The organism is Ureibacillus manganicus DSM 26584 (assembly GCF_000772945.1).
In the GTDB taxonomy this organism is placed as follows: Bacteria; Bacillota; Bacilli; order Bacillales_A; family Planococcaceae; genus Ureibacillus; species Ureibacillus manganicus.
Genome location: NZ_JPVN01000003.1, coordinates 115,343 through 173,013 on the forward strand (window position 1 = coordinate 115,343; position 57,671 = coordinate 173,013).

Sequence of the window (57,671 nt, forward strand, 5' to 3'; positions counted from 1 at the left end):
ATAGAAAGTAACTAGGGGCTTCTATGAGACAAAAGCAGCTGAGAAAGTTGGAGAAATGTCTCGTAGAAGTACTCTACGAGACAAAAGCAGAAGAATCCAAGCCGGAAATGTCTCATAGAAGCGTTCTACGAGACAAAAGCAGCTGAGAAAGTTGGAGAAATGTCTCGTAGAAGTACTCTACGAGACAAATGCAGAAGAATCCAAGCCGGAAATGTCTAATAGAAGCGTCCTACAAGACAAAAGCGGCTGAGAAAGCTGGAGAAATGTCTCATAGAAGTGCTCCACTAGACAAAACTGGGTAAGTGAGAAGGGAAAAGGTAACAGAGAAGCCCCATCAGTGACCGAATGAATGAAGAAACTCATCAAAAGGTAACAGAGAAGCCTCATCAGTGACCAAATGGAGAGAAGATTCTTCTAAAAGGTAACAGAGAAGCCCCATCAGGACGAAATGAAGCGGGGAATTTATTAAAAGGTAACACAGAACCCAAATCAACCAAGAACTTCTCGCAAAATTCATTGACTATCAACCAATAATTAGATAAAATACTTTCATATACTAGTTCTCTAATTCTCTAACAGACTAAAGTGAAATTGACAGGAAGTGTAAAAATGACGACGATTAAAAAGTTTGAAAAGCCAATCGGGATGCGTGATACTTTCCCTGTGACATACGAAAAAAACGAAACATTACGTAACATTGGTAGAAAGTTTCTAAGAGCGCGTGGCTATGAGTTTGTAAATACACCAACATTAGAATATTACGATACAGTAGGTAAAGCATCTGCTATTTACGATGCTTCCCTATTTAAATTAGTAGATAGCCAAGGAAATACACTTGTTTTAAGACCGGATATGACAACACCAATTACACGTGTTGCAACTTCAAAACTTTTAAAGGAAAAGATTCCTTTACGTTTAGCCTACTTTGCAAATGTATTTAGAGCCCAACAATTAGAAGGTGGGCGTCCAGCTGAATTTGACCAAATGGGAATCGAAATTATTGGCGATAAATCCGTATACGCAGATGCGGAAGTCATTATTACAGCAATTCAGCTTGTTCAAAACTATAGTATAGAGTCCTTTAAAGTGACGATTGGTCATGCAGGCATTTTAAATTGCATTTTGAACGACTATACAGAAAATGAGAATCAAGCGAATAAATTAAGATCCCTATTAATTGAACGCAATTACGTTGGGTTTGAAGAAGCAGTTATTTCATTTGATTTACCTAAAACAAAATCAGATGCATTACTTCAATTTATCAATGAAGCAACAAATATTGAAACGATTGAACAAATTGAAAAATACGTTTCCAAAAATGATGCACTTCTTTACATGCGTCAATTAGCGGAAATTATCCAACAAGCAGACCTTACGAAATATGTATCCTTTGATTTTACACTTTCAAGTCATATGAATTACTACACAGGTATGCTGTTCGAACTGTTTGCTGATGGTAGTGGTTTCCCTTTAGGAAATGGTGGGCGTTATGATGGGTTACTTCATCATTTTGGAAGTGATGTTGGAGCAACAGGTTTTGGTATTCGCGTCGATCGATTATTAGAAATCTTACCAACTCAAGAACCCCGAGAAAAAACTGTTGCCTTAATTTTTGAAGATGCATTATTTACTAAAGCGCTTGAACTTGCAAACTCATTAAGAAATGAAGGTAAGCTCGTTACATTACAATCAAAAAATGGTCTCATCAATGAAGAAGCATTTTCTTTAGTTTTTGATGAAGTGCTTTATGTAAGCCAGGAGGATCAACTGCAATGACAGAATTAACAATTGCCATGCCAAAAGGGCGAATTTTTGAAGAAGCTTATCAAATGTTGATTGATGCGGGATTTAACTTACCTGAAGAAGTAGAAATGTCTCGAAAATTAATGATTGAAATACCTGAAGAAAAAATTCGATTTATTTTAGCTAAACCGATGGATGTCCCTGTATATGTAGAACATGGTGTAGTCGATATTGGTATCGCAGGAAAAGACGTACTACTTGAACAAAAAAGACATGTACATGAACTATTAGATTTAAAAATTAGCCAATGCTATATTGCATCTGCCGGCTTACCAAATACAAAGATGAATGAAATTGCACCACGCATTGCAACAAAATATCCAAACGTTGCAATGAATTACTATAAAGAAATTGGCGAACAAGTTGAAATCATTGAACTAAATGGTTCCATTGAACTTGCACCAATGATTGGCCTTGCCGATCGCATTGTTGATATTGTATCAACAGGTAGAACATTAAAAGAGAACGGTCTTGTAGAATATGAACGGATTACAGATGTATCTTCTCGTTTAATCGCGAACCCGGTAAGTTACCGAATGAAAAGTGCTCGCATTCAAGATATCGTGACACGTTTGAAGAAAATTGTTAATTAGGGAGAACGGCTACCATGAAAATCACAAAATTAACTAATTCTATTACACTAAAAAGACAACTAGAAAGCGGCAATGAAGCACAACTTAAAACGGTACGCCAAGTGCTACAAGACGTTCGTGAAAATGGCGATCAGGCCGTACGAAAATACAGTGAAATGTGGGATGGCTTTGTCCTTGAAGATTTCCGTGTTTCCCAATTTGAAATTGAAGAAGCATTGAATAATTTCGATCCCCAATTGAAAAAGGATTTAGAAGAAGCAGCAGAAAATATTCGTTATTATCACAAAGCTCAAAAAAGAGAGGATTACAAATTACCGTTAGCGGATGGCTCTTGGTTAGCGCAACGTATCATTCCTCTTGATGCAGTTGGATTGTATGTACCAGGTGGCTCTGCTGCATATCCTTCTTCTGTCTTAATGAATGTCATTCCAGCACAAGTTGCTGGTGTCCGAAGAATTGTTATAACTTCACCAGCAGGAAAAGACGGGAAATTGCCACCAGCTGTGTTAGTAGCTGCCTCCATTTTAGGCGTAACTGAGATTTACAAAGTGGGGGGTGCTCAAGCAATTGCAGCACTTGCCTATGGAACTGAATCTATCGCACCTGTTGATAAAATTACTGGACCAGGTAATATTTATGTTGCTTTAGCAAAACGAGAAGTGTTCGGCGAAGTTGCAATTGATATGATTGCAGGACCTAGTGAAATCTGTGTTCTTGCTGATGATACAGCTTACGCTGATGAAGTAGCGGCAGATTTATTATCCCAGGCTGAACATGATCCATTAGCATGTTCGGTACTTATTACAACAAGTGAAAGCTTGGCAGAAGAAGTTGCTGAGCAAGTTGAAAATCAATTAAACACATTACCTCGTGAAGCGATTGCTCGTCAGTCCATCGTGAATTTTGGGCAAATATATATTGCTGAAAATATGAAGCAGGCAGTAGAGGCAGTCAATTCACTAGCGCCTGAACATTTAGAAATTATGACTGAAAAAGCACAGGATGTTGCAAATGAAATACGACATGCAGGAGCTATTTTCCTAGGCAGATATAGTTCAGAACCTGTTGGAGATTATTTTGCAGGAACTAATCACGTCTTACCAACAAACAGTACAGCAAAATTTGCTAGTGGGCTTAATGTGGATGATTTTATTAAAAAATCGAGCGTTGTCTATTATAGTGAAAAAACATGGAAAGAAAATGCACCGAAAATAGCGAGACTTGCAAGAATGGAAGGTCTTGAAGGACATGCACGAGCTGTCGAATCTCGTGGATGGGAAAAAGGGGAGTAAACAATGTCTGAAACAAAACGAAGATATGCAAAAATTGATCGAAATACAAATGAAACAAAAATAAGCATAGAATTAGATTTAGATGGTGAAGGAAAAGCGGAAATTAACACAGGAGTCCCTTTTATGGACCATATGCTGGACCTTTTCGTAAAACACGGATTATTTGATGGCAAAATCATTGCAAATGGTGATACTTACATCGACGACCACCATACAACAGAGGACATTGGGATTGTATTAGGGCAAGTGATTCGTGAAGCATTAGGCGATAAAAAAGGAATAAAACGCTACGGAAATGCCTTTGTACCAATGGATGATGCATTGGCTCAAGTTGTTGTTGATTGCTCAAATCGTCCGCATCTTGAATACCGTGTTACACCTGAACTAACTCAAAAAGTTGGGACATTCGATACTGAATTACTTCACGAATTCCTATGGAAATTTGCATTGGAAGCACGCATGAATGTACATGTAATTGTTCCTTATGGTCACAACACACACCATATCATTGAAGCAATTTTCAAGGCGTTAGCACGTGCGATTGACGATGCGGTTCAAATTGACCCACGAGTAAAAGGAGTACCTTCAACGAAAGGATTACTAACATGAAGATAGGCGTAATAGATTATGGGATGGGCAATTTATTTAGCGTGGAACAAGCGCTAAAAAGATTAAATTGTGAACCAGTTGTTTCATCCAACATAGAATTATTAAATGAATGCGATGCTTTAATATTACCTGGTGTTGGTGCATTTCCAGATGCAATGAAACGTTTAGCCCAAACAGGTTTAGATAAATTTATCAAACAACAAACGAAACCTTTAATAGGAATTTGTTTAGGTATGCAATTGTTATTCGAAAAAAGTGATGAAGTGGAACTTACAACAGGCCTTGGAATCTTTAAAGGACATATTAAACGTTTTGAGGGAGTACCAAGAATTCCTCATATGGGGTGGAATGACTTGCAATTCGCCTCTACTCCAGATTGGTTAAACGAAGAAATAATGCCTGAAGATCGCCATGTTTACTTTGTACATTCATATTACGCGACTGAAATTGCTCAAAATGAACTAGTAGCTTTTGCAGATTATGAAGGTGTAAAGGTACCGGGAATCGTGAAATCTAATAATTTCACAGGGATGCAGTTTCACCCTGAAAAATCGGGAGCGTTCGGTATGTATTTACTAGAACAATGGTTAAAAGGATTGGAGGGAACTGCATGTTAACAAAGCGTATTATTCCTTGCTTAGACGTAAAAGAAGGAAGAGTTGTAAAAGGCATTCAATTTGTTGAGCTAAGAGATGCGGGTGATCCAGTTGAACTAGCAAAGTTTTACGATGAACAAGGGGCTGACGAATTAGTATTCTTAGATATTTCTGCATCCCATGAAGGCCGTGAAACAATGATCGACGTTGTTAGGAAAACTGCTGCCACATTAGCCATTCCGTTTACTGTAGGTGGAGGAATTCGTACATTAGACGATATGAAACGAATTTTGCGAGCTGGGGCAGACAAAGTTTCAGTGAATACATCTGCACTAGAACGCCCAGAACTTATTAAAGAAGGTTCTGATTTCTTTGGAGCTCAATGTATCGTAGTTGCAATTGATGCGAAATACAGTGAAGAAGATGGGACTTGGATGGTTTATACGCATGGTGGCCGCAACAAAACAGAGTGGAGCGCGGTTGAGTGGGCAAAAGAAGCTGTACGCTTAGGTGCAGGTGAAATTTTACTTACAAGCATGAACCAAGATGGCGAGAAAAATGGATTTGATTTAGAATTAACAAGAGCTGTTCGAGACGCTGTTACAGTTCCTGTCATTGCAAGTGGTGGTGCAGGGAATGCACAGCATTTCTTAGAGGTATTACAAGATGTTGATGCAGACGCAGCGCTTGCCGCATCTATTTTCCATTACAAAGAAACGAGCGTAGCAGAAGTGAAATCCTACTTACGTGAAAAAGGAGTTCGTGTTAGATAATGATCGCTATAGAGAATATAAAATTCGATGAAAAAGGATTAATACCTGCTGTTGTGCAAGATGCGCAATCGAAAGAAGTATTAACCGTTGCATATATGAATGAAGAATCATTAAAGAAAACAATTGAAACAGGTGAAACTTGGTTTTACTCACGTTCAAGACAAGAGTTATGGCATAAAGGAGAAACGAGTGGGAATACACAAAAAGTTATCTCAATCAAAACTGACTGTGACCAAGATGCTCTTGTAGTAGAAGTTTTACCAACTGGCCCTGCTTGTCATAATGGAACGACTTCATGTTTCACTGAAAAGTTAGTTGAAAATGAACAAGTTGGTACTGTAGGAATCATCCCTTACCTTGCGGAAGTTATTCGCCAGCGTGAAAGTGAAATGCCAGAAGGTGCCTATACTACATACTTATTTACAGAAGGAATCGATAAAATTTGTAAAAAGGTCGGCGAAGAAGCAACAGAAGTGGTCATCGGCGCGAAAAACCGTGATACTAAGGAAGTAACATGGGAAGCAGCAGATTTAATTTACCATTTACTAGTATTATTACAAGAACAAAAAATTAATGTATATGATGTCCTTGAAGTACTAGTTGAACGCCACCAACAAAAAAGAGCAAGTACAAAGCACAAATAAAGATATGAAATAAATGACGTATTTAATAATTGTGTTATAATAGGAAAGTGATTAAAAGGAACGTTTTCGAAACGTTCCTTCTTTCGTGTTCGCGGAATATTAACTTTCGGAGGATTAATTTTGGAAAACCAACGTAGAAAAGAGCAAAAAAATAATATTGTATCCTTTGTTCCGAATGGTGATTATTATTTTAAAAAAGCGTTACGCGCAATCGATCATGACCAAATGGATAAAGCTTATAAATATATGAAACGTGCAGCAGAATTGAGTCCAAATGAGGCACATATACTGATGCAATTTGGCATTATGGAAATGGACGCTGGGAACTTTGATAGTGCTTATGAATGTATCCATACAGCTTATAGTTTAGAACCAAGTGAAGCTGAATATGTATTTTTCTTAAGCGAAGTTTCAGGATGCCTGGGACTTGTCCATGATGCAAAAAAATATGCGGAAATGTATTTAGATATGGATCCTGAAGGCCTTTATTGTTTTGAGGCAAAAGAGATCTTAGATTATATAGAATTTGAAGATGACATCGAACCTTTTGATGAGGAAGATGGCGAAAAAATGGTTGCACAAGAAAAAGCGCGCCGATTTATGGAAAATGGTCGTTTTCCTGATGCGATTGAAGTGCTCGAGGAACTAATTGAAACGTATCCTGACTTGTGGCCAGCGTACAACAATTTAGCTTTAGCTTATTTTTATACAGGAGAAATCGAAGATGCTAAGGCTTTGTTATACCATGTTCTACGCGAAAATCATGGGAATCTCCATGCGATTTGTAACTTAGCTGTCATTGCTTACTATGAAAAGAGCGAAAAAGAATTAGCTGAACTCATTGAAATTTTAAAGAAGGTCAATCCTTTTGACTTTGAAAATCGTTATAAGTTAGGTGCAACTTTGTCTTTAATCGGTGAGCATGAGTTAGCGTTTAAATGGTTACGCAGTATGAGTAAGCGTGGTTACGTTGGTGATAGTGGATTTTACTTTTGGCTAGCCCAATCTGCTTATTTTTGTGGCCATGTTGAGATTGCTGAAAATGCTTGGAAAGCCTTGGTTGAAATGGATCCTTCTAAAAAGGGCTTGGAACCTTGGCAGCATATTAAAGAAGATGTCAATAGTAATGCATTAGAACAAAATAGAGATGTAATTATTGAAAAAATTACGAGTAAATATAGTGCGCACCGTATGTTTGGATTTTTCTTATTAAGTAAATCTGCTTATAAACAAGAAATTGTCGCCCACCCAACATGGGTTGATCTATCAAAATATAATGGACTAGAAAAGCTATCTCTAGCCTACGCCCTAAATCATCAATTCAACAAAAACAATAAGATTGAGAAGCACTTTGAAAGAGCGATGGAAGTAGCAGAAAAGCTATATGAGATAAGCGGTAGTGTAACGGTTGAAGTACAATATCTATTTCAAATGTGGTTTGTTTTATGCGAAAGAGCACTACAAGACTCGTACGAGTTTAAGAATGTAAAAGCTTTAGCGGCAGCTGTGGACTATATGTTTAACTCGACGATTAATAGTAACAGAATAACGAAAAAAGAATATGCAGAGAAATATAGTATTTCAGTCGGAACATTAACAAAATATGTTGAAGACCTCATTAAATATTTGCCATTTGAATCGAAGTAAGCATTTTATTTGAAGAAGATGACGTGATGCACTACGATGAAACTAACGAATCGGTGTTTTTTTTAGGAGGATACAAAAAATGACTGAAGAAAAAATATATGATGTAGTAATTATCGGAGCGGGTCCTGCAGGTATGACAGCAGCTGTTTATGCTTCACGTGCGAATTTAGCGACACTTATGATCGAGCGTGGTATTCCTGGGGGACAAATGGCAAATACAGAGGAAGTTGAAAACTATCCTGGATTTGACCATATTTTAGGGCCTGAACTATCAACGAAAATGTTTGAACATGCCAAAAAATTTGGTGCAGAGTACGTTTATGGTGACGTGAAAGAAGTTATTGATGGTGAAGAATACAAAACCATTAATGCTGGTACGAAACAATATAAAACACGTTCTATTATTATTGCTACTGGTGCCGAATATAAGAAAATGGGCGTACCTGGTGAAAAAGAACTTGGTGGACGCGGTGTAAGTTATTGTGCCGTTTGTGACGGGGCATTCTTTAAACAGAAAAACCTAATCGTAGTCGGTGGTGGGGATTCAGCTGTAGAAGAAGGAGTTTACTTAACTCGTTTTGCGGATAAAGTAACAATCGTTCACAGACGCGATAAACTACGTGCACAAAAAATTCTACAAGATCGTGCTTTTGCTAATGAAAAAGTAGATTTCATTTGGAATCATACAGTTAAAGAGATTAATGAAAGTAACGGTAAAGTTGGTAGCGTGACTTTAGTGAACACTGTTGATGGTTCTGAACAAGAAGTTCAAGCTGATGGTGTTTTCGTTTACATTGGCTTGGTGCCATTAACAGCTCCATTTAAATCTTTAGGAATTTTAAATGAGCATGGGTATGTGCCAACGAACGAAAACATGGAATCATCTGTTAAGGGTATTTTTGCTGCTGGTGATGTTCGCGATAAAACGTTACGCCAAATTGTTACTGCAACAGGTGATGGTAGTATTGCAGCACAATCAGCACAACATTTTGTTGAAGAACTGAAAGAAAAAATCGGTCAAAACTAAATCTTAATAATGTCTTAATTTATATGTAACTTATTTGAAACAAGGAAGGGGTATAATGGATTTATAAACGTTATCCCCCTTTTTGTGTTTTTGGTTGTTTCCATTGTATTTGGAAACAACATTTTTTTTGAGGATTATGAAGTTGTTAATACATACAAAAGTAAAAAGGGCAACTCGACTAAATTTCGGTCGGGTTGTATCTTTTTTTATGTAAATATTGTAAATGAATGTTTTATTTACTTGGACAAACATATTATTTTGTAACCATACGAAATTAACCGTTATAATAGAGATAAGAAGTTGAACAGATTTGAGGTGTTAACATGCAAAGGATTGCAAATTTATTAGCAGTACAAGACGGGAAAGTTTTACTATTACAAAAACCTAGAAGAGGTTGGTATGTGGCTCCTGGTGGAAAAATGGAGAGTGGCGAGTCAATCATTGAAGCTGCTATTCGCGAATTCACGGAAGAAACGGGTGCTACACCAAAAGACGTCCATTTAAAGGGTGTCTTTACAATTATTATTAAAGAAAATGGAACCGTTGTTGACGAGTGGATGTTATTTACATTTGTTGCTAAAGGAATTACTGGTACACCAGTAGAAGAAAATAGAGAAGGTAAGCTTTCTTGGCACCCAATAGAGAGTCTTCACCATTTACCAATGGCTGAAGGTGATCGTCAGTTTCTATTATTTGCATGTACAAATGACGGAGTTCAATATGGAACATTTGAATACACAAAGGATTTTGAATTGTTAAATGCAACTTTACAATCATCGAGGGAACAACAATAAGGGGAGTGTTTTCCATGGGGAATAATAACTTTTTTAGCCATGAGATTGTTATAATTACTGGAATGAGTGGAGCTGGTAAAACAGTAGCTGTTCAAAGTTTTGAGGACTTAGGCTACTATTGTATTGATAATTTACCACCTGCACTACTAACTACGTTTTTAGCATTGATGAAAGAATCTGAAAGAAATATTACTCGTGTTGCAGCAGTAATGGATATGCGTGGTGGAGAGTTTTTTGATACGCTAATTGACGCTCTTGATAAGCTAGAAAAAGTCGAGGATCTTAAAACTCGAGTATTATTTTTAGATGCCGACGATGAGACACTTGTACGCAGATATAAAGAAACGAGAAGATCCCATCCACTAGAGCCTCAAGGTTCACCACTAGAAGGTATTAAAAAAGAAAGAGCACTACTTTCTGAGTTAAAAGGACGAGCTACGAACGTGTTTAATACTTCGTCGATGAAGCCGCGAGAACTACGAGAAAAAATAGCGTTTGAATTTGCTAATGGAAGTAGTCCAACATTTTCAATCAATGTAATGTCTTTTGGTTTTAAAAACGGCATTCCTATTGATGCAGACTTAGTTTTTGATGTCCGTTTTCTAAAAAATCCATATTATGTAGAAGAACTACGTCATAAAACTGGATTACAAGAAGAAGTATCTTCTTATGTTTTGGAAAATGAAGATACACAACAATTAATTACAAAATTAACGGATCTATTTAACTTTATGGTTCCCCAATATAAAAATGAAGGTAAGACACAATTAGTCATTGCAATAGGTTGTACTGGAGGACAGCATCGATCTGTTACCTTAGCTGAATATTATGGCAAATATTTTAGCGAAAGCTATCAAACTGTCGTCACACATCGAGATGTTAATGTGATTCATAGGAAGGATTGAAAGAATGGTTAAAAAGAAAACGAATATCGTAGTCATTGGAGGTGGAACTGGTTTATCCACTTTATTGCGCGGATTAAAAAAGTATCCATTTCAAATAACGGCAATCGTTACAGTTGCTGATGACGGTGGATCATCAGGGCGCTTAAGGGACGACTACGATATTCCGCCACCTGGAGATATTCGAAATGTGATTGCTGCATTATCTGATGCTGAACCATTAGTTGAACAAATGTTTCAATATCGTTTTTCACAATCAGTGGACTTAGGTGGTCATTCACTAGGAAATTTAATGTTAACAGCATTAACAGATATAACGGGTGATTTTAGCCACGCGATTTCTGAAATGAGTAAAGTATTAAAAGTGCATGGTAAAGTGATCCCAGCTGCAAATAAAAAAATTACACTACATGCAGAATTAGTAGATGGGTCTGTTGTAGTCGGTGAATCTAAAATACCTAATGCACATTTGCCAATTAAACGAGTATTTTTAGATCCAAATCATGTGAAACCGCTTCCAGAAGCAGTGCGTGCTATACAATCAGCTGACTTGATTCTTGTAGGCCCTGGAAGTTTATATACAAGCATTATTCCAAATTTGTTAGTAGAAGATATTGGTAAGGCATTAGTTGAGGCAAAAGGGCGTAAAATTTATATATGTAATTTAATGACACAAAAAGGTGAGACGATAAAATATAGCGCTTCCGATCATGTCCGAGCGATTTATGATCATGTAGGTGGGCCTTGCTTAGATTCAATTTTAGTCAATAATTTTGAGCTTCCATTACCTATCAAAGCTAACTATAAGGAAGAAAATGCAGAACCAGTAAAAGTTGATGTTGAGAGTTTGGAGAAACTTGGTTTAGAAGTTATAAAAAAGGATATCGCAACTGTACAATCTGGTGTAGTACGTCATGAATCCACACATATTGCAGAGTGGCTGAAAGAATATGCTCCGAAATTTTTCAGTTAATGTTCCTCATACACTTAAGTATATGGTATGATGTTTCTCATACATAATTTGAAAGGGGGTTGGAAAATATGTCATTTGCTTCAGAAACAAAAAAAGAGCTCACGCAGGTTGAAGCGAATGATAGCTGTTTAAAAGCAGAGATTTCAGCACTCATTCGAATGAATGGAGTTGTATCATTTTCAAACAAGCAACTAAGCTTAGATGTGCAAACTGAAAATGCTGCAATTGCACGAAGAATCTATACGATTATTAAAAAGCTGTATTCGTATAATGTAGAACTACTTGTTCGTAAGAAAATGCGACTTAAAAAGAATAACGTATATATTTGTCGTATAAGAGATGGTGCAAAACATCTACTAACAGACCTCGAGATCATTTCAAATGAATTTGAGTTTAATCATACAATCTCCAATTCTTTTTTAAATAAAACAAATGAACGACGCGCATATTTACGAGGAGCATTTTTAGCAAGCGGCTCTGTGAATAATCCGGAAACTTCTTCATATCATTTAGAAATCTATTCGTTATATAAAGAGCATGGAGAAGCATTAACGGATTTGATGAACAGTTTTCAATTAAATGCTAAAACAATTGAGAGAAAAAAAGGATTTATCACATACTTAAAAGAGGCTGAAAAAATATCTGACTTTTTAGGTTTAGTTGGTGCATTCCAAGCGATGTTAAAATTTGAAGATGTACGGATCGTTCGTGATATGAGAAATAGTGTGAACCGTATCGTCAATTGTGAAACTGCAAATTTAAATAAAACAATCGGTGCAGCCATCCGCCAAGTGGATAACATTAAGTTTATAGAAAATGCGATTGGATTAGATCAGCTACCAGAGAAACTTAGAGAAATAGCAAGGTTACGTGTAGAATACCAAGACGTAACCTTAAAAGAACTTGGTGAAATGGTTTCAACAGGTACTGTGAGTAAATCAGGTGTAAATCATAGATTAAGAAAAATTGATGAAATCGCTGATGCTCTTCGCAGAGGAGAACAATTTTAGGTAATTAGAAATAGGTAAAAACAAATATTGTTCTTTTTTGGTAATTCCGATAAGATAAATATATATTGATGAACGGTTTGAAAGGGAGTATATTAGATGGTTGAAACCAATTTAGAAGTAAAGTTAAAATCGGGTTTACAAGCTAGACAAGCAGCTCTTTTTGTACAAGAAGCCAACCGTTACAAGGCTGAGGTGTATTTACAAAAAGAGCATAAAAAAGTAAATGCAAAATCAATCATGGGAATTATGAGTCTAGCCATCGCAAGAGGTACAACGATTACTTTGATAGCTGATGGCAATGATGAAAACGAGGCACTCGCTGGCCTTTCTAAAATGATTGAAAAAGAAGATTAATTTTTCATTTTGTAAACGCTCGCAAAAAATTCACTGAGGTGGAGGTGCGGGCGTGTTTTTTTGTGGGTGGGGGTTCTGGGGAAAATGTCGTCGATGCTGATTCCCGAAGACAAAAGAAGTGAGTTTATTGGAAAAAAGTCCTCGAGATCGCTTATCGAGGATAAAAAAAGCGTGATTTTGAGAAAAATGTTCACGAGACCGCTTCTCGAGGACAAAAAAAGCGTGATCTTGAGAAAAATGTTCACGAGACCGCTTCTCGAGGACAAAAGAAGCACGATTTTGAGAAAAATGTCCTCGAGACCGCTTCTCGAGGACAAAAGAAGCACGATTTTGAGAAAAATGTCCTCGAGACCGCTTCTCGGGGACAAAAAAGGCTAGATTTTGAAAAAAATGTCCTTGAGACTGCTTCTCGAGGACAAAAGCAGCAGTATTTTGAGAAAAATGTCCTTGAGACTGCTTCTCGAGGACAAAAGCGGCCCGATTTTGAGAAAAATGTTCTCGAGACCACTTCTCGGGGACAAAAGAAGCGTGATATTGAGAAAAATGTCCTCGAGAACACTTCTCGAGGACAAAAGCGGCCCGATCTTGAGAAAAATGTCCTCGAGACCACTTCTCGGGGACAAAAGAAGCGTGAATTTGAGAAAAATGTTCTCGAGAACACTTCTCGAGGACAAAAAAAGCGTGAATTTGAGAAAAATGTTCTCGAGACCACTTCTCGGGGACAAAAGCAGCGTGATCTTGAGAAAAATGTTCTCGAGACCACTTCTCGAGGACAAAAGAAGCACGATTTTGAGAAAAATGTTCACGAGACCGCTTCTCGAGAACAAAAAAGGCGAGATTTTTAAAAAAATGTCCTCGAAATCCCATTACCAGACAAAAAATTCGCAAACATAGGGAAGATGCTTCATACTTTCACTTATCCGATCCCCCGTAACTTAAATTAAAAATTCAATCACTTAAATCTTTACAAACTAACTTAATCACAAATCAAATTACTCGAGGTGCATAGACATGAACACTAATTTTATCTATACAATCAGCAAACCAACCAATCAGAAACGAGATAAGCACCCTGCAATTTTTATAATGCATGGGATGGGAAGTAATGAAAATGATTTGCCAGGGATCGTTCAAGAATTAAAAGATGATTATTTAATATTTAGTTTAAGAGGACCAATATCGCAGCCACCTGGATACGCATTTTTCACAATTGAACGGATTGGTTTACCTCATCAAGAACCTTTTGAACGTGTTTTACAAGAAATTCAAGATTTTATTGAAGAAGCTAAACGCGAATTCGCAATTGATGAAAAGGGAATTTATTTACTAGGATTTAGTCAGGGAGCAATCTTGAGTCAATCACTCGCTAATATTATGGGAAATCGCTTAGCTGGTATTGTAGCGTTAAGTGGTTACCTTCCAGAAATAGTTGAAACCATGAATCATCAACCGATGACTGGGTTACGAGTTTTCATTGCGCACGGAGAACAGGACCATATCATACCTTTTAGTTGGAGTGAGAAAAGTAAACAGCATTTTGAGGGAAAAGGCGCAGAAGTTACGTATCACACGTATACAGGTGGGCACTTCATTACACAAGAAGTTGTAAATCATATTATGAATTATTTTAAATAGGCAGAAAAAAATCTCCCTTTACAAAGAAATGTAAAGGGAGATCGCTGTCTTATTTATTTTTTTGCATCATCGCTATTAGAAATAATGTGGTCGATTAAACCGTATTCTTTTGCTTGTTCAGCAGTCATAAAGTTATCACGGTCTGTATCTTGAGCGATTCTTTCGATTGGTTGACCAGAACGGTCTGATAAGATTTTGTTTAACTTATCACGTAAGAATAAAATACGTTTTGCAGCGATTTCGATTTCAGTTGCTTGACCTTGAGCGCCACCAAGTGGTTGGTGAATCATTACTTCAGCATTTGGTAAAGCAAAGCGTTTACCCGGTTCACCAGCAGTTAGTAAGAATGCACCCATTGAAGCTGCCATACCGATACAAATTGTTTGCACTTTTGGCTTAATGTATTGCATAGTATCATAGATTGCCATACCTGATGTAATTGAACCACCAGGTGAGTTAATGTATAAAGAAATATCTTTGTCTGGATCTTCAGCAGCTAAGAATAAAAGTTGAGCAACGATTGAGTTTGCTACGTTGTCATCAATTGCACTTCCTAATAGAATAATACGATCTTTTAAAAGGCGAGAATAAATGTCATATGCACGTTCACCGCGGTTTGTTTGTTCAATAACTGTTGGGACTAAAATTGTCATAATTTAAAATCCTCCTTAAATGGTTTTAATCGCAACTAACGCTGATTCGTAATCAGCTGTAACACTATAATACACTTGAAGGTCAAGAAAGGTCAAATATAAACGCTTTATTAATAAATCAATCTTTTCTCCACTATTATCCTATGAATGTTTATTTACTTTAACACTAGACGTTAAAGTAGTTATTATTAAAAATGAAGGAAATAATCAATATTACTATTTAAAAGTTGAAATAGTAGTGATTAATTTTGTATAATAATTTAAGTCGCCACAAATTTAACCTTTTTACTACTTATTGCCCTCGTGGTGTAATGGATAACACGTAAGATTCCGGTTCTTGCACTGGGGGTTCGATTCCCTCCGAGGGCGCCATTATTACTATGCTCCACTTATATTTACTAAAAATTTGGTAGAATATACTCACCTTAATTACATGCCAAGTAAAAAATTCATATTAATTTTGTCAAAATTACGATATTTTTATAAAAAGGTTGCTTATTGGTGAGAAAGTGAGTAAATTAATAATTGTTGTTCTTATGATTAATGATGAATATCTTTACATTTAAGTTTCTAGCTGCATTTCCAAGATACGTGATTTGTAGCTATTTTTTTTCATTAATCACAATATGCCCTATGGGCGCCATTTTACTGTTTTTTATATAATTTGTATAGCAAGACCTTACTGTAAATATTAGATAGCAGCCTAATCATTTACAGAGGGAATGGAAATAAAGGGGTAATTTGTTAATTACTGTACCAATTCATTTTACCCCTTATTCATTCTCTTTAAACTAGTTATGATCAAGTATCTTTTCATATAAATTTATACGCTAGGATATAGAGTAATATAGTTTGAAGGTTTCAACATAAAAGCCACCTTATTCATAATTATGAGTAAGGTGGTTTTTTGTTTATTTGCAAAATTTGTCGAAAAACCTAAATAAATTTAGCTTTTGAAGAGGTTTCAGAAAATATAGTATTGTATTAAAAATGTATAATAATTATAATACTATTTATAATTACACAGTTTCTGATAATTATAGATTTGATTTTAAAAAAATAACAACATAAATAGGGGGATTTAAAATGAAGAAAAAGAGTTTGATGTTAATATTCACAATTCTAGCTGCAGTATCAATTATCTTATCAGCATGTGGTACTGATAATGGTTCTTCGTCAGATGCAAAGAAATTTATTGGTGGAACGGAAGCATCGTTTGCTCCATTCATTTATTTAGATGAAAAAGGTACTGTTTCAGGGATTGACCCAGATATCGTAAAAGCGATTGCTGAAGAAATGGGATTCGAATATGAATTGCAAAATGTAGGTTGGGAGCCGGTGTTTGCTAAATTAACAAACGGTGAAATTGACTTTGGTGCTGCAGGTATTACGATTACTGAAAAACGTAAAGAAACATACGATTTCACAGAACCATATTACGAAGCAACATTATTCTTAATCGTTCCTAAAGACAATACAGACATCAAATCTGTTGCAGATTTAAAAGATAAAAAAGTAGCTGTTCAAATTAATACAACATCTCATGAAGCTGCTAAAAAGGTTCTTGGTGAAACAAACTCAAATATTATGGCATATGAAAACCAACCACTTGCTTATCAAGAAGTTATCAATGGTACTGCTGCTGCAGCAATCGGTGATAATGCTGTAATTATCGAGTACTTAAGAAATAATCCAGATGCGCCTCTTAAAACAATCGAAGATCCAAGTTTTGAAAAAGAATACTACGGTCTAATGGTGAAAAAAGGTAATACAGAAATGTTAAATCTATTAAACGAAGGTCTTAAAAAGATTAAAGAAAACGGTAAATTGGCAGAAATTACAGGTCAAGAAACTGATTTCTAATTTAAACGGAGGTGTTTCAGATGGACTTTTTATTTAACTTGCGATGGGATATAATCTGGAACTACCGAGAACTATTTTTACAAGGTATCTGGATAACAATTGTATTAACAGTAAGCGGATATATTGGCGGTATTATATTAGGTGTTTTCTTAGGTCTTGGAAAAACATCAAAGAAAAAGTGGATTTATTGGCCATGTAAAATTTATGTGGATCTTTTCCGCGGGACGCCATTACTCGTTCAAATATTAATCATTCATTTAGCATTAATTCCAACTATTTTCGGTCATTCTCTAGGCGTAATGTTTTCTGGGATTGCTGCGCTTGTATTAAACAGCGCTGCATATAACGCGGAAATTTTCCGAGCTGGTATTGAATCAATTGATAAAGGGCAAACAGAAGCTGCCCGTTCATTAGGGTTAACACAAGGTCAAGCTATGCGAAAAGTTATATTGCCACAGGCATTTCGTCGTATGGTGCCACCACTAGGCAATGAATTTATCGCATTGTTAAAGGATTCTTCATTAGTTATGGTTATTGCTGTAAATGATATTTTATATGCAGCAAAAGTAGTTGCAGGGGCTTACCAAAAGTTCTGGGAGCCGTATTTAACAGCTGCACTTTTATACCTAATCTTAACGTTTGTCGTAACGAAAATTGTTGCTTATGTTGAAAGACGCTTCAGCATTGATTACAATCCGCGTAAAAATAAAGGAGGGCGGGTTGCGAGATGATAAAAGTTGAAAATTTACACAAAACTTTTGGGAAACTAGAAGTACTAAAAGGTATTAACTGCGAAGTAACAGAAAAAGAAGTAGTTTGTGTCATCGGCCCTTCTGGTTCAGGAAAAAGTACATTTTTAAGATGTATTAATTTACTTGAAGAAATTACGGACGGTGCGGTTTATATCGGCGGGGCACAGGTTAATGATCCAAAAACGAATATTAATGATATTCGTACGGAAGTTGGAATGGTGTTCCAGCAGTTTAACTTATTTCCTCATATGTCGGTTATCGATAATGTAACGATGGCGCCAATGTTAATAAGAAAAATGGATAAAAAGTCTGCTGAAGAATTAGCTTTGGAATTACTAGATAAAGTAGGACTTAGAGAAAAAGCAGATAATTTTCCTCAACAATTATCAGGTGGTCAACAACAACGTGTAGCTATTGCACGCGCACTAGCTATGAAGCCTAAAGTTATGCTATTTGACGAGCCAACATCAGCACTTGACCCTGAGATGGTTCAAGAAGTGTTGGATGTTATGAAGGCACTTGCTAAAGAAGGTATGACGATGGTCGTTGTAACGCATGAAATGGGATTTGCTCGCGAAGTTGCGGACAGAGTTATATTCATGGACGGCGGATACATTGTTGAAGAAGGCTTGCCAAGCGAAATCTTTGCAAATCCTAAAAATGATCGTACGAAGGCGTTTTTAGGGAAAATATTATAAGTAGTTTAGATCCATTCAATGCATGTGAGATGCATTGAATGGGTTTTTTTAGTTCTAAAAAAATTTTTGTGATGAGAGTTGCTAGATAGTTGATTTTGAGATTCGTGCGCAGCAGATAATCGCCAAAAGAGGCAAAGTAATAGCCAAATTATGCAAGTTAATCGCCAAAATCAAGGAATTAATCGCCAGAAAGCAAATCTCAAGCTCGGCGCAGGAGATAATCGCCAAAACAGGCAAAGTAATAGCCAAATTATGCATGTTAAAAGCCAAAATCAAGGAATTAATCGCCAGAAAGCAAATCTCAATCTTCAACGCTAAGTAAATCTCCACAGCTTCCTCCTGCCACCTAAGCTCGCTGTATAAACAACTCTCCATCCGACTGTATTTCTGCATAAAGTACTTCCTGCACTGAATACACGCCTACAAGTTCCAACTGTTTAGCCAACCAATGGTTACTTAATCCTAGCTCTTTTAGATTCCTCTCTATAATTTTGCCATCCACGATTATTTCGCTAGGTATATATGTAGGAGTGATTATGTTTATCTTTACATCTTGTTTGAGGACGTTTTGGTATTGTGGTTTTTTCAAGACGCTTAATGTTCCATTCGGTTCTAGTATTGCATAGTCGACTTCAGCAATTGAAAAAACATCCTTTTGCCGCAACATCATGGTCAAATCATCAATATTTAACCTAGTTTTTGATAAGGATTTTTTATCGATTTCTCCCTTTTTAACTAAAATTGTTGGTTGCCCGTCAAGAACGACTCTTGCTTTTCCAGACTTTAAACCGATATAAGCAATGATCATCGAAAGTAAACACCAAACAATTAGTGTTGTTAGCTCTTTAAAAAAATTCCTCGAACTTATAATCACCATATTCGCTGCAAGGGATCCAATCGTAATACCTGTTATATAATTGAAAAAGGTTAAGTGACTTAATTGTTTTTTTCCTAATAATCTTGTCATTAATAATAAGACAAAAAATGTGGCAATTGTTTCGAGTATTAGTTGCAAATAGCCTATCTGTTCATCCATTTTCCCCACCTCGATTTGAATTTATTTTTCCTTATCTAACAAAATCGATACTAATAAAAAAATCGCCTTTCACACAAAATGTGAAAAGCGATTTTTCGTTCCTACCCTAAATTAGCTAGGCATTCCTTGTGCCTTATCAGCTTGACCGTACATATTTAACATTGCTTGCATATCTGCTTGAGATAATTGTGGGATTTGGTAATAGCCGTTTTTGTTTTGATATAACGATAACTCATAGGCCATTTCAATACAGTTAGGAATGGAATCTTGTAATACACGGCGAACTACAGGATTTGTAGATTCAAGTGCTGCATTCGCTTTACCAGTTGTCAACATTTTATGACAGCTTAATAAAGCACCTGAAATAATTGAGTCGTTGATTTCATTTGCAGACTGCATTGGTTTTTTAGGTTGACCAGGTGTTAAACCGTATTTAGAGTCATTCCCCATTTGCATTTTATAAGTACGAGTAGGGTGACTAGGGTCTTGACCTGTTTTGAAACATTCAGCAGTAATGTTGTACTCGTCAAGCATAAATGCATATTGTCTATCCAAAATATTAAGAAGTTCCTGATCTTGAACATGAGGACGGTAGAAAATAAAAGCGTTTAACGCACCAATTGCACCACTTAACACTTCATGAACATCTAATACCTCGTGAGCTCCGTGATTCATAGATAACGGCATATTTGGTTGCATTTGTTGGTTTTGATCCATGAAATTATTTGTCATTAGTGTTCCTCCTTGAGTTTTTCGGTCGTTCGGAAATTAGTTTGTGTAGGTTAATTTTGATTATTCAATAATTCTGATACAATAACTGGTAAAGGGATTGGAGGTTTATGATGTTGGTAAAATTCTATAGTCGTCCAAATTGTTCATTATGTGAAGAAGGATTAGCTACCTTAAAATTAGTCCAAGAAGATATTCCCTTTACGATTGAGGTCATTAATATAGAAGATTCTGAGGAATTGCACGAAAAATATATGCTAATGATTCCTGTCGTTGAAAAGGATAACGAAGTAATTCAATATGGCATTTTGGATTATCCTACATTGTTCGAAAATCTAAGTAAATAATTCACAAAAAAATGAATTGAGTTAAAATTAAACTGATAAAATGAAAATGGTTAATATTTCTCTCTAAGGGTAAAAATAAAATTGATGTGATAATAAATTGTTTCTTATGGAGGTAAGGTTATGGCCTTAAAAATTGCGATTAATGGTTTCGGTCGAATAGGAAGATTAGTTTTTCGTGAGGCAATGAAAAATGACCAATTAGAAGTGGTTGCTGTAAATGACTTAACAGATGCACATCAGTTGGCTCATTTAATGAAATACGACTCTGTTCATGGTATATATGATGCAAATGTTGAATCTGAAGACAATGCATTCATAGTAAATGGGAAAAAGGTTCGTGTACTTTCTGAAAAAGATCCATCAAAGTTACCTTGGGGAGAATTAGATGTAGATGTTGTAATTGAGTCAACAGGTAGATTCCGATCAATGGAAGAAGTGTCTCAACACGTACAAGCGGGCGCTAAAAAAGCAATTCTATCTGCTCCGTCAAAAGGTGAGATGCCTACCTATGTTATGGGAGTAAACCATACAAACTACTCGAGTTCTGAAGATGTTATTTCGAATGCATCATGTACAACAAACTGTTTAGCTCCTGTAGCAAAAATTCTTGATGAGAAATTTGGTATCAAACGTGGGTTGATGACGACGGTTCACTCATACACGAATGACCAACGAATTTTAGATTTTCCTCATAGCGATCCACGTAGAGCACGAGCTGGTGCGGTTTCAATGATACCGACATCGACTGGTGCGGCGATTGCTGTAGCGAAAGTATTGCCACAATTGAAAGGGAAATTAGACGGTTTTGCCATTCGAGTCCCAACACCGAATGTTTCTTGTGTAGACTTTGTTGCTGAGTTAAATACGAAAGTTACTGTAGAACAAGTAAATGACGCTTTGAAAGAAGCTGCAAATGGTGATTTAGAAGGAATCTTAGGCTATAACGAACTACCGTTAGTATCGATTGACTATAACGGGAATTCGAATTCCTCAACAGTTGACGGTCTTTCAACGATGGTATTAGAAGATAATATGATTAAAGTTTTATCTTGGTATGATAATGAAATCGGCTATTCAAGTCGATTAATTGACTTAGCTCTTTATATCTCTCAATAAAAGCTTGTATTAATGTGTTATACTTTTTTGTCAATTTCGTAAAAATGTAACATATTAATCCATTTCCTCTATAATAAGTATAGCCTTAATAGTTATTTCCATTTATAATTATGAAGGGTAATAGGAGCGGTGGCTTTATGATTCCCATCGCTCTTTCTTATGTAAATTCATTCAGAAAAAGTATGCACTTCTATATATTGTAAAGTATATGTAAGAGGTTTAATAATTCTGTTTAGATTAAACACCTACTGAATGAATTTTGCCTCCGGCGGATGCCACAGATTTTTAATGAAATTTATCGAGCAAGCTCGATAAAATCTGGGCGTGCAAATACGCCAAGGCGCATTTGATTTAAATAAAACGGTTGAATGCAGATCAACCTTAGTGATTTCAAGGAGGATTTCGTCATGTTTTCAAAGAAGACGATGAATGATATTGATGTAAAAGGAAAACGCGTTTTTGTTCGCGTTGATTTTAATGTACCAATGGAAGAAGGGAAAATTACAGACGAGACGAGAATCCGTGCTGCTATTCCAACAATCGAACAACTAACATCTAGAGGGGCAAAAGTAATTTTAGCTTCTCATTTAGGTCGTCCAAAAGGTGAAGTAAAAGAAGAGATGCGTTTAACAGCAGTTGGCACGCGTTTATCTGAAATCTTAGGTCAACCTGTTCAAAAACTAGATGAATTCATTGGAAATTCAGTAGAAGAAACAATTGGGAACATGCAAGATGGAGAAATCGTTCTACTTGAAAACGTACGCTTCCATAAAGGCGAAGAAAAAAATGATGAAGAACTAGCAAAACAATTTGCAAGTTTAGCTGATATATATGTAAATGATGCATTTGGTGCTGCTCACCGTGCACATGCTTCAACTGAAGGAATTGCAAAACATATTCCAGCGGTTTCTGGTTTATTAATGGAAAAGGAATTAGATGTACTTGGTAAAGCATTATCTAATCCTGAAAGACCATTTACTGCAATCATTGGCGGTGCAAAAGTAAAAGATAAAATCGGTGTAATTGAAAACCTTCTAGATAAAGTGGACCACCTTTTAATTGGTGGAGGACTTTCTTATACATTCAGTAAAGCGCAAGGCTACTCAATTGGTAAATCTCTAGTTGAGGAAGACAAAATCGAGCTAGCAAAAGGTTTTATTGAAAAAGCGAAAGAAAAAGGTGTGGAGCTTCATTTACCAGTGGATGCTGTCGTGGCAAATGAATTCTCGAAAGATGCCGAAACAAAAGTGGTTGATATTAGTGAGATTCCTGAAGAATGGATGGGACTTGATATCGGACCGAAAACAGCAGCTAAGTATGCTGAAGTGATCGCGAATTCTAAGTTAATCATTTGGAATGGACCAATGGGCGTGTTTGAAATGGAACCATTCGCAAATGGAACAAAATCTGTAGCAGACGCTATGGCTGAAACTGCGGCTTACACAGTTATTGGTGGAGGCGATTCAGCTGCAGCTGTTGAGAAATTCGGTGTTGCCGAAAAGATGGACCACATTTCAACAGGTGGCGGCGCTAGCTTAGAGCTTATGGAAGGGAAAGAACTTCCTGGAATCACAGCTTTAAATGATAAATAAGGAGGAAAGCCTATGCGTAAACCAATCATTGCAGGGAATTGGAAAATGTATAAATCCTTTGAAGAAGCTTGTCAATTTGTAGAAGCAGTTCGTGAACAAATTCCATCTGAAGATAAAGTAGATGCGGTAATTTGTGCACCTACGCTGTATTTACCAACATTGGTTGACATTGCTTCTGAAACAGATTTAGCGATTGGCGCTCAAAATATGCATTATGAAAATGAAGGTGCGTTTACAGGAGAGATTAGCCCTTCGCAACTTTCTTCCATTAACGTTGACTATGTAATCCTTGGTCACTCAGAACGTCGTGAATATTTTAATGAAACTGATGAAGCGGTGAATAAAAAAGTAGCTGCTGCATTATTGGCTGGCATCGTTCCTATTATTTGCTGTGGCGAGACTTTGGAAGAACGTGAGTCTGGTAACACAGAACAAAAAGTAAGTGGCCAAATAAAAGCTGCTTTGAACGGATTTTCTGCAGAAGAAGTGGAACATATGGTTATTGCATATGAACCAATTTGGGCAATTGGTACAGGAAAAACGGCAACAGCTGATGATGCAAACCAAGTATGTGGTGCGATTCGACAAGTTGTTGAAGAACTGTTCGGCAAAGATTGTGCAGAAAAAATTCGTATTCAATATGGTGGAAGTGTAAAACCTGAGAATATTGAAGAATTATTATCAAAAGAACATATCGATGGTGCTCTTGTAGGTGGCGCGAGCTTACAAGTGGAATCATATTTAGCATTAGTTACAAAAGCAATCGCACAATAGAGTTTGAGTTTTGAATCGTGATAGGTAGTTTGGTGAAGCGCGGTTCAAAATCTCTTTGATTGAAATTTATTTACTATTATTGGAGGCGGCAGCAAATGCCAAAACAACCCGTTGCATTAATAATTTTAGACGGCTTTGCTTTCCGTGACGAAGAGTATGGAAATGCAGTAGCCCAAGCGAAGAAACCGAACTTTGATCGTTATTGGAACCAATTCCCTCACTCGACTTTAACAGCAAGCGGTGAAGCAGTAGGTTTACCAGAGGGTCAAATGGGGAATTCAGAAGTAGGACATTTAAATATTGGCGCAGGTCGTATCGTATACCAAAGTCTTACTCGAATCCATAAGTCGATTCGTGAAGGTGATTTTTTCGAAAATGAAAAGTTTCTTCAAGCAATTGAGCATGCAAAAGCTAACAATTCGAAACTGCATCTGATGGGATTGTTGTCAGATGGCGGTGTACATAGTCATTACGAGCATCTTTTCGCATTATTAAAACTGGCGAAACAACATGGAGTAAATGAAGTATATGTGCATGGATTTTTAGATGGTCGTGATGTTGGTCCAACAACTGCACTCGGCTATATTGAAGAAACTGAGAAAAAGATGAACGAAATTGGTGTAGGTAAATTTGCATCAATCCACGGTCGCTATTATGCGATGGACCGCGACAAACGTTGGGAAAGGGTACAACTGTCCTACAATGCTCTTGTAGATGGAATCGGTCAAACGGCTCCAAGTGCAAAAATAGGTGTTGAAAACTCTTACGGACGAGAAGTAAATGATGAATTCGTTATTCCTTTTGTAATTACGAGTGAAGGAAAACCAGTGGCTACAATTGATACGAATGATGCTGTTGTATTCTTCAACTTCCGACCAGACAGAGCGATCCAATTATCAACTGTTTTCACAAATGAGAAATTCATTGGATTTAAGTTATCTGAAAAACATCCTAAAAATTTATCGTTTGTTTCATTCACGCATTATAGTGTAGATGTAAATGCACTCGTTGCGTTTGAAAATATTGATTTAGTGAATACTGTCGGTGAAGTTATTGCAAGAAGTGGTAAAACTCAACTGCGTATTGCTGAAACAGAAAAGTATCCCCACGTTACTTTCTTTATGAGTGGTGGACGGGAGCAGACTTTCCCTGGCGAAGAACGGATTTTAATTCCTTCACCAAAAGTTTCTACATATGATTTAAAGCCTGAAATGAGTGCATATGAAGTGACTGAGGCACTTGTAGGGGAAATAGAAGCAGACAAATTTGACGCTATCATATTAAACTTTGCAAATCCAGATATGGTTGGCCATAGTGGTATGCTTGAACCAACGATTAAGGCTATCGAAACTGTCGATGAATGTTTAGGAAAAGTTGTAGATGCGATTTTAGAAAAAGGTGGAGCTGCTATTATAACTGCAGACCACGGTAATTCCGATGAAGTTATTACAATCGCGGGAGAACCAATGACAGCACATACAACAAATCCTGTTCCAGTCGTTGTTACTAAAGAAGGCATAGAGATGCGAGAAGGTGGAATTTTAGCGGATCTCGCACCGACGATGTTAAAATTGTTAGGATTAAAACAACCTGCAGAAATGACAGGAAAGCCACTATTTGAAGTGGTTAAATAATTTATTTAGGGTTTTTGGGCTTCGTGCCGTCAAATATAAAATTAGAGGCAATTTTGCCGAAACTAAATCGATCATTAAGGAGACTTGATTACAATGCCATTTATTACACAAGTTTATGCTCGCGAAGTACTAGATTCACGTGGTAACCCAACTGTAGAAGTAGAAGTTTTCACAGAGTCAGGCGCATTTGGTCGCGCAATCGTTCCATCTGGTGCTTCAACAGGTGAATACGAAGCTGTTGAATTACGTGATGGAGACAAATCTCGCTATCTTGGTAAAGGTGTTTTAAAAGCAGTAGAAAACGTAAATACAGTGATTGCTGAAGAATTAGAAGGAAACTATTCTGTTCTCGATCAAATTTTAATCGATAAAGCGTTAATCGAATTAGATGGCACTGAAAATAAAGGGAAATTAGGCGCAAACGCAATTCTTGGTGTTTCATTAGCTGTTGCTCATGCAGCGAGCGATTATTTAGATATTCCTTTATATCAATATCTTGGTGGCGTAAATGCGAAACAATTACCAGTTCCAATGATGAACATCTTAAACGGTGGCGCACACGCAGACAACAATGTGGACATTCAAGAATTTATGGTAATGCCTGTTGGAGCTGAGAGCTTCCGTCATGCACTACGTATCGGAACTGAAATTTTCCACAGCTTAAAAGCGGTTCTTAAGGAAAAAGGCTACAACACAGCTGTTGGAGATGAAGGTGGATTCGCTCCAAACCTAGGCTCAAACGAAGAAGCGATTACTGTAATTTTAGAAGCAATCGAGCGCGCGGGCTATAAAGCTGGCGAAGAAGTACGTTTAGCGATGGACGTAGCGTCTTCTGAATTATTCAACAAAGAGGATGGCAAATACCACTTAGCTGGTGAAGGCGTTGTGAAAACTTCAGAAGAAATGGTTGACTGGTATGAAGAATTAACTTCTAAGTATCCAATTATTTCTATTGAAGACGGCTTGGATGAAAACGACTGGGCTGGACACAAATTGCTTACTGAGCGCATCGGCGGCCGCGTTCAATTAGTAGGTGACGACCTGTTCGTTACGAATACTGCGAAGTTAGCTCAAGGAATCGAGCAAGGCGTAGGTAACTCTATTTTAATCAAAGTTAACCAAATTGGTACTTTGACGGAAACTTTAGACGCAATCGAAATGGCAAAACGCGCTGGTTATACAGCTGTGATTTCTCACCGTTCTGGCGAGTCTGAGGACTCAACAATCGCGGACATCGCCGTAGCAACGAACGCTGGCCAAATCAAAACAGGTGCACCATCTCGCACAGACCGCGTTGCAAAATACAACCAACTACTTCGCATCGAAGATCAGTTAAATGATACAGCGCAGTACTTAGGGTTGAAGTCGTTTTATAATATTAAATAGGCTTGAGTTTTAAGTCTTGGAGAACCCCTTTCTATTTAAGAAAGGGGATTTCTTTTTGTAACTTTGCATTGCTTAAGTAGTGCAAGTGCGTGAGTAATCGCCAAAGCTAGCGAGTTAATCGCCAAAATGAGAGGAATAATCGCCAGACAGCAAAATTCAGGCCTCTGCCGTGCGGATAATCGTCAAACCGGAGCAAGTAATCGCCAAAGCTAGCGAGTTAATCGCCAAAATGAAGGGAATAATCGCCAGACAGCAAAATTCAGGCCTCTGCCGTGCGGATAATCGCCAAACCGGAGCAAGTAATCGCCAAAGCTGGCGAGTTAATCGCCAAAATGAGAGGAATAATCGCCAGAACGCTAAACTTAAGCATCTGCATTGCAGATAATCTCCAGAACACGAACTTAAGCAACAACAAGTGGAAACAAATAACAAAAAAAGAGAATCAATTCAATAGAAATTGATTCTCTAAAAAATCACCTATTTTTTATTAATATTACTAGGAATTAAATAATACCTACCTCGTTTTTTACCATAAGATTCTAATTCCAATCGACTTAGTATTTTCGAAGCTGCATCCATTGACTCCACCCCAAAAAACTCCCGAAACTCTTTATTCGTAATCTTATTCCCTATGAGCGCACGGTAATCGTGTAAACCTTGGAGTATGGCACTTTTATCGCGTGCCCCACAACTCATACATTGCCAAGTGCCGCCGCGATAGGTCATGATCACTTGAAAATCACAAACCCCGCAAAGCACACCTTTTCTTAACCGAGACAAATCAAAACTTGGATTCACTTCTTGACGCTTTAATTTTGTTAGTAATATTTTCGAAAGCTGAGCCGACTGTTTTTCGGATAGTTTTTCGTGATATTTTTTCAGAAGTCTTTGTACAAAGTGTCGTAAACCGCTCGAATGGAAGATAGGAAAATTCTTGGGGACATTGCCGATGATTGTAGCGGGATTTGAAAAAACAAGGGCACCTTCGATGGGAAGGGGAAACTTAAACTGATCGAGCAACACACCAAGATGTTGCGCATGTCTTCTTATCTGATCTAGAGGATTCGCATAACTTTTCGTAGTGCCATCAGGTCTTGTTACGATCATCTGATGTTTGTCTTCATCGATATCAACTCGGCCAGAAATATTTTTTATTTCCAAAATCAGCAAATACTTCAACGTGAGCGAGACGGTATCAATTTGGTGGGAAAAGCCATGTTCATTTTCAAACTCGTAGTTACAAAATAAATAATGGCAGCCAAGGTTTGGCATGTCAAACCATTCTCGATCCACCCACTTTTCGCCTTCATACCCAGCAACTTGCCTTTGATAGCCTTCTTTAAAGTAAGCATAGTCACTGTCACTAGGATGTAACCGACGAACTAAAGATTCTAACATGACTAACTTGCTAGACTTCGTTCTCTCCAACAACAACATCATCTCACCTCCTCAACTACTATAATAAAGACCACGCCAAGGAAATTAAACCCAAAAATAAAAACCGCCCCAAACTTATGATTTGGGGCGGCGGAAGCCGAGTAAATTTATATTTTAAACTCCAACTTTTTCTTTTTCTTCTTTTTTGTTCCCAGACCCAGAATTAGGTTCTTCATTGTTCTCCATACGGCTTGCTTTTGCAGACCAGTATGTTGCTAGGATTGGTCCTGAGATGTTGTGCCAGAAGCTGAAGATCGCACTTGGTACAGCTGTGATTGGATCAGGGAAGTGAGCTGTTGCTAATGAAGCCCCTAAACCTGAGTTTTGCATACCAACTTCGATGGAAACGGCCTTTTTATCTTCATATTTTAAGTTAAATAGTTTACCAACTAAATACCCGATTAAATATCCTAAACCGTTGTGTAAAATAACAATCGCTAAGATGAATAAACCAGATTCGATAATACGATCACGACTTCCACTTACAACAGCTGCTACGATTAAAACGATCGCGATAACTGATACTACTGGAAGGACATCAACTGCTTTTGAAACGATTGGTTTAAAGAAGAATTGAGCAATTGCTCCAAGAATAATAGGAACTAATACAACTTGAACTACTGACATAAACATTGCCTTGAAATCAACTGGTAACCATGCACTTGCAAGTAAGTAGATTAATGCTGGTGTCATGATTGGTGCTAATAAAGTAGTAACAGATGTAATTGTTACTGATAATGCTGTATTACCTTTTGCCAATAAAGTCATAACGTTCGATGAAGTACCACCAGGACAACATCCTACTAAAATTACCCCTACTGCTAATTCAGGTGGAAGTTGGAATAACTTTGCTAATCCGAATGCAAGTAGTGGCATTACAACGAATTGAGCGATAACACCGATAAATACGCCTTTTGGATATCTAACTACTAATTTAAAGTCACTTAGTTTTAACGTCATCCCCATACCGAACATAACGATACCTAATAATGGAGTGATGTACTGAGCAAGCCACTTAAAGTTTTCTGGCGTCCACATCGCAAGGCCAGCTGCAAGTAAAACCCAGATTGCAAACGTGTCACCTGCAAATTTTCCTATTTTTTGTAATGGATTCATTCTATGTACCTGCCTTTTTTGAATTTAATAGGATTTATTATAGTGAAGTAAAATCGGAATTACAATAAGATTCAGAAAAATTAGACAAACAGCATGCAAAAGAGAATAAAATACTCTAAAAGTAGAATAATTAGTAATATTAACACTGTGACCATAGTGAAAACCCATACTGAAACTAGTAGATATTTAGTATTTAATTGCTTATAATCTACTAAATCCCAATAGAAATTTGCTTTTCTAATTGTTTATTGTAAACGTTGACTGTTTTTGGTATACTGTACTATGTTGTAAAGTTTCATTTTCAGGAGGTGGAGTTCATGCATACGTTACTGTTAACTTTGCTGATCATCGTAAGCTTAGCATTAATTGCAGTTGTTTTATTACAATCAAGTAAAAGCTCAGGATTATCAGGGGCCATCTCAGGTGGAGCTGAGCAACTTTTCGGTAAACAAAAAGCAAGAGGTATAGATTTAATTCTACATAGATTAACTGTTGTTCTTGCGATTTTATTCTTTATTTTAGCTTTAGTCGTAGTTAAAATATAATTTTGAATGAAAACAATATAATTTGAAAATAATGAAAGCCTAACCGAGCATGGTTAGGCTTTTTCATATATAATGGAAGTTATGCGATGGAAGAAAAATATGTATATACAAGTAGATTTTGGAGGCTTCATGTTTTGCGAAAAATAAAAATAGAACCTTTTTTCTATAAAGCTGGACCGCGAGCTGTTTTGTTATTACATGGTTTCACTGGAAGTTCCTCAGACGTAAGAATACTAGGTCGTTTCTTAGAAAAAAACGGATACACTTGCCATGCGCCGCACTATAAAGGACATGGTGTTCCACCAGAGCAACTAATCGAATCGTCACCAGACGAGTGGTGGCAAGACGTCATTAAAGGATACGAATTGCTAAAAAATGAAGGCTACGAGGAAATTGCAGTAGCTGGACTCTCGCTCGGCGGGGTTTTCTCATTAAAACTTGCCATGAACGCTCCATTAAAAGGCGTAGTTACGATGTGTGCTCCAATGTCGATGAGAACGACTGACAAAATGTTTGAAGGCGTTCTAAAATATGCGAAAGACTACAAGCAATTTGATGGAGAAGACCCAGAGCAAATCGAAAAAGATGTTGAAGCAATTCGGAAAAAGGGTATGCCATCTTTACCTGAACTTCAGCAACTAATCCGAGACGTAAGAAAAGAATTGGACTTAATCTATGCACCAGTATTAGTTGTTCAATCTAGAAATGATGAAGTAATTGACCCACAGTCTGCTCATATAATTTATGAAGATGTGGAATCCTTAAAGAAGGAACTTGTTTGGTTTGAGCATTCAAAGCATGTCATTACACTAGATAAGGAAAAAGAACAATTGCATGAAACAATTCTGCAGTTTTTAAATTCCCTAGATTGGAATGAATAGCTCTTTCCAGCAAACAATAAGTAAATATAAAGTCACATTAGTATGTTAAAAGGAGGGAAATCTATGACTCAAAACAATACACTACAACAACGTCTATTGGATCTCATGAAAGACGATGAATATAAACCACTAAAAACGGATGAAATCGAAGAAGTCTTAAATTTAGAAGACGCAGATGAGTTTAAAGAGTTAATAAAAACATTAGTCCGAATGGAAGATCAAGGACTAATCGTTCGTTCGAGATCGAATCGTTATGGTTTACCTGAACGAATGAATTTAATGCGCGGTAAATTTATCGGCCACGCAAAAGGGTTTGGATTTGTAACACCAGAAGAAGAAGGAATGGATGATATCTTTATCCCACCTCATGAAGTAAATGGGGCACTTAATGGGGATATAGTTTTAATTCGCGTATTAAAGGAAACATCCGGAGACCGTAGAGAAGGTACTGTAACGAAAGTAATTGAAAGAAGTCAAACAACTTTTGTTGGAACGTACCAGGCAAATCGCGGTTTTGGATTTGTTGTAACAGACGATAAAAAGTTAAATATGGACATCTTCGTAACAAAAGAAGATTCCCTTGGAGCAGTTGACGGTCACAAAGTTGTTGTGGAAATCGTAAACTGGCCAAGTGAAATTAAGTCTGCAACAGGGATTATTACAAAAATTCTAGGACATAAAAATGATCCTGGTGTTGATATTTTATCGATTATTTATAAACATGGGATTCCACCAGAATTCCCACAAGAGGTTGTAGATGCGGCTGCTCAAGTGCCTGACTCCATCTCTGAGGATGATTTAGTTGGCCGTCGTGATCTGCGCAATGAAATGATTGTCACTATTGACGGTGCAGATGCAAAAGACCTTGATGATGCTGTTACTGTAACAAAACTCGAAGACGGTAAATACAAACTTGGTGTCCATATTGCCGATGTTAGTTACTATGTGACAGAGGGCTCTTTACTTGATAGAGAAGCTTATGACCGTGCGACGAGTGTTTATTTAACAGACCGAGTAATTCCGATGATTCCACACAGATTATCAAATGGAATTTGTTCATTAAATCCACAGGTGGATCGTCTGACGTTATCATGTGAAATGACTATTGACCGAAATGGGCAAGTGGTTGAACATGAAATTTTCCAATCTGTTATTAAAACGACAGAGCGTATGACTTATTCTGATGTGAATAAAATCTTAGTAGACCAAGACAAAGAATTAATGAAACGATATGAAAGTCTTGTTCCGATGTTTAAAGATATGGAGGAATTAGCTCAAATCCTTCGCAATAAACGTTTTGACCGCGGAGCAATTGACTTTGACTTTAAAGAGTCGAAAGTATTGGTTGATGAAGATGGCTGGCCTCAAGATATCGTACTACGTGAACGTGGAACAGCTGAGCGACTTATTGAAGAGTTCATGTTAGCGGCGAACGAAACGATTGCAGAACATTTCCACTGGATGGAAGTACCGTTTATTTACCGTATTCACGAAGATCCAAAACCTGAAAAGCTGAATCGTTTCTTTGAGTTTGTTACGAACTTTGGATTAGTTATAAAAGGGACGGGGAACTCGGTACATCCAAAAGCATTGCAGGAAATTATAAAAGCGATTGAAGGACTACCAGAAGAACCGGTTATTTCAACGATGTTGCTTCGTTCATTGCAACAAGCGAAATATTATCCAGAATCCATTGGACACTTTGGATTATCAACGGATTATTATACACACTTCACATCGCCAATCCGTCGTTATCCTGACTTAATTGTGCATCGTTTAATTCGAACATATTTAATCAATAAGGATGTTTCGAAGGAAACGACAACAAAATGGGGAATGGCGATGGATGAAATCGCTGATCATACATCAGAACGTGAGCGTCGTGCTGTTGATGCAGAGCGCGATACTGATGCACTGAAAAAAGCACAATACATGTCCGATAAAATTGGTGAAGAATTTGAAGGAATGGTTTCTTCCATTACGAACTTTGGTATGTTTGTTGAATTACCGAACACGGTGGAAGGACTTGTCCACATTAGTAATATGACGGACGACTACTACCATTTCGATGATCGTCAAATGATCATGATTGGTGAACATACAGGTCGCCAATTCCGTATTGGTGATGAAGTCCAAGTTCGCGTAACGAATGTCATTATTGAAGAATCTTCGATTGACTTTGAAGTTGTTGGCATGGTGAAATCCTTTGAAAGAACGAGAAAAGCTGCACCGAAAGTCATTCATGCGGGTCGTCGTGGTGACAGTAAACGCGGTGAAGGTCGTGGTGAAGGCGGGCGTGACAAGAAGGAAGAAGGCCGCGGCGGTGGTCGTGGTGACGGACGTAGAAGAAGAACGGACGACGACAAAAAGCCAGGCGGCGGCGGTAAAGTAAAACAAAAGCAAAGATTTTACGAAGGCGTTGCCAAAAAGAACAAAAAGAAAAAGAAGAAAAGATAACTCGTAGTTTTCAGCGAGTTATTGTATAGTAAAAGAAATAAAAAGTTGTCGGATAGGCTGTCAAAAAATTGCTTTCTAAGGCAAGTGCAGTAAGCAATTTTTACGCAGCCTTTCGCACGTTAGGATTGGAAAGTTGAGGTGTTTTTGGGAAATTGCGCTTGAGTGATTTTCTAAGCAATCAAACAAGAATCCACGAAAGAATTTGTTCGATCCTAGGTGATCGATGTGTTGTGAGGTGTTAAGAATGGCAAAAGGATCTGGAAAAGTATTAGCTCAAAACAAAAAAGCAGGCCATGACTATTTTATAGAAGAAACCTATGAAGCAGGAATGGTATTACAAGGTACTGAAATCAAAGCAATTCGTGCTGGAAAAGTGCAACTAAAAGATTCCTACGTTCAAATCCGAAATGGAGAAGCATGGATTTATAACATGCACATCAGTCCTTATGAACAAGGAAACCGTTTCAATCACGATCCACTACGTGTGCGAAAACTGTTGCTTCACAAAAAGCAAATTGGTGAGTTAGTTGGCGCTGTAAAGCGAGATGGCTACACAATTGTTCCACTCAAAATGTATATTAAAGATGGCTACGCGAAGCTATTAATTGGTCTTGGTAAAGGGAAGAAAGATTACGATAAGCGTAATGATATGAAGAAGAAAGAAGCGAAACGTGAAGTTGAGCGTGCATTTAAAGCACGCAACCAGTAACTATATGAACAGAAATATAGAAATGGTTTCCATTACTTTTCTGCGGAGCTGAATAAAGTGAAGCGGAGCAAAGCGTGAAGTGGAACGTGCGTTTAAGGCAAGAAACCAATAAAAGCTCAGCTGCGAAAAAACTGCTTGTTTCGATTTTGTCTTGTGATGTAAAAAGTGAAAAGCGCTCGCAGACGAATTCGATATACGACTTATTAATAATTAAGTGCAATTTGCACATATTTTTGATTATGTCGTATGTCAATTTCGGTAGTCGAGAGAAATGCGTTTTATTTTTCAAAGTTCTATTTGATCAGGCTATGAAAATGAAGTTTGGTTTTCGCTCCAAGTATTTGCAAAGTCTCCAACAGATACATGGAGATGATGTCTTGAATTCTAGTGTTTCGCGATGTATAATATTCATACAGCCAGTAGAGTTAAGTTCGATGCTTAAATGCATCACTGCCGTACATGGCATCACGCCATGACCCTTATAATAAGGGGACGTTACGGATTCGACAGGGATGGTTCAAGCTTGAGCTGCGCGTCGGAGGTCTCGGCTCCGTCATCAACGGAAGTTATATAATAACTGGCAAACAACAAAATTTAGCTTTCGCAGCGTAAGCTCGTGAGCGCTCTGCCTCTCTATCGCCCATGTAGAGAACGTGGGGCCCAACTTTAGTGGGATACGGTCGGTGGTGCCACTTGAGTCACCGTCAAGAGATTTCCAAGTTAGTGCTCAGGACGCCTGTTTGTCGGCATAATGTAGCACGAATTGCAAATAGGCAAACTACACGCGTAGAAGTTTAAGTATTGGAGTTTCTGGACGCGGGTTCGACTCCCGCCGTCTCCATAGATTTCAACCAATGTCAAAACTCTTGTTAAATTGGGTTTTGACATTTTTTTATTTTCAATCGATTTCAAAGATAATTTTAAATAACAAAAGGTTTTTATAAATACAATTTAGTAAGGTTTAATGTATACCATACGGTTCCAACCCAAACTGAATAATTATTTTATTTATTATACTTCCTGTCACAATGTTCTAAAAAAGGAGTGTTGTAGTCCATACCTCAACACTCCCAAAAATTCATTATCATTCATCCCACTCAAACCTAATCCATCTCCCAATCCTCCATTTCCTCTAAGAAGTTTTCCAACCGTTCATAATTTATTCGATAGCATTTGGATTGATCGAACCGATGAAGTTGTGGTTTATGTGCGATGATAAGTGATTTTTGTTCAAGTTTTTTGAAAATCCGCGAAATTGTTTTCTCAGACCAGAACGGGAAATTTTGTTTTTGCCATTCGAGGTACGATTTGTGTACCCAATTGTGCCCTGCCATGGATAGTGGTTCTTCCTCAGCACTTACGTGTACCTGTTGTAAAACGATAGCTTCATTAAGACTTAATTTTGTTGCAATGGTAGGTAAGACTAGCAGAGGACTTTCTTCTATTAGTAAATTGCTACCTTCACTATTTCCACTCTCATCCACTAAAACTTCATTTGCCTCGTATTTATTCATTTTCTATCTCTCCTTTTTTTAGACGGTTTGGACCACTCTATCTATTACATAGTGACTTTTGCGTCTAATTGAGACATGCTGAACGAACAAATTTTCAATTAGGCATTTTTTATTCTCCTAAAAATCACAATCGCCAATTTTTTCTCTCCATCATGTCTCATTTTTCGAGTTTGAAAGCTATATAAAGGGTGAATCGAATATTTCAAAAAGGAGAGCATTAACATTGAAAGAAAAGTTACTTATTCCAGAGGCACCTTTGCAAACATTACCTACACTTGCGTTGAAACTAGGTATTAAGGAGGCAATGATTTTGCAGCAGCTTCATTATCGTTTGATGCATTCGCCTTATAAAAAAGATGGTTATACTTGGTACAGACATACATACATGAATTGGCAAAAGCAATTTCCTTTTTATTCGGAGAAGACGATTAGTCGGGGCTTTTTGAACTTAGAAAAGGATCGCATCATTATTTCGAGCCAAGTCTACAACCCAGCCAAAGTCATGAAAACGAAATGGTATCGAATTGATTACGAGGAATTGTATCGTCGACTAGGTATGCAATATGATCCCATCAATGAAACGCTTGTTGGTTTTGGACAACACCCGGAAGTTCAGACAGAAATTTCTCCTGCCATTGAAAGTCAAAATGACTGTAGCAAAAATACAAAAGATTCTCCAATTGTCAGCCAGTATGTACCACAATTGGAGGACAAAGTAGTGCCATATATAAAAGAAGAATTTAAAGAAGAATTAAAAAAGAAAAGGCCTATTGTCGAGAAACATCTCGACGTTGTCGCAGAAGTGATCCAGTACTTAAACAAAAAAACAAATCGAAACTATCGAATTGACAATCATTCAACCCAACGATTCATTAAGGCTAGATTAAAAGAAGGCTACAAATTAGAGGACTTTAAAGAGGTTATTAATGTAAAAGTAAAACAATGGTTACATGATCCGAAAATGAAAACATTCTTAAGACCCAGCACATTATTTAGCCCTACTAACTTTGAAAACTATTTAATCGAATCAAAAGAAAAACGTAGACCAGCGCGGAGACGTGAAATAAAACCAGTCGAACTAGATTTCACTTTAGGTGAGGAAGATTGAAAGGGACGAGGGTACAGTCCCTCTGTTCCCCTCGTCCCGTACCCCATTGCTTAAACGTTTCGTTGGTTGATTATTCACATGACCATCTCCTCATATTCTAAATATTCTTGTTATAACAACTTTTTGTATGGGGAGAAAATTTACGAAAAAACACTTGCATTAAAACTGAAAACCGAATATTATTAATTTCGTTGTTTTAAATGTTCGTATCTAGGAGGTTGAAATTTTTGTTTCGACTAAAAGAAAATAATACTACTGTAAAAACTGAAATTTTCGCAGGTTTAACGACTTTCTTTACAATGGTATACGTTGTAATCGTGAACCCTTCAATTCTATCTATTGCTGGTGTGCCTAGCGAACAAGTATTTACAGCGACAATTATCGCTGCTGTATTTGGTACGTTATGGTTGGCACTATTTGCAAATTATCCAATCGCAATGGCTCCTGGTATGGGTCTGAACGCATTTTTTACGTTCACGGTTGTCCAAGCTTCTAAAGGTGAAATTGACTATATGACAGCATTTTCTGCTGTATTCGTAGCCGGGATACTTTTCTTCATTATTAGCTTAACGCCTTTACGACAAATGCTCGTTAAAGCAATTCCAAATAACTTGAAATTAGCCATTACGGCTGGTATCGGTTTATTCATCGCTTTCATCGGTATGCGTTCAGCAGGCCTAGTGACAGGTGACGAATCAAGCTTAGTAAAATTAGGCGATTTATCAAGCACTATGGTTTGGTTAACAATCGTAGGTGTTCTAGTTACTGCTATTTTAATGATGTACCGTGTATTCGGTGCAATTTTCTGGGGTATGGTTGTCACAGCAATCATCGCTGCATTTACTGGCAACTTAACATTTGATGGTGTTGTTGCAATGCCAACATTACCAGAAGGTATTTTAGTATGGAATCCAATTGAAGCATTTGGCGATGTAATTAAATACGGCTTATACGGGACAGTATTCTCGTTCATTTTAGTTACATTATTCGACACGACAGGTACAATGGTCGGCGTTGCCAAACAAGCTGGTATTTTAAAAGATGATAAATTACCACGAGCACGTCAAGCATTCCTTGGTGACTCACTAGCAACAACAATTGGTTCAATGTTTGGTACAAGCCCAACAACAGCTTACGTAGAATCTTCTTCTGGCGTAGCAATGGGTGGAAGTACTGGTTTAACGTCGTTAACAGTTGCAGTACTATTTATAATTACTGCATTCTTCTCACCATTAGCGGGTGCATTGGCAAGTGTTTCTGCCATTACATCACCTGCATTAATTATCGTAGGTAGTTTAATGATTGGTGCTGTTCGGGGGATCGAATGGGATAAAGTTGAAGAAGCAATCCCAGCATTTTTAGTTATTTTAATCATGCCATTAACATCTAGTATTTCAACTGGTATCGCATTTGGGTTTATTTCTTACCCATTATTTAAGTTATTCAAAGGTGAAGGTAAAGAGGTTCACCCATTACTTTACTTCTTTGCGATTTTATTCATTATTCAATTAGTATTTATGCCTCACTAAAAACTTCAAGCCTCTCGTTTAAAGCGAGTGGCTTTTTTATGTGAGCCAGTTTTTGGAGAAAAACTTGAACTTTTCGAATCCCAGCAGTCTCCATATAAATTCTATTGACGTCCTGACCTAGACTTGTTATCATTCTTTTATTGTTTTTTAATAGAATAGAAATACCTTGTATAAATTCAAGAATACGGCTTGAAAGTTTCTACCAGCTACCATAAACAGCTTGTCTACAAGGAATGGAAAATTAATAATATTTTTATATTCCTTTTTGTAGATAAAAACTTTGGCCAAACTAAGGTCAAAGTTTTTTTATTATTAAGCACATACTATTATGTAATGGCTGTAAAACGAACCTCGGAATCATTTCCGTTCATTCTTTCATTTAGCAAAATAGGAGATTACATCATGAGAAACTTTTTTAAATTTACTGAACGGAATACTTCCTTTAAACAGGAAACACTAGCGGGCGTGACAACCTTCCTATCTATAGCATATATATTGGTCGTCAATCCTCTTATACTAAGCCAAGCTGGGATGGATAGTGGGGCTGTATTTACTGCAACAGCTCTTACTGCAATCATCGGTACTTTACTTATTGGTTTGCTTGCTAACTACCCAATCGGAATTGCACCGAGTATGGGGCTGAATTCATTTTTCACTTTTTCTGTGTGTATTGGGATGGGCATACAATGGCAAGTTGCCTTGACTGGAGTTTTTATTGCAGGGATTATTTTTATGATTTTAAGTGTATTGAAAATTCGGGAGAAGATCATTAATATCATTCCATTGAATTTAAAATATGCAATCGCTTCAGGAATTGGATTTTTCATTACATTCATTGGGTTGAAGAATGGAGGAGTTATTATTTCCAATCCTGATACATTTGTTTCGATTGGAAACTTATCTTCACCTACGACTCTACTAGCCATTCTCGGCTTGGTTATTACCATTGTTATGTTAGTGCGTGGAATCAATGGCGGAATTTTTTATGGAATGATCATTACCACGGTTATTGGGATGATTGTTGGATTAATTAATGTTCCTTCAAAAATTATTGGAAGTATACCGAGCATAGAACCAACATTTGGAGTAGTGTTTTCCCATTTGGATCAGGTGTTCACCCCTGAATTATTGGCAGTGATCTTCACTTTTTTAATTGTTGCCTTTTTTGATACGGCAGGTGCTTTAATTGCACTGACTAGTCAAGCGGGAATGATGAAAGGGAATACGGTTCCGAATATAGGAAGGGCATTGCTTGCTGATTCTACCGCTAGTGCAGTTGGAGCTATACTGGGAACATCTACACCTGCGACGAGTGTTGAATCTTCTGCTGGAATTGCAGTCGGAGGAAGAACAGGCTTTACGGCTGTGGTTATTGCTGCTTGTTTTACGATTGCATTGTTCTTTTCACCAATTCTTTCCGTTATTACTTTGGAAGTTACTGCCCCTGCATTAATTATTGTAGGAGCATTAATGGCAATGGAAATCAGAAAGATAGACTGGACGAAGCTGGAAATTGTCATTCCATCCTTTTTAACCATCATCATGATGCCCCTCACTTCTAGTGTGGCAATCGGTCTTGCATTTGGTTTTATTCTATATCCACTTTGTTTAGTAGCGCAAAAGCGTTATAAAGAAATTCATCCAATTATGTATGTGCTTTGTTTGTTATTCATACTATACTTTGCTTTTATAGTGTAGCCTAAGGATAGAAAATTAGGTGACTATGAGAATTGGTTGAGGGTATATAGAGCAGGGCTAAAAGCCAAAATTCTTTAAAACAAAGGGTTTTGGCTTTTTCTAATGTCTTTGTGTGGGGATGGAAACTTTTGTTCTAAATAATAAAATGCAGGGACAAACCTGTCCCTTCCGTCCTAAATAGGTAGTGTTAAATTCCTGACCGTTTTAATGAATATGCAGGATGTTTCTTAACCACGATCGGACCAGATGTTTGTGATAAACTATAAGAAGACTTTTTCTTAGGAGGATTCTATGAGCTTGATCGCACAACATCCTTATATAAAAACAGAAAGAAAAGTGACAAGGTTTGAACAGTTTGAAATTGAACATGAACGAATCATTTACTTATACACGGATAAGGTCGTTACACAGTATAGAGAGTTTCCGATTATGGATGTAATGGATTTTTCTTATCGAGAAATTGCAAATCAAGGCGGTATTCTCTATTTACATACGCTACAAGGTGTATATCCGTATGTTGTGAAATCTTCACCGGAAGCTTTTATCACATCATATAGAGCGTATTTTAAGTAAAGATTGTATTCCAATTAAACCAATTTGCGGTAACAGACATATGTGAATTTCAACAGCTTAGTATTTCAATACTAAGCTGTTTTATTTAACAGTATGTTATTAAATCCTTGCGAATAAAGAAAGAGTTCCCCGTATGTCCTCCGATGGCATCTATAAAGGGACTCTTTTTTTGATTATAAATGCGCTATAGTAGTTCAACTTTATTCATTTGCAATTTCGATAGGAAGCTAACCCACATAAGATAATAGATTACCAAAAAATAGTATGATATATTAAAAAATGGATTTGCCTTAAGTTAAAATGTTAATTATGGTTGAAATTATTTAAAAGTAAATTGAAATGGAGGATTATCAATGTCAAAGCGAATACTAGGTTTATTAACAATCGCAACGGTATTAACTACAGGAGTTTTTGTAGTGGATACTTTGCTAGAATCTAAAGAGGTACAAGCAAGTAACATACAAAGTGAAGCTTCTGAATTAAAATACATAAGTTCTGCAAATGTTGGCGCTGGAAAAAATGCAAACATACAATACAACGACTTCGACCTGAAACAGTATTGGGCTGATGATATGCTATGGATGATAAATAATGGCTATATTACAGGTTATATCAACCAAAACCATCCAACTACAAAGAAATATGGTACATGGTTAGACCCGAATGGAAAGTTAACAGAAGAACAGGCTCTGAGTATACTTTTACGTTATCAGTATGATTTAGCTGGTTATGAGCATATGAAGAGTAAAAATTTTACCAACTCATATAAATGGAGTGACATGGACTATATTACTGCTGAACTACAAGGGATCATAAATGGGCCAAGTAATCTAACAGTAGAATCCAACGGGTATTTTTCTATCAATACCAGTTCTTCTTCAGATGATAATCGAAGTAAACAAATAACTCGAGGGAGTTTGGCTCAGTTGTTAGTTTCAATGCGCTATGGTTCAGAAGACATTACGTTAGATGAAGCTGTACAATTTATGTTCAAAAATAAAATTACAAGTGGGACAAATCCAAAAAAAGGTGCAACACTAGAAAACTACGCACCAGAGATGAAATTAACAAGAGCGCATATATCTACTTTCTTAAAAAAATATCATGATTCAATATCATCAGAAAATGTAGTGGAAATTGCAAGATTTGTTGGTGATGCTAAGCCGTTTGTGCCTCCTGCAATTTTACAAACAACTGTACCAGTTACATCTCCTGTACTCCTTGAACAGGATCCAAATTTATTAACATTAGTACCAAAGAAATTAAAAACGCCAGATGTAATTGGAAACAAGGTGAAGACAAAATTCGGCGAGCGCTCATATGGTACAAACACGCAAGCAGAATACGATGAATTGATGAAGGTAATTGAGCAAAATACTCGCGACGGAAACTATAGTAAATTCAAAAGTGACTATAAATATATAAAATATTTAGATCAAGCGTTTGAAGATGTTTTTTATAAGGAGAAAAAAGCGATCACTGATAAGAGAAATCCAGAATACAGAACCCCTTATAACCTAGCTCTTTTAGCAGCTGAAGATATCTATGAGAATTTTGGAGATAGCATTAAGACTTTCGAGGAGTATAAACGAGTTTCTGACAGTTTAACTATTTTAGGAAATTCAAGCTATTACGACCCTTCAAAGGGTGTAGCAAATGGAGCAGTGTCAGCTTACGATTTAGTAGTTAATGGACTTTATAGTGGATCATCAAGTTCTTATTATACTAGTGCAGTACTAGATCAAGTGGGGATTGAATCTGTAGTAATTCATTCAACCAAATTATCAACATCGGATCAAGTTGCATTCAAATTATATGACAAGTGGTATTTGATGGATGGTGGTCTTAAGGAGGTAACGGTAGATTATCTAACTAAGAATTCTCATATTCGCTATGCTCCAAACGGTGGAGTAGAAGCTTTATCACCAATTCTTCATGCCATTTATTACCCAATTAACTAAAAACAGTTTTTTTAAAAGTGGCAGGGAAAAAAACCTAAAAAGCCTGTAAAATCGTAACGCATATAAAAATAATTTTTTTGTGGCCCCAGAGGAAACTTTAGTATGTTTTCTCAGGCATTTGCGTCGATTTATCAATTAAAAGTTGCCTTAAAGGCAACTTTTAACGCTTGCAAACGTAGTAATGACGTGGCTTCAGAGCGTTTTGCACTTGCGTTAGGAATGCGGATTCTGTATAGTTTGGTACAGGCCAATTACTGACTCGCTAGCAGTCGATTATACGGAGGAAAGAAATTGTTCCAAATGAATATGACGAGTGTTGCAAAAGCGCATAGCGTAAATTACGAGGCATTGCGCAAATATGTAAAGGCTATAAGAGGAATCTATCCGAATTATGCCAGAGGCGGAAAAATGGATGTTAGAGAGATAGGGTATATTACGATTTTCTTAGATGCATTTAGTACAACGAACGAAAGTAATAAAACGCAGGCAGCGGTTACAGCCGTAGATAATGCGATAAAATCCGATATGAAACCATTTATACGTTAATATCCTTGTAAAATATTAACCTACCGCAATATCAGCGGTTGAAGCCTCGATATAACTTACGGTTTATGTACCACCCAAAATAACAATAATAATAAAACGGGATACAGGTTCGACTTCTGCCCCAACTCTATAAATTATGAAAAAACAAACGCCAAAGCCTTAAACAAGGGTTTTGGCGTTTTTACTTATATGTTGTAATTCAATCGGAGGGGCGATGTTGTCTCCTTGTCCCACTATAAATTCCCTCTCTTTGCTAGCAATGGCTCCGAAACACCCTCCACTCCAACAAGCCCCAAAACAGTTAAGAGAGTATTCTGAACCCCATAATAAGCATCCGTAGGGTCATAATATTCATTTAAAGTATGAATTCCTCCATAGTCTCCTCCACCGCCAAGGGTAACGGCTGGGATTCCTAAAGAGATTGGAATATTGGAATCGGTACTTGATGCTGGAGTTGAATCGGGTTCAAATCCAAGAGTTGATGCGGCAGCTGCAGCAGCTTGAACAATGATTGCATCAGGGCTTTGAGTACCAGCAGGACGATCGCCAACCTGTTCAATATTCACAGTGATATCATCGGACTGATTCCAGCGATGATTTTCTTCATCTTTTGCTTGATTGATAATATTTAATACTTTATCTTCTAATTTTTTCAACTCCTCTTGAGAGTTTGAACGTAAATCAATGAACATCTCAGCTTTTTCTGAAATGGTATTAATTGATGTTCCACCTTCAATCAAGCCTACATTAAAAGTAGTTTTTGGATTAGATGGAGTCTCTATATCTGCGATTTTCGCAATTGCTCTGCCCATTGCATGAATCGGGTTAGGTGTTCCAAAAGCACCGAAGCTATGGCCACCTGGTCCTTGATAAGTGACTTTATATCGCTTGCTGCCCGTGCCTAAATAAGTAATTCGACTTGGCTCACCAGGTTCGATGGAAATAAACCCGTCAATATCGTCTCTATTTTTAAATAAAGTCTTAACGCCACGTAAATCTCCTAAACCTTCTTCACCAACTGTTGCACCTATTATCAAATCGCCAACAGTTTGAATATTGGCCTCATTTAATGCTCGTGTAAGTGAAAGAACTACTGCCAGACCTCTGCCATCATCTGCAATTCCAGGCGCATATACTTTTCCATCTATTCTTTTTGCAATTACATCTGTTCCTTTAGGGAACACTGTATCAAGATGGGCACATACCACTAATTTTGGACCATCGCCACTTCCTGGGCGTATTCCAAATACGTTTCCTACTTCATCTACTTCAATATCTTGAATGCCAAGTTCCTCAAGTTTTTCCCTGTACCAAACTCCTTTTACTTCTTCCATAAAAGTAGGTGCCTCAATGGCAGTAAGTTCGATTTGTTCTTCCGTTGTTTGATCATTATCATCCTTCAGAAAGGAAAGTGCTTTCTCCACTTGAGAGTTAGAAATGAGCACATTGTATAGACTATTTACTTGTTCACTAACGACTATCTTTTCCATATCGGTTTCTTTAAACATTCTTTCATCCTCCGTATCCAAACGAATTAAGGAAATAAAATATAACCCCGTTTATTACTTAGATAGCATATTAGTATATTTCCAATTATCAGTCAATTAACAATTGCGAGAAATTTATAATACTAGGTTCATAGTTATAAATAAATCTAATTGTAATCGCCATCTATCAATAAAACCAATCTCCAGCAAATAGTGGTAAATATGTCTATTTGTTCAATATATATATTATCTAATAATTCCTAATAATTAGAAAAATACTTGACTATCATTTTCCAGTTCGATACCATTAAGGAAATATTTTTGGCAATTTTCCAAAAATGGGGGGTATTCAACAATGGGAAAAACAATTAAAGAAATAATCTATGAAAATCGAGACCTTTATAAACAATGGCTCATTGATTTTTGTGCAGTTCCGAGTGTTGCAGCACAAAACAGAGGTATGGAAGACAGTAAAAAGTTTCTTCAAAATTTGTTTGATACTTATATAAATGAAAAGGTTGAATTTATTGAAACAAGTGGATATCCAGTTGCATATTCACATATTGAGGCAGATTCACCTTATACGATTAGTTTTTATAATCACTACGATGTGCAACCTGAAGATCCGATTGAGTTATGGAATACACCACCTTTTGAAGCGACTGAAATCGATGGGAAAATTTATGCAAGAGGCATCGCTGATAATAAGGGGAATTTAATTGCAAGGCTTGCAGCTGTACATGCAATGAAGCAACAAAATCCTAATCTTCCAATCAATGTGAAGTTTATTTTCGAAGGGGAAGAAGAAATCGGAAGTATTAACCTTGCAGAATTCGCAGAGAATCATGCAGATAAAATTCAATCTGATGGCAATGTTTGGGAGTTTGGCTATCGTGATGTTGATGATCGCCTGCAAGTTTCACTTGGAGTAAAGGGTATGCTTTACGTTGAACTTTCAGCTGAAGGAGCAAATACTGACCTTCATTCAGCTAACGCAACAATTATAGAAAGTCCTGCATGGAAACTACTCTTTGCCTTGACTAGTTTAAAAGACCAAAACGATAAAATTCTAATTCCAGGTTTTTATGATGACGTAATAGAGCCAACAAGTGAAGAAATTGAATCTCTTTCTCGTTATTTATTTGATGAAGAAGCAAATAAAGAGCAACTTGGAATCTCTAAATTTGTGAATGATTTAACGGGACTAGATTTAAAAAGGAAGCATTTATTTGAACCAACATGCAACATATGTGGGATCAACTCCGGATATACAGGGGAAGGATCAAAAACAGTACTTCCAAATCATGCATTTGCAAAAATAGATTTTAGATTGGTACCAGGACAAGATCCAAATCGTATTTTAAAACTACTGCGAGAACATTTAGACAATCAAGGGTTCCAAGATATTAAGATAAAAGATATGTCTGGTGTTCAGGCAGCAAGAACACATCCAACAGAAGCAATCGTTGAAGCTGTTATTGAAACAGTAACTGCAAGCGAGGAAATGGCTCCAAATATTGTGCCAAATACACCTGGAACAGGGCCAATGTATGATTTATGCCAGCGTTACGGTATCCCATCTGTCTCCTTTGGTGTGGGTCACTACGCATCAAGAAATCATGCACCAAATGAAAACATTCGTGTACAAGACTTTTATAAACATATTGAACAAGTGGCAGACCTCATAGTGCGATTCGAACAAAAGTTAAAAAGTAAAGGAGTTGAGTGAAATCATGCAACTAACTCAAAACGATGCTTTCCATAAGGTAGAAACAAAATATCCCGAAATAAACAAAGCGATCTTACAAAACTTAGATACTGTTATTAAAATTCGTAGAGATTTAAGACAGCATCCAGAACTATCATTTGAGGAAAAACGAACGTCTAGTATTGTCGCAAACTATTTACGAGAATGGGGTTACGAGGTACAAGAAGGCGTTGGTGGTACAGGTGTTGTTGGTATTTTAAAAGGAAGAAACCCAGGTAAGGTAATGGGGCTTAGAGCTGATATGGATGCCCTTCCGATGGATGATGAAATATCTGCTGCGTATAAAAGTATCAATGAAGGTATTGCCCACACTTGCGGACACGACGTTCATACTTCAAATCTATTAGGAGTTGCAAAGGTTTTTAGTGAACTTGGACTTGAAAAAGGAACATTAAAACTAATATTCCAACCAGCTGAGGAAATCGGCCAAGGTGCAAAAGCAATGATTGATGAAGGGGTTTTAGTAAATCCTAAGATGGATTTGCTCGCTGGATTACATGTCGCGCCGATTCTTGATGTAGGTGAATTTTCATTAGTAAATTCAACATATGATTGTGCAGCGGTTGATATTTTTGAACTTGTAATAGAAGGAAAAGGTGGACATGCAGCGCATCCTCATAGAGCGATTGACGCAGTAATGATTTCTGCCCAAGTATTAGTTGCAATGCAGCAAATTGTTAGTAGGCAAGTGGATCCTCTAAAGCCAGTAGTTTTAAGTTTCGGCCAAATCGTAGGGGGAACAAAAGGAAATATATTGCCAAATTCAGTAACGATTAATGGAACTGTGCGCACATTAGATCCGGATGTTAGAGATCAAGTACCAGAATCGATGGAGAAAATCGCAAGAGGAATTGCAGAATCTTTTGGCGGAAAGGCACATTTGGATTATCAAAGAGTTACTTCTTCAATGAGTACGGATGAGCATGCGAAGAATGATTTCAGTGAACTTGTAACTGAACTGTTCGGTGAAGATTCAATGCATTGGGTAACTCCTTCAATGGGTGGAGAGGATTTTGCAGAATACTCAAAGCTCGTCCCATCTTTATTCTTCAGATTAGGTACAAGATCTAGTGAAGAAACAGATTATTCAATTCATCATCCGAAGTTTGATATTGATGAAGAAGCAATACGATATGGCATGACGTTATTTAGCGTTTTATCCTACAAATTTTTAAATGAGTAAAAGGGGGAATAATAGATGAAAAAGACATATCTAATTTTGGTAACTGTTTTACTATTAGTACTATCAGCGTGTAGCAACGGTAGTGAAGGTACATCTGATAACGGGAAAACTGACCAACAAAGTGAAAAAAAGACTTTGGTAATTGCAAATGGTACAGATATGGTTTCATTTGATATCCATAATCACAACAATACTAGTACAGAAGCTATTCACGTTAATATTTTTGACTATCTTGTTAGAAATACAGGAGATGGATTTGAAGGAGTATTAGCTGAGAGTTTTGAAAATATCGATGATAATACTTGGACATTTAAATTAAAAGAAGGGGTAAAATTCCATGATGGTTCCCCGTTAACAGCAGAGGATGTAAAGTTCTCCCTAGAACGTGCAGCAAAAGACAACACATTGCTAGAACATGGTAGTTATAAACAAATTAAAGAAGTAGTTGTAAAAAGTGAACTAGAATTTGATATTGTAACTGAAAATCCAGAACCAGCACTTTTAAACCGTATTTCTCGCATCGGTTCAGGAATTTTACCAAAGAAATATATTGAAGAAAATGGTTGGGATACATTTTTACAAAAACCAATTGGATCAGGTCCATACAAATTTAAAGAATGGAAAAAAGATGACCGTGTCATCCTTGAGAAAAATGAAGATTACTTTGGCAGAACACCAAAATGGGATGAAGTTGTCTTCCGTTCAATTCCAGAAGATTCAACACGTGTATCTGAAGTCTTAACAGGTGGTGTGGATATTGCGGTGAATATTCCACCTACAGACATCCAACGTATCGATTCTACTGATGGTGTATCAGTTGTAACAGGTCCGACACAACGTGTAATGCTATTAGCTCTTCGTACAGGTGGCGATGGCCCAACCGCTGATCCAAAAGTACGTGAGGCAATTGATTTAGCGATCGATAAGAAAATCATTGTAGATACACTACTACAAGGTATGGGAACTGTAACAAGAACTCGTGTTACGCCAGGAAATGTTGGAGCAAACGAAAGCCTTTACGGTGTCTCCCTATATGACAAGGAACGTGCACGTGAGCTACTGAAAGAAGCTGGATATGCTGATGGGTTAACAGTAACAATGTCTTCTCCAGCAGGACGTTATTTAAAAGATAAAGAAGCAGCAGAATTAATGTCTGCGATGCTTGCTGAAGTAGGTATTACAGTTAAGCTTGAGTTTTTAGAATGGAGTAACTTTAACGAGAAATATCAAGGCAAATCTTTTGGTGATATTTTCATGATTGCCTATGGAAACTCTATGTTTGATGCTTCGCTTGCCCTAGACCGTCTGAAGTTTGAAAAAGCATCAGGAGAAACGGATTACAATAATCCAAAAGTTGAGAGTATCCTTCAAGAAGCTGAGAAAAACATGAACTTAGATGAGCGCGCACAACAATACATGGAAGCACAAGAAATGATTGCAGAAGATCGCCCGTACATCTACTTATATCAAATGGACTCTATTTACGGAGTTAGCGACCGTATTCAATTTAACCCAGCTTTAAATGAAATGTTATATGTTGATGAAATTACATTGAAATAAGGCTTGGACAAAAGATAAACTATCAATAAAAAGACAGTATGGGTATGGTAAAAATCTGCTAACACTATATAAGAAAGTCGTTCGTTGGAGAGGCAGGCTGAGACTCTCTCAAAAATGCTAAAGCATTTTCTCGTTGCGATGTAAGTTCAAGGAAGTATTCCTTGTCCTGCGGGATGTAGAAGCAGTCATGAGACCCCGGAGAGCTTTAGCTCCCGGAGGCTCATGGCTTCCCCGCGGAAAGCGAAGCCTGAATCGGAAACGAACGATTGTATATCAAATAGGTACAATCCGTAATGAATGATGGATTGTGCCTTTTCACTTATGTTACAACCACTTTGTTTGTCATCACCCTTTACAAACAGAAACAAGCAAATAGCAAAGTAAAGGAGAGTAAGGTAAAGTTGAAAATCAAAATTGGTGCAATTGGGGCAGTGGATTCATTAAAAAAGTTAGTAGAAGTAGCATCTAAAGACAACAGGATTCAATTAATCGGTTTTCCTTATGACAATTATGATGAACTAACAAACATATTAAGAGAAAATAAAACAAAAGTAGATCAATGGATATTCTCAGGTCAGTATCCCTATGATTATGCGATCAGACATCAAATAATCAATGAAGAAGATGGAAGTTTTCCACCACTTCATGGTATTAGTTTTCTTGGAACTTTCCTAAAAATTATTAAGGAAAGAGGTCATTTCGTATCAAAAATCAGCTTAGATACGATCGATAAAAAAATTGTTCAACAATTGTTATCTGAATTTTCACTGGAGGATTGTTTAATTTCCTTTTCTTCTTATGAATACGATAAATCGTATGAAGAAATTGTTGCTTTTCATGTAGAGCAGCATCGATTAGGAAATTCTGAAGTCGCTATTACAGGTTTTTTATCCGTTTATTTAGAACTTACAAAACGAAACATACCCTGTTACCGTTTAGTCCCTTCCGAACTTGCTATTCAAAAAGAGCTAGACTTATTGGTTACTAGAGCTCAGTCGCAATTGTACGAAAACTCAAAGGTTACGATTATTGGTATTGATGTACTAGAAAATAACCAACAGTACACGATTTATGAGAAACAAAAACAAAGTCTAGAACTAGAACGTGAATTATTAGAGCTAACAGAAAAGTTGAATGGTAGTTTAAGAAAAGAAAGTGGTCGCGTTTATATCTACACGACACATGGCGATTTCGAATTATCGCTTATTGATGAATCAATACTCCAAACGATTCGTGAAATCCAACTTTCCACAAATGTAGAAATGAATATTGGAGTTGGCTCTGGTTATACGGTCTATGAGGCAAAAATGAACTCAAATCTCGCTTGTGAGGAAGGTAAACAGCGAGAAGGGTCTAACATGATCTACATAGATGAAAATAAAAAACTACAGGATATATTGAATCGAGATATAAATTCCGATACACTTCCTGAACTTTGGCAGGAAACATTTAAAAAGCATAACTATAATGCTACTATTCCATTGAAAATCTATCGATATATAAAATTAAAGCAAATAAACCAATTCGGAAGCGATCTAATCACGAATCTATTAAAAAATACAGACCGCAACACACGACGTATTTTAAGTGATTTAGAAAAAATGGGACTTCTAGAATCAGTGGATGAGGAACCATTAGGAAAACGAGGAAGGCCGAAGAAGATTTATACGATCGTAACGGAGATAAATTCAGCTATAATTTAAAGATTGGTTTGATGATGGTATAAAGGCTCAGATAAAGTGGGAATTTCTAATAAGTTCGAAGTAATTTTTAGTAAACTAAATAGGACTTTCCCCTGTCAACGTCAAGACCCTTGCTAAATAAGGGTTTTGGCGTTTTCATTAAACTGCAAAACTTTGATAATCTCAGAGGTTTGGCGTATTTTTCTATCTTGAAAAATCCGAAAGAGAAAGCTAGAAGTAAGTATTTTTTAAAAAAAACAGAATTTTCCCAAGATTGACAATTTTATAAGCTGTTTGTATATTTTAAATACGGAATGAAATTCCTTATAAGGGAAAGGTCCGAAAATATATTGATTGTTTATTAAACAATTAAAAACTGATAATACGAAGTAGTTTAGTAGAAAACAAATGAAAGTACTGCCCTAATTATGAAAAAATAAGGGGAACTTAATAATTATTTTAATTTCCATTCGAAAATTTTTCGTCTTTATGGCAACTATCATTTCATAATCCATTCATGATAAAAAGAAGCAATAGGGGGTATACGTAATTATGGCAAAAGAAATCTATTTTAATGAAGAAGCTAGGAGAGCAATGCTAGTAGGTGTTAATAAATTAGCTGATACTGTTAAAGTGACATTGGGTCCAAAAGGGCGAAATGTTGTCATTGAGCGTAAAGTCGGTGGTCCACTTATTACAAATGACGGTGTAACAATTGCAAGTGAAGTGGAGTTGGCTGATCCTGTTGAAAATATTGGGGCACAGCTTGTTGCTGAAGTTGCTGCAAAAACGAATGAACTTGCCGGAGATGGTACGACAACAGCGACGGTTTTGGCACAAGCGATGATTCAAGAAGGGTTGAAAAATGTAACAGCTGGTGCGAATCCGGTTGGTATTCGTAAAGGAATGGAAAAAGGTGTAACAGCTGCGGTCTTAAAATTACAAACAATTGCGAAAAAAGTCGAAGGGAATCAGTCAATTGCTCAAGTAGCTACGATTTCTTCTGGTGATTATGAGATTGGAAATTTAATAGCAGAAGCAATGGAGAGAATAGGGAATGATGGCGTTATCACAATAGAGGAATCAAGGGGATTTATAACAGAGCTTGACGTTGTAGACGGAATGCAGTTCGACCGTGGTTACTTATCTTCCTATATGGTGACAGATCATGAGCGGATGGAAGCGGTATTAGATAATCCATATATTTTAATAACTGATTATAAAGTTCAATCTGTTCAAGACATATTACCGTTGCTAGAAGAGATTATGCGACAAAATAAACAGCTTGTCATTATTGCGGATGATATTGAAGGGGATGCACTTGCTACTTTAGTCGTGAATAGAATGCGCGGTACTTTCCACGCTGTTGCCATTAAAGCTCCTGGTTTTGGAATACAGAGAAAAGCGATGTTAGAAGATATTGCGGTGTTGACAGGCGGACAATTGATTACTGAAAATCTTGGATTGGATTTAAAAACTACTAAACTAGAACAGCTTGGAAGAGCTGGTAAAATAGTAGTTGCAAAAGATCATACGACCATTATTGATGGTGCGGGTAATAAAGAATCTATCAAAATACGTGTTCAAAACTTACGTGCACAAATTGCAACTGAATTATATCAATATGAAAAAGATAAGCTTCATGAACGACTTGCAAAATTAGCGGGTGGCGTTGCAATTATAAAAGTAGGAGCACATACTGAAACGGAATTACAAGAAAAGAAACTTCGTATTGAAGATGCTCTCAATGCCACACGCGCCGCAATCGAAGAAGGTGTCGTTTCTGGTGGAGGTACGGCATTGTTAAATGTGTATTCTGATGTGGAAAAGTTACTATCAGGTGTAGATGGGGAAGAACAAACGGGCGTTAAGATTATATTACGTGCACTTGAAGAACCTGTAAGACAGATTGTAGAAAATGCTGGGTTGGAAGGTTCTATTGTCGTTGAAAGATTGAAAAAAGAAGAAGTAGGAATCGGTTTTGATGCTGAAAAAAGTGAATGGGTCAATATGATTGATGCTGGTATAGTCGATCCGGCTAAAGTGACAAGGTGTGCATTGCAACATGCCGCGTCTATTGCAGGTATGTTCCTGACGACAGAAGCTGTAATTTCAATCATTCCTGGAGAAGATGAAGAAGACGCAATGGGTGGTATGCATCACCACCATTAAAAATTGAAAATAAGAAATAAACAAGGACCGGGTGTGGTTTTTACCTGGTCCTTCTTTTGTTTTATTAATTCATATATTTATAATTTGTCGTCGATGTAAGGCGCAGAAACTGTCTCCAGAGTTAGTAGTTATCTCTAAATTAGTTAGAAGAATAACAATTCTATAGTTTAGTCAAAAATTTTCTGATAATAAAAAATATATTGACAATTATAAAAATAAAACACTATAATTACATATATGGAAAACGTTTTTATATATAACAAAAAACATTTTAACTTAAATTGATTAGGGGGACATCGATGAATATGAGATCACTTACACTTATTCTTTTAACTTGTACTTTAGTTATGGGGGTGTTTTATTATCGTTCAGCTGATAGTTTGAGAGTCGTTTCGAATTCGGATGATATAGGAGCTGGATATTTTCCTAAATTACTTGCGATTGCTCTCATTGGATTGACTCTAGTAAGTATTATTCAAACTATCAGAGAGAAAACCGTTGAAAAATTTGAATTAGGGAATGCGAAGATGGTTGTACTTACAGTTATTTTAACGTTTTTTTACATTTTTACTTGGATTCAATTCCAAACTTTCTATATTTCAACTTTCATATTCTTATTTACACTAATTTATTTGTTCCAACCTAATCGGAAGTCGAAGAAAATCTTGTTTTTGAGTCTGATGAGTACATCAATTGTTCTCATTGGTATTTATATATTTTTTGAAAAGATGTTACAAATTCAATTTTAGATAAGGGGGGGACCAGATGGGATTTTTGGATTTTGATTTTACAACATTATTTACACTAACAAATATGACAGCAATTTTAGTAGGAACGATTGTTGGATTGGTTATCGGTGCTATGCCAGGATTGGGTGCAACAATGGCTATTGTCTTCCTATTACCTTTCACATATTCGATGACACCAGTTAGTGCAGTGTTGTTACTACTAGCTGCCTATCAAGCAGCAGAATATGGAGGGTCCATTTCTTCTGTCACACTTGGGATTCCAGGAACACCAGCAGCTGCAGCAACTTTGCAAGATGGTTTACCGCTTGCTCGTAAAGTATCACCAGGTAAAGCTCTTGGCTATTCTTTAAATGCTTCAACAATAGGGGGAATTGTTGGTGCTTTAAGTTTAATTTTTCTTACACAACCATTTGCCGAATTTGCACTCATGTTATCGGATCCAGAATTTTTCTTACTAGGTGTAATGGGACTTATAGCTGTTGCTTCTATTAGTGTTAAGGGAACGATGACAAAAAGTTTAATATCGGTAGTTTTCGGATTGATGGCTGGAACTATTGGTATGGACATGTTTACTGGGAATCCGCGTTTTACAATGGGGCAATTAGACCTAATGGAAGGAATTGGAATAGTAGCGATGCTTATTGGAATGTTTGCCATTCCAGAAATATTACGGGTGATTAAGGATGACTTACATACTCGTTTCGCATCAAATAACAGTGGTATGTCAACCAAACTTAACGCAAAAGAAATGAGAGGTGTTGCAAAGCCAATCGGTTTTGGTTCAGCAATCGGAACCATTGCAGGAATATTACCTGGATTAGGAGCAGTCGCTGCTTCTTGGTTTGCCTATATTGGAGCAAAAAAACTATCTAAAGATCCTGAATCATTTGGTAAAGGAAATCCTGAAGGGATTGCTGCACCAGAAGCGGCAAACAACGCGTCTGTGGGCGGGGCATTAATCCCATTGTTCGCTCTAGGAATTCCAGGATCAGTAGGGATTGCTGTAGTCATGAGTGCATTTATAATTCATGGAATTCAACCAGGACCACGTATATTTGCGAGTGATTCGACATTGACTTATGGCATTCTTTACGGTTTCTTATTGACAACAATCGCAATGTACATTGTTGGTCGTATATGTACACCACTTTTTGCTAGAATGCTTGTTGTACCGAATAGTTTTCTAATGCCAATTGTTTATGTCATTGCTTTAGTTGGTGGTTTTTCTGCATCTATGAAGTATTTTGATTTATGGTTCGCTTTATTGTTAGGTATTATTTCATTTTTCTTCATTATAGCCCGTTTTTCGATGGCCGCATTCGTTATGGCATTCGTTTTAAGTCCTATAATTGAAAAAAGTTTACGAAGAACATTACTAATCTCAGATGGAAGTTATATGCCATTTATAACGAGACCGTTTTCACTCGCTTTACTAATCATAATTATCTTGATGTTAATGTCACCGCTTTTTGGAAAATTAAAGAACCGTAACAAAAAAGTTAAAGAGGATGTACCAAGCTCAGAAGTAGTCAGTGATAACTGATTCTATTTAATGAACTTGTTTCATTATAGAAATATATTTAGAGATTGTAAATTAAAGGGGGATTTAATTTGAAAAAGTCAATAGTATTTATGTTGTTTTCATTGTTACTTGTCGTTTTAGCTGCATGTTCAGATTCTGCCGGTAATGCCACAAATAATTCTTCAAAAGAAGCGGGTGATTCTAAATTTCCGGAAAAGTCAATTACTCTAATGGTTCCATTTGCTCCAGGGTCTGTGAATGATAGTGTTGCTCGCCTCCTAGCAAAGCTTACTGAAAAACATCTTCCAAACAATAAAGCAGTAGTGGTGGAAAATGTAGAGGGCGGTGGAGGAATAGTTGGTATGACCCAATTGATGAATGCAAAACCGGATGGCTATTCGCTTGGTTATGGTACCGTTTCTCACGTAAGTGTCCTACCACATTTTGGCGATGCACCTTTTACTCATGACAGTTTTCAGCCAATTATGAAACTTTCCGCTTCAGTTCCAATGCTCGTTGTTCGAGCGGATGCTCCGTGGAATACATTTGATGAATTGGTTACTTATGCAAAAGAAAATCCAGGGGCTTTCAACTATGCAACAACTGGTGCTGGTAGTATTTCAAACTTAAATATGGTAGCAGTTTCGAATGCATTGGATTTTGAATTTAAAAATGTACCTTATGAAGGTGGGGCACAAGGAATTACTGCTTTGTTAGGGGGCAATATTGAAGGTGCAGTCGTAATGCCTAGTGATGCGAAAGAGCATATAAAAGCAGGAACATTAAAAGCTCTATTCGTATTTTCACAGGATGATTCCGAGTATGAAACAGCTTCTACTTTGAAAGATTATGAGCTGGAGTCAGGCATTGAAGCTTTTTCAATGTTGTTTGCACCGAAAAACATTCCTGCTGAAGAAATAGTCATTTTAAATGAAGCATTCCATAAAGCTACTCAAGATCCAGAGTTTATAGAGTTTACAAAAAATATAAACACAAACATAACTTATTTAGGAGCTAAAGAATCTCAGGAAGAAGCGACACGTACGTTTAATCTTGCCGGAGAATTATTAAAGAATCTAGGGTTAATTCAATAATTTGAATAAGGCAAGAAATTATTGCTGAAAACATAGGAATTGATGATGAGAGGTTATTAATTAATAAAATATGTATCGGAGGGAAATTGAATGATAGAAATTGTTAATGAAGTAAAATTAACGATTAAAGAAGATAACCCAAACCCATTTTTGAAAGATCACTTTCAGCCAATTGGAAAAGAATATACGGCTACTTCTGAAAGTCTTGAGGTAATTGGTGAAATTCCAAAAGATTTGAATGGAATATATGTACGTAATGGTCATAACCAAGTACATGAACCAATGGGAGTGTTCCATATTTTTGACGGTGATGGAATGGTTCACGGTGTTCATTTTGAAAATGGAAAAGCAACTTATCGTAACCGATTTGTTCGTACAACTGGTTTTCTTGCCGAGCAAGCTGCTGGAAAATCATTATGGCCAGGAATGCTTGAGCCACATTTGGCAACTCGTCAAGGTTGGGGAAGCATGGGAACGATGAAAGATAATGCAGGAACAGATATCATTGCTCACGCTGGGAAGTTATTGGCAACAATGTCTCAATGTAGTGAAGCAAATCGCTTGGATCCAATTACATTGGAAACAGTTGAAACAGATACATGGAATACTAAGGTTGCTCCAGCAGGTGTTTGCTCTCACTTCAAGGTAGATTATGACACAGGGGAAATGATGTTCTTCAATTTTAGTGAAACGTATCCTTATATGAACTATGGTGTAGTTGATTCGAATAATAATTTAAAGCATTATGTTCCAATTGATTTACCGGGAGTACGTTGGCCACATGATCTTGGAATTACGAAAAATTACTCAATCCTTCATGACTTACCATTTATCTTTGATCCGGAGCTGTTAGCAAAAGGTGAACGAAAAGTAACATTCTTTGAAGATATGCCTGCTCGTTTTGGTATTATCCCAAGATACGGTGATAGTAATCAGGTTAGATGGTTCGAAGCTAAACCGTGTTTCATTCTCCACTTGTCAAACAGCTACGAAAATGGTGATGAGATTATCATGGAAGGTTGCGTGACGTTTAATCCACGTAAACCGGCAGTCGGCAAGCAAGGAAAAGATGCAATTGATAAAATCAAAAGCCAATTCAACCAAAATGCAACGCAATACCGTATGTATCGTTGGAGATTCAACTTGAA

The 57,671-nt window shown here is 36.9% G+C and carries 53 protein-coding genes, 1 tRNA gene, 1 other RNA gene and 1 riboswitch (1 of these 56 cut by a window edge); of the genes, 47 read left to right on the forward strand and 8 right to left on the reverse strand.

Annotation, left to right across the window (positions count from 1 at the left end; genetic code table 11):
* Window positions 1–609: 609 nt before the first annotated feature.
* From CD29_RS03270 to CD29_RS03345, 17 genes are all read left to right on the forward strand, one after another.
* Window positions 610–1,776: an ATP phosphoribosyltransferase regulatory subunit gene (locus CD29_RS03270; protein WP_036182808.1), complete on the forward strand. Its 1,167-nt coding sequence runs from the start codon at window positions 610–612 to the stop codon at window positions 1,774–1,776.
* Entirely contained in the window at window positions 1,773–2,396 is a 624-nt protein-coding gene (gene hisG / locus CD29_RS03275) for an ATP phosphoribosyltransferase (protein ID WP_036182810.1), read from the forward strand. Before CD29_RS03270 ends, hisG begins: the two co-directional genes overlap by 4 nt.
* Before the next feature lie 14 nt (window positions 2,397–2,410).
* A complete protein-coding gene (gene hisD, locus CD29_RS03280; protein ID WP_036182812.1) occupies window positions 2,411–3,688 on the forward strand; it encodes a histidinol dehydrogenase in 1,278 nt (425 codons plus the stop codon).
* A gap of 3 nt (window positions 3,689–3,691) precedes the next feature.
* The gene (gene hisB, locus CD29_RS03285) at window positions 3,692–4,297 is read left to right on the forward strand and encodes an imidazoleglycerol-phosphate dehydratase HisB (RefSeq protein WP_036182814.1); all 606 of its coding nucleotides are present in this window, start codon (window positions 3,692–3,694) and stop codon (window positions 4,295–4,297) included.
* Window positions 4,294–4,914: an imidazole glycerol phosphate synthase subunit HisH gene (hisH, locus tag CD29_RS03290; RefSeq protein WP_036182816.1), complete on the forward strand. Its 621-nt coding sequence runs from the start codon at window positions 4,294–4,296 to the stop codon at window positions 4,912–4,914. Before hisB ends, hisH begins: the two co-directional genes overlap by 4 nt.
* Complete coding sequence (gene hisF / locus CD29_RS03295; protein WP_036182818.1) at window positions 4,908–5,666, forward strand: imidazole glycerol phosphate synthase subunit HisF; 759 nt, start codon at window positions 4,908–4,910, stop codon at window positions 5,664–5,666. Before hisH ends, hisF begins: the two co-directional genes overlap by 7 nt.
* A complete protein-coding gene (gene hisIE, locus CD29_RS03300) occupies window positions 5,666–6,310 on the forward strand; it encodes a bifunctional phosphoribosyl-AMP cyclohydrolase/phosphoribosyl-ATP diphosphatase HisIE (protein WP_036182820.1) in 645 nt (214 codons plus the stop codon). The genes hisF and hisIE overlap by 1 nt, the downstream gene beginning before the upstream one ends.
* Before the next feature lie 120 nt (window positions 6,311–6,430).
* On the forward strand, window positions 6,431–7,957 hold the full coding sequence (locus CD29_RS03305; protein WP_036182822.1) for a tetratricopeptide repeat protein: 1,527 nt from the start codon (window positions 6,431–6,433) through the stop codon (window positions 7,955–7,957).
* 79 nt (window positions 7,958–8,036) lie between these two features.
* Window positions 8,037–8,984 (forward strand): thioredoxin-disulfide reductase, encoded by a 948-nt coding sequence (gene trxB / locus CD29_RS03310; RefSeq protein WP_036182824.1) that lies wholly within the window; start codon window positions 8,037–8,039, stop codon window positions 8,982–8,984.
* Between the two features lie 323 nt (window positions 8,985–9,307).
* The gene (locus CD29_RS03315) at window positions 9,308–9,778 is read left to right on the forward strand and encodes an 8-oxo-dGTP diphosphatase (RefSeq protein ID WP_036182826.1); all 471 of its coding nucleotides are present in this window, start codon (window positions 9,308–9,310) and stop codon (window positions 9,776–9,778) included.
* Window positions 9,779–9,792: 14 nt separating this feature from the next.
* A complete protein-coding gene (gene rapZ / locus CD29_RS03320) occupies window positions 9,793–10,683 on the forward strand; it encodes an RNase adapter RapZ (RefSeq protein WP_036182828.1) in 891 nt (296 codons plus the stop codon).
* Between the two features lie 4 nt (window positions 10,684–10,687).
* On the forward strand, window positions 10,688–11,653 hold the full coding sequence (locus tag CD29_RS03325; RefSeq protein ID WP_036182830.1) for a gluconeogenesis factor YvcK family protein: 966 nt from the start codon (window positions 10,688–10,690) through the stop codon (window positions 11,651–11,653).
* A gap of 68 nt (window positions 11,654–11,721) precedes the next feature.
* The gene (whiA, locus tag CD29_RS03330; RefSeq protein WP_036182832.1) at window positions 11,722–12,663 is read left to right on the forward strand and encodes a DNA-binding protein WhiA; all 942 of its coding nucleotides are present in this window, start codon (window positions 11,722–11,724) and stop codon (window positions 12,661–12,663) included.
* Window positions 12,664–12,759: 96 nt separating this feature from the next.
* Window positions 12,760–13,017, forward strand: a complete 258-nt coding sequence (locus CD29_RS03335; RefSeq protein WP_036182834.1) for an HPr family phosphocarrier protein — start codon at window positions 12,760–12,762, stop codon at window positions 13,015–13,017.
* Between the two features lie 84 nt (window positions 13,018–13,101).
* The gene (locus tag CD29_RS20140; protein ID WP_140422888.1) at window positions 13,102–13,395 is read left to right on the forward strand and encodes a hypothetical protein; all 294 of its coding nucleotides are present in this window, start codon (window positions 13,102–13,104) and stop codon (window positions 13,393–13,395) included.
* A gap of 3 nt (window positions 13,396–13,398) precedes the next feature.
* Window positions 13,399–13,911, forward strand: a complete 513-nt coding sequence (locus CD29_RS20145) for a hypothetical protein (protein ID WP_140422889.1) — start codon at window positions 13,399–13,401, stop codon at window positions 13,909–13,911.
* A gap of 117 nt (window positions 13,912–14,028) precedes the next feature.
* Window positions 14,029–14,652 (forward strand): alpha/beta hydrolase, encoded by a 624-nt coding sequence (locus CD29_RS03345; protein ID WP_036182838.1) that lies wholly within the window; start codon window positions 14,029–14,031, stop codon window positions 14,650–14,652.
* A 53-nt stretch (window positions 14,653–14,705) separates the two neighbouring features.
* On the opposite strand, the gene clpP is transcribed toward CD29_RS03345, so the two are convergent.
* Window positions 14,706–15,305 (reverse strand): ATP-dependent Clp endopeptidase proteolytic subunit ClpP, encoded by a 600-nt coding sequence (gene clpP, locus CD29_RS03350; RefSeq protein WP_036182840.1) that lies wholly within the window; start codon window positions 15,303–15,305, stop codon window positions 14,706–14,708.
* 297 nt (window positions 15,306–15,602) lie between these two features.
* Between clpP and CD29_RS03355 the strand changes: the two genes are divergently transcribed.
* The 4 genes from CD29_RS03355 to CD29_RS03370 all read left to right on the forward strand — a co-directional run bounded on the left by CD29_RS03355 (window position 15,603) and on the right by CD29_RS03370 (window position 18,618).
* Window positions 15,603–15,677, forward strand: a tRNA-Arg gene (locus CD29_RS03355).
* A gap of 714 nt (window positions 15,678–16,391) precedes the next feature.
* On the forward strand, window positions 16,392–17,168 hold the full coding sequence (locus CD29_RS03360) for a basic amino acid ABC transporter substrate-binding protein (RefSeq protein WP_036182842.1): 777 nt from the start codon (window positions 16,392–16,394) through the stop codon (window positions 17,166–17,168).
* 20 nt (window positions 17,169–17,188) lie between these two features.
* Complete coding sequence (locus tag CD29_RS03365; protein WP_036182844.1) at window positions 17,189–17,899, forward strand: amino acid ABC transporter permease; 711 nt, start codon at window positions 17,189–17,191, stop codon at window positions 17,897–17,899.
* The gene (locus tag CD29_RS03370; RefSeq protein WP_036182846.1) at window positions 17,896–18,618 is read left to right on the forward strand and encodes an amino acid ABC transporter ATP-binding protein; all 723 of its coding nucleotides are present in this window, start codon (window positions 17,896–17,898) and stop codon (window positions 18,616–18,618) included. The genes CD29_RS03365 and CD29_RS03370 overlap by 4 nt, the downstream gene beginning before the upstream one ends.
* A gap of 81 nt (window positions 18,619–18,699) precedes the next feature.
* Here CD29_RS03370 and CD29_RS20150 read toward each other — a convergent pair whose 3' ends face one another.
* The 3 genes from CD29_RS20150 to CD29_RS03380 all read right to left on the reverse strand — a co-directional run bounded on the left by CD29_RS20150 (window position 18,700) and on the right by CD29_RS03380 (window position 20,386).
* The gene (locus CD29_RS20150; RefSeq protein ID WP_140422890.1) at window positions 18,700–18,948 is read right to left on the reverse strand and encodes a hypothetical protein; all 249 of its coding nucleotides are present in this window, start codon (window positions 18,946–18,948) and stop codon (window positions 18,700–18,702) included.
* A 16-nt stretch (window positions 18,949–18,964) separates the two neighbouring features.
* Entirely contained in the window at window positions 18,965–19,654 is a 690-nt protein-coding gene (locus CD29_RS03375; protein WP_036182848.1) for a YetF domain-containing protein, read from the reverse strand.
* Between the two features lie 111 nt (window positions 19,655–19,765).
* Complete coding sequence (locus CD29_RS03380) at window positions 19,766–20,386, reverse strand: spore coat protein (RefSeq protein ID WP_036182850.1); 621 nt, start codon at window positions 20,384–20,386, stop codon at window positions 19,766–19,768.
* Window positions 20,387–20,496: 110 nt separating this feature from the next.
* Here CD29_RS03380 and CD29_RS03385 point away from each other — a divergent pair, with 110 nt between their 5' ends.
* The 6 genes from CD29_RS03385 (at window position 20,497) to eno (ending at window position 27,232) form a co-directional block, all read left to right on the forward strand.
* The gene (locus tag CD29_RS03385; protein ID WP_036182852.1) at window positions 20,497–20,730 is read left to right on the forward strand and encodes a glutaredoxin family protein; all 234 of its coding nucleotides are present in this window, start codon (window positions 20,497–20,499) and stop codon (window positions 20,728–20,730) included.
* 120 nt (window positions 20,731–20,850) lie between these two features.
* Window positions 20,851–21,846 (forward strand): type I glyceraldehyde-3-phosphate dehydrogenase, encoded by a 996-nt coding sequence (gene gap / locus CD29_RS03390; protein WP_036182854.1) that lies wholly within the window; start codon window positions 20,851–20,853, stop codon window positions 21,844–21,846.
* A 407-nt stretch (window positions 21,847–22,253) separates the two neighbouring features.
* Window positions 22,254–23,438, forward strand: a complete 1,185-nt coding sequence (locus tag CD29_RS03395) for a phosphoglycerate kinase (RefSeq protein WP_036182856.1) — start codon at window positions 22,254–22,256, stop codon at window positions 23,436–23,438.
* A gap of 12 nt (window positions 23,439–23,450) precedes the next feature.
* A complete protein-coding gene (tpiA, locus tag CD29_RS03400; RefSeq protein WP_036182858.1) occupies window positions 23,451–24,212 on the forward strand; it encodes a triose-phosphate isomerase in 762 nt (253 codons plus the stop codon).
* Window positions 24,213–24,307: 95 nt separating this feature from the next.
* Entirely contained in the window at window positions 24,308–25,846 is a 1,539-nt protein-coding gene (gene gpmI, locus CD29_RS03405) for a 2,3-bisphosphoglycerate-independent phosphoglycerate mutase (RefSeq protein ID WP_036182860.1), read from the forward strand.
* Between the two features lie 93 nt (window positions 25,847–25,939).
* Entirely contained in the window at window positions 25,940–27,232 is a 1,293-nt protein-coding gene (gene eno, locus CD29_RS03410) for a phosphopyruvate hydratase (protein ID WP_036182862.1), read from the forward strand.
* A gap of 477 nt (window positions 27,233–27,709) precedes the next feature.
* On the opposite strand, the gene CD29_RS03415 is transcribed toward eno, so the two are convergent.
* Both CD29_RS03415 and CD29_RS03420 read right to left on the reverse strand, forming a co-directional pair.
* Window positions 27,710–28,669 (reverse strand): nuclease-related domain-containing protein, encoded by a 960-nt coding sequence (locus tag CD29_RS03415; RefSeq protein WP_036182864.1) that lies wholly within the window; start codon window positions 28,667–28,669, stop codon window positions 27,710–27,712.
* A 114-nt stretch (window positions 28,670–28,783) separates the two neighbouring features.
* The gene (locus CD29_RS03420; RefSeq protein WP_052123976.1) at window positions 28,784–29,785 is read right to left on the reverse strand and encodes a bile acid:sodium symporter family protein; all 1,002 of its coding nucleotides are present in this window, start codon (window positions 29,783–29,785) and stop codon (window positions 28,784–28,786) included.
* Between the two features lie 317 nt (window positions 29,786–30,102).
* Between CD29_RS03420 and secG the strand changes: the two genes are divergently transcribed.
* The 5 genes from secG to ssrA all read left to right on the forward strand — a co-directional run bounded on the left by secG (window position 30,103) and on the right by ssrA (window position 35,221).
* Window positions 30,103–30,330 (forward strand): preprotein translocase subunit SecG, encoded by a 228-nt coding sequence (gene secG, locus CD29_RS03425; protein WP_036182866.1) that lies wholly within the window; start codon window positions 30,103–30,105, stop codon window positions 30,328–30,330.
* Window positions 30,331–30,464: 134 nt separating this feature from the next.
* Window positions 30,465–31,211, forward strand: a complete 747-nt coding sequence (locus tag CD29_RS03430; RefSeq protein WP_036182868.1) for an alpha/beta hydrolase — start codon at window positions 30,465–30,467, stop codon at window positions 31,209–31,211.
* A gap of 63 nt (window positions 31,212–31,274) precedes the next feature.
* Window positions 31,275–33,668, forward strand: coding sequence for a ribonuclease R (gene rnr / locus CD29_RS03435; protein ID WP_036182870.1), 2,394 nt, complete (start codon window positions 31,275–31,277; stop codon window positions 33,666–33,668).
* 244 nt (window positions 33,669–33,912) lie between these two features.
* Window positions 33,913–34,377: an SsrA-binding protein SmpB gene (gene smpB / locus CD29_RS03440; protein ID WP_036182872.1), complete on the forward strand. Its 465-nt coding sequence runs from the start codon at window positions 33,913–33,915 to the stop codon at window positions 34,375–34,377.
* A gap of 488 nt (window positions 34,378–34,865) precedes the next feature.
* Window positions 34,866–35,221, forward strand: a transfer-messenger RNA (tmRNA) gene (gene ssrA, locus CD29_RS19895).
* A gap of 259 nt (window positions 35,222–35,480) precedes the next feature.
* Here the strand turns inward: ssrA and CD29_RS03445 are convergent.
* Complete coding sequence (locus CD29_RS03445) at window positions 35,481–35,891, reverse strand: hypothetical protein (RefSeq protein ID WP_052123977.1); 411 nt, start codon at window positions 35,889–35,891, stop codon at window positions 35,481–35,483.
* A gap of 223 nt (window positions 35,892–36,114) precedes the next feature.
* Here CD29_RS03445 and CD29_RS19545 point away from each other — a divergent pair, with 223 nt between their 5' ends.
* The 6 genes from CD29_RS19545 (at window position 36,115) to CD29_RS03475 (ending at window position 43,306) form a co-directional block, all read left to right on the forward strand.
* A complete protein-coding gene (locus CD29_RS19545; RefSeq protein WP_052123978.1) occupies window positions 36,115–36,999 on the forward strand; it encodes a conserved phage C-terminal domain-containing protein in 885 nt (294 codons plus the stop codon).
* A gap of 227 nt (window positions 37,000–37,226) precedes the next feature.
* Window positions 37,227–38,528 (forward strand): NCS2 family permease, encoded by a 1,302-nt coding sequence (locus CD29_RS03455; protein ID WP_036182874.1) that lies wholly within the window; start codon window positions 37,227–37,229, stop codon window positions 38,526–38,528.
* A gap of 146 nt (window positions 38,529–38,674) precedes the next feature.
* A riboswitch (purine riboswitch) is annotated at window positions 38,675–38,775 on the forward strand.
* A 155-nt stretch (window positions 38,776–38,930) separates the two neighbouring features.
* Window positions 38,931–40,226, forward strand: coding sequence for an NCS2 family permease (locus CD29_RS03460; RefSeq protein ID WP_036182876.1), 1,296 nt, complete (start codon window positions 38,931–38,933; stop codon window positions 40,224–40,226).
* Window positions 40,227–40,517: 291 nt separating this feature from the next.
* On the forward strand, window positions 40,518–40,799 hold the full coding sequence (locus CD29_RS03465) for a hypothetical protein (RefSeq protein ID WP_036182878.1): 282 nt from the start codon (window positions 40,518–40,520) through the stop codon (window positions 40,797–40,799).
* Between the two features lie 353 nt (window positions 40,800–41,152).
* Window positions 41,153–42,760 carry a hypothetical protein gene (locus CD29_RS03470; protein ID WP_036182879.1) on the forward strand — a complete coding sequence of 536 codons (1,608 nt, stop codon included), beginning with the start codon at window positions 41,153–41,155 and terminating at the stop codon, window positions 42,758–42,760.
* A 291-nt stretch (window positions 42,761–43,051) separates the two neighbouring features.
* Window positions 43,052–43,306 (forward strand): hypothetical protein, encoded by a 255-nt coding sequence (locus CD29_RS03475; RefSeq protein WP_036182881.1) that lies wholly within the window; start codon window positions 43,052–43,054, stop codon window positions 43,304–43,306.
* A 233-nt stretch (window positions 43,307–43,539) separates the two neighbouring features.
* Here CD29_RS03475 and CD29_RS03480 read toward each other — a convergent pair whose 3' ends face one another.
* Complete coding sequence (locus CD29_RS03480) at window positions 43,540–44,814, reverse strand: M20/M25/M40 family metallo-hydrolase (protein WP_036182884.1); 1,275 nt, start codon at window positions 44,812–44,814, stop codon at window positions 43,540–43,542.
* A 334-nt stretch (window positions 44,815–45,148) separates the two neighbouring features.
* On the opposite strand from CD29_RS03480, the gene CD29_RS03485 reads away from it, so the two are divergent.
* From CD29_RS03485 to CD29_RS03525, 9 genes are all read left to right on the forward strand, one after another.
* Window positions 45,149–46,522 (forward strand): M20/M25/M40 family metallo-hydrolase, encoded by a 1,374-nt coding sequence (locus CD29_RS03485; protein ID WP_036182886.1) that lies wholly within the window; start codon window positions 45,149–45,151, stop codon window positions 46,520–46,522.
* Window positions 46,523–46,526: 4 nt separating this feature from the next.
* The gene (locus tag CD29_RS03490; RefSeq protein WP_052123979.1) at window positions 46,527–47,744 is read left to right on the forward strand and encodes a M20 metallopeptidase family protein; all 1,218 of its coding nucleotides are present in this window, start codon (window positions 46,527–46,529) and stop codon (window positions 47,742–47,744) included.
* 15 nt (window positions 47,745–47,759) lie between these two features.
* Window positions 47,760–49,304 (forward strand): ABC transporter substrate-binding protein, encoded by a 1,545-nt coding sequence (locus CD29_RS03495; protein ID WP_036182888.1) that lies wholly within the window; start codon window positions 47,760–47,762, stop codon window positions 49,302–49,304.
* Between the two features lie 401 nt (window positions 49,305–49,705).
* Entirely contained in the window at window positions 49,706–51,007 is a 1,302-nt protein-coding gene (locus CD29_RS03500) for a hypothetical protein (RefSeq protein WP_036182890.1), read from the forward strand.
* Window positions 51,008–51,538: 531 nt separating this feature from the next.
* Window positions 51,539–53,158: a chaperonin GroEL gene (groL, locus tag CD29_RS03505; RefSeq protein WP_036182893.1), complete on the forward strand. Its 1,620-nt coding sequence runs from the start codon at window positions 51,539–51,541 to the stop codon at window positions 53,156–53,158.
* A 299-nt stretch (window positions 53,159–53,457) separates the two neighbouring features.
* Complete coding sequence (locus tag CD29_RS03510) at window positions 53,458–53,907, forward strand: tripartite tricarboxylate transporter TctB family protein (protein WP_036182895.1); 450 nt, start codon at window positions 53,458–53,460, stop codon at window positions 53,905–53,907.
* A 16-nt stretch (window positions 53,908–53,923) separates the two neighbouring features.
* Window positions 53,924–55,450, forward strand: coding sequence for a tripartite tricarboxylate transporter permease (locus CD29_RS03515; RefSeq protein ID WP_052123980.1), 1,527 nt, complete (start codon window positions 53,924–53,926; stop codon window positions 55,448–55,450).
* 68 nt (window positions 55,451–55,518) lie between these two features.
* Entirely contained in the window at window positions 55,519–56,523 is a 1,005-nt protein-coding gene (locus CD29_RS03520) for a Bug family tripartite tricarboxylate transporter substrate binding protein (RefSeq protein ID WP_036182897.1), read from the forward strand.
* 90 nt (window positions 56,524–56,613) lie between these two features.
* Window positions 56,614–57,671, forward strand: the 5' portion of a protein-coding gene (locus tag CD29_RS03525) for a carotenoid oxygenase family protein (protein ID WP_036182899.1). Its footprint extends 430 nt past the window's final position; only the first 1,058 of its 1,488 coding nucleotides appear in the window; its start codon is at window positions 56,614–56,616; its stop codon lies off the right edge, out of view.

Excerpts from the sequence above, each read along its gene's own strand:
- CD29_RS03375 (WP_036182848.1), bottom strand. The coding sequence starts at position 19,654 with ATGGATGAACAGATAGGCTATTTGCAACTAATACTCGAAACAATTGCC.
- secG (WP_036182866.1), top strand. The coding sequence starts at position 30,103 with ATGCATACGTTACTGTTAACTTTGCTGATCATCGTAAGCTTAGCATTA.
- hisH (WP_036182816.1), top strand. The coding sequence starts at position 4,294 with ATGAAGATAGGCGTAATAGATTATGGGATGGGCAATTTATTTAGCGTG.
- smpB (WP_036182872.1), top strand. The coding sequence starts at position 33,913 with ATGGCAAAAGGATCTGGAAAAGTATTAGCTCAAAACAAAAAAGCAGGC.
- CD29_RS03335 (WP_036182834.1), top strand. The coding sequence starts at position 12,760 with ATGGTTGAAACCAATTTAGAAGTAAAGTTAAAATCGGGTTTACAAGCT.
- CD29_RS03370 (WP_036182846.1), top strand. The coding sequence starts at position 17,896 with ATGATAAAAGTTGAAAATTTACACAAAACTTTTGGGAAACTAGAAGTA.
- CD29_RS03365 (WP_036182844.1), top strand. The coding sequence starts at position 17,189 with ATGGACTTTTTATTTAACTTGCGATGGGATATAATCTGGAACTACCGA.
- CD29_RS03270 (WP_036182808.1), top strand. The coding sequence starts at position 610 with ATGACGACGATTAAAAAGTTTGAAAAGCCAATCGGGATGCGTGATACT.
- CD29_RS03325 (WP_036182830.1), top strand. The coding sequence starts at position 10,688 with ATGGTTAAAAAGAAAACGAATATCGTAGTCATTGGAGGTGGAACTGGT.
- clpP (WP_036182840.1), bottom strand. The coding sequence starts at position 15,305 with ATGACAATTTTAGTCCCAACAGTTATTGAACAAACAAACCGCGGTGAA.
- eno (WP_036182862.1), top strand. The coding sequence starts at position 25,940 with ATGCCATTTATTACACAAGTTTATGCTCGCGAAGTACTAGATTCACGT.
- CD29_RS03510 (WP_036182895.1), top strand. The coding sequence starts at position 53,458 with ATGAATATGAGATCACTTACACTTATTCTTTTAACTTGTACTTTAGTT.
- CD29_RS03470 (WP_036182879.1), top strand. The coding sequence starts at position 41,153 with ATGTCAAAGCGAATACTAGGTTTATTAACAATCGCAACGGTATTAACT.
- CD29_RS03415 (WP_036182864.1), bottom strand. The coding sequence starts at position 28,669 with ATGTTGTTGTTGGAGAGAACGAAGTCTAGCAAGTTAGTCATGTTAGAA.
- CD29_RS03485 (WP_036182886.1), top strand. The coding sequence starts at position 45,149 with ATGGGAAAAACAATTAAAGAAATAATCTATGAAAATCGAGACCTTTAT.
- whiA (WP_036182832.1), top strand. The coding sequence starts at position 11,722 with ATGTCATTTGCTTCAGAAACAAAAAAAGAGCTCACGCAGGTTGAAGCG.
- CD29_RS03380 (WP_036182850.1), bottom strand. The coding sequence starts at position 20,386 with ATGACAAATAATTTCATGGATCAAAACCAACAAATGCAACCAAATATG.
- CD29_RS03445 (WP_052123977.1), bottom strand. The coding sequence starts at position 35,891 with ATGAATAAATACGAGGCAAATGAAGTTTTAGTGGATGAGAGTGGAAAT.
- CD29_RS03465 (WP_036182878.1), top strand. The coding sequence starts at position 40,518 with ATGAGCTTGATCGCACAACATCCTTATATAAAAACAGAAAGAAAAGTG.
- CD29_RS03420 (WP_052123976.1), bottom strand. The coding sequence starts at position 29,785 with ATGAATCCATTACAAAAAATAGGAAAATTTGCAGGTGACACGTTTGCA.
- CD29_RS03490 (WP_052123979.1), top strand. The coding sequence starts at position 46,527 with ATGCAACTAACTCAAAACGATGCTTTCCATAAGGTAGAAACAAAATAT.
- hisF (WP_036182818.1), top strand. The coding sequence starts at position 4,908 with ATGTTAACAAAGCGTATTATTCCTTGCTTAGACGTAAAAGAAGGAAGA.
- CD29_RS03395 (WP_036182856.1), top strand. The coding sequence starts at position 22,254 with ATGTTTTCAAAGAAGACGATGAATGATATTGATGTAAAAGGAAAACGC.
- CD29_RS03345 (WP_036182838.1), top strand. The coding sequence starts at position 14,029 with ATGAACACTAATTTTATCTATACAATCAGCAAACCAACCAATCAGAAA.
- hisD (WP_036182812.1), top strand. The coding sequence starts at position 2,411 with ATGAAAATCACAAAATTAACTAATTCTATTACACTAAAAAGACAACTA.
- CD29_RS03515 (WP_052123980.1), top strand. The coding sequence starts at position 53,924 with ATGGGATTTTTGGATTTTGATTTTACAACATTATTTACACTAACAAAT.
- trxB (WP_036182824.1), top strand. The coding sequence starts at position 8,037 with ATGACTGAAGAAAAAATATATGATGTAGTAATTATCGGAGCGGGTCCT.
- hisG (WP_036182810.1), top strand. The coding sequence starts at position 1,773 with ATGACAGAATTAACAATTGCCATGCCAAAAGGGCGAATTTTTGAAGAA.
- CD29_RS03360 (WP_036182842.1), top strand. The coding sequence starts at position 16,392 with ATGAAGAAAAAGAGTTTGATGTTAATATTCACAATTCTAGCTGCAGTA.
- rapZ (WP_036182828.1), top strand. The coding sequence starts at position 9,793 with ATGGGGAATAATAACTTTTTTAGCCATGAGATTGTTATAATTACTGGA.
- CD29_RS03315 (WP_036182826.1), top strand. The coding sequence starts at position 9,308 with ATGCAAAGGATTGCAAATTTATTAGCAGTACAAGACGGGAAAGTTTTA.
- hisIE (WP_036182820.1), top strand. The coding sequence starts at position 5,666 with ATGATCGCTATAGAGAATATAAAATTCGATGAAAAAGGATTAATACCT.
- CD29_RS03495 (WP_036182888.1), top strand. The coding sequence starts at position 47,760 with ATGAAAAAGACATATCTAATTTTGGTAACTGTTTTACTATTAGTACTA.
- gap (WP_036182854.1), top strand. The coding sequence starts at position 20,851 with ATGGCCTTAAAAATTGCGATTAATGGTTTCGGTCGAATAGGAAGATTA.
- CD29_RS03385 (WP_036182852.1), top strand. The coding sequence starts at position 20,497 with ATGTTGGTAAAATTCTATAGTCGTCCAAATTGTTCATTATGTGAAGAA.
- CD29_RS20140 (WP_140422888.1), top strand. The coding sequence starts at position 13,102 with ATGTCGTCGATGCTGATTCCCGAAGACAAAAGAAGTGAGTTTATTGGA.
- groL (WP_036182893.1), top strand. The coding sequence starts at position 51,539 with ATGGCAAAAGAAATCTATTTTAATGAAGAAGCTAGGAGAGCAATGCTA.
- rnr (WP_036182870.1), top strand. The coding sequence starts at position 31,275 with ATGACTCAAAACAATACACTACAACAACGTCTATTGGATCTCATGAAA.
- hisB (WP_036182814.1), top strand. The coding sequence starts at position 3,692 with ATGTCTGAAACAAAACGAAGATATGCAAAAATTGATCGAAATACAAAT.
- CD29_RS03480 (WP_036182884.1), bottom strand. The coding sequence starts at position 44,814 with ATGTTTAAAGAAACCGATATGGAAAAGATAGTCGTTAGTGAACAAGTA.
- CD29_RS03460 (WP_036182876.1), top strand. The coding sequence starts at position 38,931 with ATGAGAAACTTTTTTAAATTTACTGAACGGAATACTTCCTTTAAACAG.
- gpmI (WP_036182860.1), top strand. The coding sequence starts at position 24,308 with ATGCCAAAACAACCCGTTGCATTAATAATTTTAGACGGCTTTGCTTTC.
- tpiA (WP_036182858.1), top strand. The coding sequence starts at position 23,451 with ATGCGTAAACCAATCATTGCAGGGAATTGGAAAATGTATAAATCCTTT.